The following is a 56,951-nucleotide window of genomic DNA, read 5'->3' on the forward strand; positions in this document are numbered from 1 at the left end:
GGACCGCGCCGAGGTAGTTGCCGAGGTGGAACGAGCCTGCGGTGGGCTGGATTCCGGAGAGCACACGGGGACGTTCAGAGGCCATGGCACCCATTGTCTCAGGTGCGGAACCGATCTCGGGCCGCCGGTGTGTGAAAGGCGTACGGCTGTGTGAACGGGGTACGGCGCGGGCGCGCCGCGTACCGGAGGTTTCCCCGTGGGGGATCCGACCGACGATACAAAGTGGGCCAGAACCCCGGCTCACGCCGCACGACGAACGGAGACCCCGTGTCGACCACCGAACGTGCCCTCGCCTCCGCCGACGCGCACAGCGCGCACAACTACCACCCGCTGCCCGTCGTCGTGGCCACCGCCGACGGGGCCTGGATGACCGATGTCGAGGGCCGGCGCTATCTCGACCTGCTCGCCGGCTACTCGGCGCTCAACTTCGGCCACGGCAACCGCCGGCTGATCGACGCGGCCAGGGCCCAGCTGGAACGGGTCACCCTCACCTCGCGCGCCTTCCAGCACGACCGGTTCGCCGACTTCTGCGCGCGGCTGGCCGAGCTGTGCGGCATGGAGATGGTGCTGCCCATGAACACCGGGGCGGAGGCCGTGGAGACGGCCGTGAAGACGGCCCGCAAATGGGGCTACCGGGTGAAGGGCGTCCCCGACGGCATGGCGAAGATCATCGTCGCCGCCGACAACTTCCACGGCCGGACGACCACGATCGTCAGCTTCTCCACGGACCACGAGGCGCGCGCCGACTTCGGCCCGTACACCCCGGGCTTCGAGATCGTGCCGTACGGCGACCTCACCGCGCTGCGGGCGGCGATGACCGAGAACACCGTGGCGGTGCTGCTGGAGCCGATCCAGGGCGAGGCCGGGGTGCTGGTGCCGCCGCCCGGCTATCTGGCCGGGGTCCGGGAGCTGACCCGGGAGCGCGGGGTGCTCTTCGTCGCGGACGAGATCCAGTCGGGCCTCGGCCGCACCGGACGGACCTTCGCCTGCGAGCACGAGGGCGTCGTGCCCGACATGTACGTCCTCGGCAAGGCGCTCGGCGGCGGCGTGGTCCCCGTCTCCGCCGTGGTGTCCTCGGCGGAGGTGCTGGGCGTCTTCCGGCCCGGGGAGCACGGCTCGACCTTCGGCGGCAACCCGCTGGCCTGCGCGGTCGCCCTGGAGGTCATCGCGATGCTGCGCACCGGCGAGTTCCAGGAGCGGGCGGCGGAGCTGGGCGACCACCTCCACCGCGAGCTGGGCCTCCTCGTCGGCGGCGGCGCCGTGCGCGAGGTGCGCGGACGCGGGCTGTGGGCGGGCGTGGACATCGATCCGGCGCTCGGCTCCGGCCGGGAGATCTCCGAGCGGCTGATGGACCGGGGCGTCCTGGTCAAGGACACCCACGGCTCCACCATCCGCGTCGCCCCGCCGCTGGTGATCTCCAAGGAGGACCTGGACTGGGGCCTGGAGCAACTGCGCGCGGTGCTGCGCGGCTGACGGGGGCGGGGGCCCGGCGGTGGGCCCCGGGCGACCGGACCCGGACCCACCCGCGGCCGGGCCCACCGCCGTGCGCGGGCCCCGTCGGCGGCCGGGGCGCCAGTAGAGTCCCGGTGTGCTCCTGGGGATGGTCTGTGCGCTCGGCTCCGCGGTCTGCTTCGGCACGGCCTCCGTCCTCCAGGCCGTCGCCGCCCGCGCCGCCGCCGCGCCGGACGCCGGGGCGGGCGTCGATCCGGCGCTGCTGCTGCGGGCCGTGCGGCAGTGGCGGTACGTGGCCGGGCTGGGCCTCGACGGTCTCGGCTTCGTCCTCCAGGTCGTCGCGCTGCGCACCCTGCCGATCTACGCGGTGGGCGCGGCGCTGGCCGCCAGTCTGGCGGTCACCGCCGTCGTCGCCGCGCGGCTCCTCGGGACGCGGCTGAGCGGCACCGAGTGGACGGCCGTCGCCGTGGTCTGCGCGGGGCTGGGGATGCTCGCCCTGTCCTCCGGGGCCGAGGGGCATGCCCCGGGCCCGGACGGTCTGGGCCTCTGGCTGCTCGGCGCCGCCGCCGGGATCCTGCTGACCGGCGCGGCGGCCGGACGGCTGCCCGAGCGGGTCCGCGCCCTCGTGCTGGGGCTGGGCGCGGGGTGCGGTTTCGGTGTGGTGGAGATCGCCGTACGGCTGATCGACGACGTGTCGCCCGGCGCCCTCGTCACCGATCCGGCGGTCTACGCCCTGCTGCTGGGCGGCGGCGCGGCGTTCCTGCTGCTCACCTCGGCGCTGCAACGCGGTTCGGTGACCACCGCGACCGCCGGGATGGTCCTGGGCGAGACCGTCGGCCCCGCCCTGGCCGGCGTCGTCTGGCTCGGCGACCGCACCCGCGAGGGCCTCGGACCGCTCGCCGTCACCGGTTTCGCCGTGGCGGTGGCGGGAGCGCTCGCCCTGGCCCGCTTCGGCGAGGCGCCGACGGGGGGCGGGGGTGGAGGAGGCGCGTCCCTGAACCCCCGCGCCCGCCGCCGCCCCCGTCACGGCAGGATCCGGCAGAGCGCGTCCAGGGCTCCCGTCCAGGCGCTGTCGGTCGGGGTGGCGTAGCCGATGACCAGGGCCTCGCGCCGGGCGTCGGCGTCCGGGTGGCGGAAGAAGGAGAGGCCCTGGACGGCGAGGCCCTGCCAGGCGGCGGAGCGGATCACCTCGGCCTCGGTGCCGCGCGGGAGTTCGAGGACGGCGTGGAGTCCGGCGGCGATGCCGGTGACGCGGATGCCGGGGGCGCGTTCGGCGAGGGCGGCGACGAGCTGGTCGCGGCGGTTGCGGTAGCGCAGCCGCATGGCGCGGACATGGCGGTCGTAGGCGCCGGACTCGATGAACTCCGCGAGCGTGAGCTGCTCCAGGGCGCTGGACGACCAGTCGCTCCACCCCTTGGCCTCGGTCACCTCGCCCACCAGGGACTCCGGGACCACCATCCACCCCAGCCGCAGCCCCGGGGCGAGGGACTTGCTGGCCGTGCCCAGATAGACGACGCGTTCGGGGTCGAGGCCCTGGAGCGCGCCGACGGGCTGGCGGTCGTAGCGGAACTCGCCGTCGTAGTCGTCCTCCAGGATCAGCCCGCCCGTGCTCCGCGCCCAGTCGACGGCCGCCGCGCGCCGGTCCGGGTGGAGGGGCACCCCGGTCGGGAACTGGTGGGCGGGGGTGAGCAGGACCGCGCCCGCGCCGCGCATCCCGGGCAGTGCGCGGGTGTCGGAGCCCAGCCCGTCCAGGGGCAGGCAGGGAATGCGCAGCCCGGCGTCGGTGAGCAGACCGGAGTGCAGGTCCAGTCCGTACGACTCGACGGCCACCTCGCGCACCCGGCGGGCGCGCAGGACCTTGCCGAGCATCATCAGCCCGTGGACGAAGCCGGCGCAGACGACGATGCGTTCGGGGTCGGCGTACACCCCGCGCGCCCGTGCCAGGTAGCCGGCGAGGACCGTGCGCAGTTCGATGCGGCCGCGCGGGTCGCCGTAGCCGAAGGCGTCGTGCGGGGCGCGGGTGACGGCGCGGCGGGCGGCCCGCAGCCAGGCGGCGCGCGGGAAGGTCGCCAGATCGGGCGAGCCGGGCATCAGGCTGTGGGCGGGACGGCCGCGCGGCGGCCGGGTGCGCGGGGCGGCCGCCGGGACCGGCGGGCGCGGGGCGGCCCGCTGGGCCACCCGGGTGCCGGAGCCCTGCCGGGCGGTGAGCCAGCCCTCCGCGACCAGCTCCGCGTAGGCGTCGGCGACGGTGTTGCGGGCGATGCCGAGGTCGGCGGCGAGGGTCCGGGAGGACGGCAGCCGGGTCCCGGGCGCCAGCCGGCCCGAGCGGGCGGCCTCCCTCAGGGCGTCCATCAGCCCGGTCCGCAGTCCGCTCGCCCCGGTGAGGTCGAGATGCAGGTCGGCCCCAAAAGTGGCCCAGTCATCTTTCACACCAATGGACCATACCGCTGCGCCACTGGCCGCGTAGCGTCGTTGCCATGACCACGAACGAGCACCACCACGCGACCTCCGAGTACACCCCCGAGCACACGCCCCGCATGACGTGGACCGACCACGCCCCCGAGGTCTACAAGGCGATGGCGCGGCTGGAGGCCGCGACCCGCCGGGGCATCGACCCGGTGCTGGGCGAGCTGGTGAAGATCCGCTGCTCGCAGCTCAACCACTGCGCGTTCTGCCTCGACATGCACACCAAGGACGCCCTCGCGGCCGGTGAGTCGATCGAGCGGATCGTGCAGCTCAGCGCCTGGGAGGAGTCGCAGCACTTCTACACGCCGAAGGAGATCGCCGCGATCGAACTGGCCGAGGCGGTGACCGTGCTGACCGACGGTTTCGTCCCGGACGAGGTGTACGAGAAGGCCGCCAAGCACTTCGACGAGGCGGAGCTGGCCCATCTGATCGGCGCGATCGTCACGATCAACGCCTGGAACCGCTTCGCCGTCAGCACGCGCATGGTCCCGGGGCACTACACCCCCGGCGACCACCGCTGATCCACCCCGTCCCGAGGAGCCCGCGATGAGCGCTTCCGTCCTTCGTGCCCTGCACCGGGACCGGGCCCCCGGCGATCCGCTGGTCCTGCCCGGACCGTGGGACGCCGGGAGCGCCCGGGTCCTCGCCGACGCGGGCTTCCCGGCCCTCGCCACCCCGAGCGCGGGCGTCGCCGCCTCCCTCGGGTACGCGGACGGCGCGGTGCCCGCCGACGAGATGTTCGCGGCGGTGGCCCGGATCACCCGGGCCGTGTCCGTACCGGTCTCCGCCGATGTGGAGGCCGGGTACGGGCTGCCGCCCGGGGAGCTGGTCGAGCGGCTGCTGGCCGCCGGTGCCGTCGGCTGCAATCTGGAGGACACCGTGGCCGGCGTCCTCGTGGACGCCGGCCGGCAGGCGGACCGGCTGGCGGCGGTGCGCGCGGCGGCCGGGGACGCGCTGTTCGTCAACGCCCGCGTGGACACGTATGTGACGGGCGTGCCGGAGGGGGTGGATCCGGAGGCCGAGACGGTGCGGCGGGCGCTGCTGTACGTGGCGGCGGGCGCCGAGTGCGTCTACCCGATCATGGCCCCGCCCGAGGCGCTCCCCCGCCTGGCGGCGGCGGTCCCGGGTCCGCTGAACGCGCTGGCCCGCCCGGACGGCCCGTCCCTGGCCCGGCTCGGCGCGCTGGGCGCGGCCAGGGTCACCTTCGGCCCCGGCCTCCAGCGCCGGACCATGGCGGCCCTGGACACGATCGCCACCGGTCTGCGGACGGCCGCGGAGGGCTGAGCCCCCGGCGTACCGGGAACGGGGAAACGCCACGCCCCCGTCGGCGGACCGCTGACGGGGGGCGTGGTGGCTGCCCGCGGACGGCGCGGGCGGTGGATCAGATCAGGCCGAGCTCGCGGACCGCGTCGCGCTCCTCGGTGAGCTCCTTGACCGAGGCGTCGATGCGCGCACGGGAGAACTCGTTGATGTCCAGGCCCTGGACGATCTTGTACGTGCCGTTCTCGGTGGTGACCGGGAAGGACGAGATGATGCCCTCGGGGACGCCGTAGGAGCCGTCCGACGGGATGCCCATCGAGGTCCAGTCGCCCGCGGCGGTGCCGTTGACCCAGGTGTACACGTGGTCGATGGCGGCGTTGGCGGCGGAGGCGGCCGAGGAGGCGCCACGGGCCTCGATGATCGCGGCGCCGCGCTTGGCGACGGTCGGGATGAAGGAGTCGGCCAGCCACGCCTCGTCGTTCACCAGCTCGGCGGCGTTCTTGCCGGCGACCTCGGCGTGGAAGATGTCCGGGTACTGGGTGGCCGAGTGGTTGCCCCAGATCGTCAGCTTCTTGATGTCGGAGACGGCGGCACCGGTCTTGGCGGCCAGCTGCGAGATCGCGCGGTTGTGGTCCAGGCGGGTCATCGCGGTGAAGCGCTCGGCCGGGACGTCCGGGGCGGCGGCCTGCGCGATGAGCGCGTTGGTGTTGGCCGGGTTGCCGACGACGAGGACCTTGATGTCGTCCGCGGCGTTGTCGTTGATCGCCTTGCCCTGCGGCTTGAAGATGCCGCCGTTGGCGGAGAGCAGGTCACCGCGCTCCATGCCCTTGGTGCGCGGGCGGGCGCCGACGAGCAGGGCGACGTTCGCACCGGCGAAGCCGACGTTGGCGTCGTCGGTGATCTCGATGTTGCGCAGCAGCGGGAACGCGCAGTCGTCGAGCTCCATCGCGGTGCCCTCGGCGGCCTTCAGACCCTGCGGGATCTCCAGAAGACGCAGGTTGACCGGCACGTCCGGGCCGAGCAGGTGACCGGAGGCGATGCGGAAGAGCAGCGCGTAACCGATCTGGCCGGCCGCGCCGGTCACGGTGACATTCACGGGAGTGCGGGTCATGGCGATCTCCGTTAGACAGCTGGCGGTGGGGGCTCCTGGCCCCTGGTGCGGGACATCCCTGAATCTTGATGTGAAGAGATATCCGCCCGCCAGGCTATCCGACCCGGAACCCCCCGGCCGCCCGGCCCCCTGTGGCACCGCGCACACACGGTCACACACCGCTCGTACGGAGCCCCACGCCCGGGACCCCGCGGCACGTCAGCGGGCGGACTCGGAGGTGCATCCCTGGGTGCCCGTGGCGAGCGTGGCGCAGGCCCGCACATCGGCGGTGCGCCGCACGGCCACCATCGGCGTGTACACCTCCGCCGCCGTGTCGACGGCGCCCTTCTGGCCCTTCGCGCCGGCGCTGATCTCGACGGTGTCGCCGGGCGCGCCCTTGGTGATCCGCGCCCAGGCCGCCGAGCAGGTCTCGCTGTAGCGCACCTCGACGATCCGGGTGCCGACGGTGGCGGTGGAGAGCGTACGGGCGTGCTCGCCGCCGCAGCCCATCCGCTCGGGGTCCTCGCCCGCGCAGTCCGAGCCGTTGCACTCGACGCCGGCGGGCAGTCGCGGGGCGCTCGTCGCGGGGCCGGCCGGGGACGGGGAGGCCCCCGCCTCGGCCTTGTCCGGGCCGCCGTCGGGGAGGAGCAGCAGCACCGCCCCGGTGACCACGAGCAGGGCGCCCGCGACGGCGGCGGCGATCATGGCCGGGCGGCGCCGCGCGGGGCGGGCGGCGGACGGCGGCGGGGTCCCGAGGCCGGCCGCGTAGGCCACGGCGGGCGGCAGTCCGTGTCCGGGGGCGGAGTCGGGTCCGGCCTGCGGCTGCTGCGGCACGCGGGGGTACGTACCGCGCTGGACCGGTACGGAGGGCGGGCGCTGCCCGGCGGCCGTACCGCCGTTGCCCGCGGGGCGGCTGCGGCCGTGGCCGCGCGGACCGGCGGCCTCGTCGAGCGCGGCCCGCGCCTGGGCGATCCGTATGGCCTCCATGGTCATGTCGTGGCGCATCTCGGCCCGGCTCCAGGCCCGCTCCGCCAGTTCCCACATGGTGTTCAGATGGCCCTGGTCGGTGCCGGTCACCTCGGCGAGCTTGACGATGGCGCCGCGGGGGGCGAGGAGCCGCCCGTTCAGGTACCGCTCCCAGGAGGTCTTGCTGTAGCCGGTGCGGTCGGCCAGCGCGGCGATGCCCAGGCCGCTGCGGTCGACGAGTCTGCGCAGTTGGCCGGTGAACTCCCGGACCTGCGGATCCAGCTCGTCCGGCAGTGCCTTCCAACGAGGCATTCCATCCCCCTACATCCCGCTCGCCTGTGCCGCTGTCGCCGTGTGCGCGGTGCGCCCGCCGGCCCGGTCCGCCGGCCGGTGCCGCACGGTCCCGCCCCCTCGCCCGGACCGTTGGTCCTTCCGTTCCGGGCTACCCAGCAAGATGCGCGAACGCGGACGGTCAGTTCCTGGGGAAGGGGCGCACGGTGGCACGCACGACGGCCGGGCGCACTCCCATACGCCCCCGCCGTTACCGACCGGTTCAGTCTGCCACCGTTGCCGGGCGATCACACCGTGGCGGAATGGTCACTTCCGTGCCACAGGCCCCGGCCACGCCTTGAACCGGTGGGGCCCGTCAACAAGGCTGGAAGCAGGACGGGGCAAGGCGGCCCATGCCGCCCTTTCCGGGGCATTCCCCCCGGTGTCCCGGCCCCTTCGGTGTCCGTCCCTCCTCGGGGGAGGGGACGGACACCGAGCCCGGCCGGGGTACGCGCCGCGCTCAGCGGATCGTGAAGTGGACGGCGTCCTCCAGGATCGGCACGTCCAGCCAGGGCTTCGGCTGCGCCACGAGCGCCAGCATCACGATGAGGACGCCGAGCAGCCCGTACGTCACCAGGTCGGTGAAGCGCGAACGCACCGCCAGCATGCCCACCGAGGGCACCACCAGCCGCAGCACCGCGCCCCCGACGAGCGCCACCCCGATCAGGATCGTGCCGATCCTGAAGGCCTCCTCGAAGGCGTCGAGGGCCACGATCAGCAACCCCGCCCCGGCCGTGCAGAGCACGGCGAGCAGCGGCCACTGGCGGGCGGGCGCCGGGGCGTCCCCGGCCGCCGCCCGGCCGCCGCCCTCGGGACGGGCGGTGTCCCGGGTGAACGACGGGAAGCGCCTGGACCGCCGTGCGGCCGGGCTCGTACCAGAACCCATGGGGTTCCCTCCGGATCCGTGCGGCGGGTTCAGAGCGCCGCGGCGTCGCGTTCGGCCGCCTCGACCACGTTGACGAGCAGCTGGGCGCGGGTCATCGGGCCGACACCGCCCGGGTTCGGCGAGATCCAGGCGGCGACCTCGGCCACGCCCGGGTGGACGTCACCGACGATCTTGCCGTTCTCGTCGCGGCTGACGCCGACGTCCAGCACGGCCGCGCCCGGCTTCACGTCATCGGGCTTGATGATGTGCGGCACGCCCGCGGCGGCCACGACGATGTCCGCCTGGCGCAGATGGGCGGAGAGGTCCCGGGTGCCGGTGTGGCACTGGGTCACCGTGGCGTTCTCGGAGCGGCGGGTCAGCAGCAGCGGCATCGGCCGGCCGATGGTGACGCCGCGCCCCACGACCACCACGTTCGCACCGTTGATCTCGACGCCGTGGTGCCGGAGCAGCTGGACGACGCCCTGCGGGGTGCAGGGCAGCGGGCCCGGCTCGCCCAGCACCAGACGGCCGAGGTTCATCGGGTGCAGCCCGTCGGCGTCCTTGGCCGGGTCCATCAGCTCCAGGACACGGTTGGTGTCGATGCCGTCGGGGAGCGGGAGCTGCACGATGTAACCGGTGCAGGCGGGGTCGTCGTTGAGCTCGCGGACGACCGCCTCGATCTCCTCCTGCGTGGCGGTGTCCGGCAGTTCGCGCTGGATGGAACCGATGCCGACCTGGGCGCAGTCCTTGTGCTTGCCGTTCACGTACCACCGGCTGCCGGGGTCGTCCCCGACGAGCAGGGTTCCCAGGCCGGGGTTGACGCCCCGGGCCTTGAGGGCCGCCACGCGGACGGTGAGATCGGACTTGATCGCGGCTGCGGTGGCCTTGCCATCGAGAATCTGGGCAGTCATGTCCCCATACTCGCGGATGACCCCGCCCAGGGACCAATCCCAGGTCCGGGGCGTGGACGCAAGGTTGCACTTGCACAACGTCTCGAAGGAGCGACTGGACAAACTTACGTTCCGCTTATAACGATGAAGGCCGCAGTGCCGCAGTAGTACCCGGGGGGCGGACCGCTGATGTTTTCTCTCCTCCGCGCGGCCGCATTCGTCCCCGTACGTCCGTTGGAGGAAAGCGCCAGATGAGCTTCGGCGACCCGAACCCGAACAACCCCTACGGCCAGCAGCCCGGCCAGCCGCCCCAGGGACAGCCGGGGTACGGCTACCCGCAGCAGGCGCCCCAGGGCGTGCCGCCGCAGGGCCAGCCCGGCTACGGCTACCCGCAGCAGCCGGGAATGCCGCCGTACGGCGGCCCGCAGTACCAGGGCCAGCCCGGCGCCCCGGCCCCCGAGGGCTACGCGAACGTGCCCGGTCTGGGCATGGTCGAGGTCGGCACGTACGGGGCCCGCTTCGGCGCCCGTCTGCTCGACATGATCTTCGCGTACATCATCGTCTTCATCCTCAACTCGATCATCTTCGGCTCGGTCGCCGCCGGCATGTCGGGCAGCGACGACGACACGGCCGCGGGCCTGGCGATCGGCTCCCTCCTCGGTGCCGCGCTCGTCTCGGCGCTGACGCTGATCTTCTACGACGTCATCTTCGTCAGCACCATGGGCTCCACGCCCGGCAAGATGATCCTCGGCATGCGGATCGTCAACTCCCGCACCGGCCAGAAGCCGACCTTCGGTCCGGCGCTGGTCCGCTGGGGCTTCCCGATCGGCCTCGGGTACATCACCTGCTTCCTGGGTTACATCCTGATCGTGATCTCGCCGTTCTTCGACAACACCGGACAGCTGCGCGGCTGGCACGACAAGGCCGCCAACACCCTGGTGATCAAGAAGTAACGCGGTACGCGCACCACGGCGAAGGGCCGGTCCCCCGAAGCGAGTTCGGGGGACCGGCCCTTCGCCGTGCGCGGGTGCGGATCAGTGGAAGAAGTGCCGCGTGCCCGTGAAGTACATCGTCACGCCGGCCTTCTTCGCGGCCTCGACGACCAGCTCGTCACGGACCGAACCGCCGGGCTGCACCACGGCCTTGACGCCGGCCGCGGTCAGGATCTCCAGCCCGTCGGGGAACGGGAAGAACGCGTCGGACGCGGCGTACGCACCGCGCGCCCGCTCCTCGCCCGCACGCTCGACGGCGAGCTTCGCGGAGTCGACGCGGTTGACCTGGCCCATGCCGACGCCGACCGAGGCACCGTCCTTGGCGAGCAGGATCGCGTTGGACTTGACCGCGCGGCACGCCTTCCAGGCGAAGGACAGCTCCGCCAGCTCCTCGGCGGAGAGCGCGTCGCCGGTGGCCAGCGTCCAGTTGGCCGGGTCGTCGCCCTCGGCCTGGAGGCGGTCGGTCACCTGGAGCAGCGCACCGCCGTCGACCGGCTTCACCTCGTACGCCCGGGTCGGGGCGTCGGGGCAGCGCAGCACGCGGATGTTCTTCTTGCGGGCCAGCACCTCGACGGCGCCGTCCTCGTAGTCCGGGGCGACGATGACCTCGGTGAAGATCTCCGCGACCTGCTCGGCCATGGCCACCGTCACCGGGCGGTTGACGGCGATCACGCCGCCGAACGCGGAGAGCGGGTCGCAGGCGTGCGCGTTGCGGTGGGCGGTCGCGACGTCGTCCGCGATCGCGATGCCGCACGGGTTGGCGTGCTTGATGATCGCCACGCACGGCTCGGCGTGGTCGTAGGCGGCGCGGCGGGCGGCGTCGGTGTCCGTGTAGTTGTTGAAGGACATCTCCTTGCCGTGCAGCTGCTCGGCCTCCGCGAGACCGCCCTCGGCGTAGGAGTAGAGCGCGGCGGGCTGGTGCGGGTTCTCGCCGTAGCGCAGGACGTTCTTGCGCCGGAAGGTGTCGCCGAGGAACTCCGGGAAGCCCGAGTCGTCGGCGGCCGCGTACCCGTCGGCGAACCAGGAGGCGACGGCCACGTCGTACTCGGCGGTGTGCCGGAAGGCCTCGGCGGCGAGCCGCTTGCGGGCCGTCAGGTCGAAGCCGCCCGCCCTGACGGCGGCCAGCACGTCGGCGTACCGCTCCGGGCTGGTGACGACGGCGACCGAGGGGTGGTTCTTCGCCGCGGCGCGGACCATGGAGGGGCCGCCGATGTCGATCTGCTCGACGCAGTCGTCGTCCGAGGCGCCGGAGGCGACGGTCTGCGTGAACGGGTAGAGGTTGACGACCACCAGGTCGAAGGGCTCCACCCCCAGCTCGGCCAGCTGCTCGCGGTGGCTCTCCAGGCGCAGATCGGCCAGGATGCCGGCGTGGACGCGCGGGTGCAGCGTCTTGACGCGGCCGTCGAGGCACTCGGGGAAGCCGGTCAGCTCCTCGACCTTGGTGACGGGCACTCCGGCGGCGGCGATCTTCCCGGCGGTGGAGCCGGTGGAGACCAGCTCGACACCCGCCTCGTGCAGACCGCGTGCGAGGTCTTCGAGCCCCGTCTTGTCGTAGACGCTGACCAGGGCGCGGCGGATGGGCTTATTCACCGACATGATCGAGATGAACCTTTCGTCCCTCAATGCGATAGCCGTCACGGGCGAGCCGCCCCACGGCCTCGACGAGCAGCTTGCGCTCGACTTCCTTGATGCGTTCGTGGAGAGCCGCTTCGCCCTCCGGGGTGTCCTCTTCGGTCACCTCGACCACGCCCTGCGCGATGATCGGACCGGTGTCGACGCCGTCGTCGACGAAGTGGACGGTGCACCCGGTGACCTTCACGCCGTACGCGAGCGCGTCGCGCACTCCTTGGGCACCGGGAAAGCTGGGGAGCAGGGCGGGGTGGGTGTTGATGAACCGGCCGCCGAATCCGGCCAGGAACGCCTTGCCCACGATCTTCATGAAACCCGCGGAGACGACGAGGTCCGGCCGGTGCGCGGCGGTGGCCTCGGCGAGCGCGGTGTCCCAGTCCGCGCGCGTGGCGTGGTCCTTGACCCGGCACACGAAGGTGGGGATCCCGGCCCGCTCGGCGCGTTCCAGGCCGGCGATGCCGTCGCGGTCGGCGCCGACCGCGACGACGCGGGCGCCGTAGCCCTCGGGGTCGTCGCCGATCGCGTCGAGCAGGGCCTGAAGGTTCGTACCGGAACCGGAGACCAGGACCACCAGTCGGGCCGGTCCGGCGGAGGGGAGCGGGGAGGCCACGGCTGGGCCCTTTCTCACGTGTGGAGCGGTTCGAGGCGGCCGCACCGCCCGCCGCGTCGCGGGCGCATCGGCACGGCGGCCATGCTGTTTGTACGGTCGTACGAAAGAATCGGGCCCCCCGATACGGGGAACTCTACGAACGGTCCGACCGTCAGCAACGATACCGGCACCTCGACGGGGCCCCGTCTGACGGGGGTGAGCCCGGCCGGCACGGCCGGACGTCGGCTCTCGGCCACCGTGCCGGTACGCCCCGCTTCCGGCCCCTCCTCGCCGGAAGGTAGCGTCGGGGACAGTGAACCGTCCGCCGGGCGGACATGACGAGATGGGGAAGACGTTCACCACATGCCGGACCGACGCCGCACCTCCTTCCGCCTGCCGCTGTCCGAGCGGGCCCCACTGCTGATGCGGGAGGGCCGGCCCCCCGCGCCGGGCTCCTCGTCCTCCTCTTCCTCCCCTTCCTCTTCCTCCTCGGGCGAGCCGGGCGGTTCGTCCGGTACGGGGCGGAGCGAGGACAACCCGTTCGCGCCGCCGCCGGCGGACCGCCCCGACCAGCCGTGGCAGCCGCGCCGTCCGGCGGGCGGCTCCCGGGGCGAGGGCGGTGACGGAGACGCGCCCGAGGGCGGGTCGTCGGACGACCGGCCGGTCTGGGGCAGCCAGTGGAGCAGCCACCAGCCGGGGCGCCAGAGCGGGACCTTCGGCGGGCGGCCGTCGGGGCCCGGCGGGCCGAACGGCCAGGGCGGTCCGGAGGGCTCTCCGGGCGGCGGGATGCGCTGGGACCCGACGGACCCGGTCCAGCGCCGCGCCCGTTACTCCCTGCTCTCCGGCATGTGGGCCTTCTTCTTCGCGCTCTTCGACTTCCCGGAGATCGCCCTGCTGCTCGGGGCGCTCGCCGCGTACTGGTCGGTCAGCGCGCTGCGGGCCAAGCCCAAGGAGCCGGCCGCTCCCGGCACCGCGGGCCGGTCCCCGGCCGCACCGGACGCGGCAGCGGCTCCCCCGGCCCCCGGTTCCGCCGTGCCCGGCCCGCCGCCCGCCGCGTACGCGCAGCGCGGCAGCCGGCAGCAGACGACTGCCGCGGTCACCGGTCTGGTGACGGCCGTGGTCGCGCTGGCGATCGTGGCGACGACGTTCACCGTGCAGCTGGTCTACCGCGACTACTACACCTGTGTGAACGACGCCCTCACCAAGTCGGGCCAGCTCTCCTGCAACGAGCTGCTCCCGAAGCCGCTGGAGCCCTTCTTCGGCGTCAAGAACTAGCGTCGCTCCCGCCCGGCGGCTCGTCGGCCGCCGTCGCGGGCGCGGGGCGTTCCTCCGGGCGCGGTCCGGGGGGCGTCCGCGCGTGCCAGGGATCGGCCGGCAGGAAGTCGTACGGGTCGATGTCGTCGTCCGCGACGCCCGGAACCGCCGTCCCGGCGGCGGACGGACGGGGCACCGGCACGGCGGCGGGGTCCGGCTCCGCGTCCGGTCCGTCCGTACGGCGTCCGCGCCACGGCCACCGGCGACGGGCCGCCGGGTCGGGGGCCGAACCGTCCGCCGGACCGTCGACCGGGCCCTCCGCCCCGGGCCCGCCGGTCCCGCTCTTCTCCCCCGCCTCCTCGTCCGCGTCCTCGCCGTCCTCCGCGTACGGATCGCGGCCGCGCAGCCGCCAGGCCCTCAGGAGCAGGGCCGCCGGTACGGCGACCGCCAGGGTCCAGGCGAGGGCCGCCGCCCCGGTGAGCCACCACACGGGCCCGAACACCGCGAGCCTCCTGACGCCCAGCGGCCCTCCGGCCGCCGCCGCCAGGAGCGCCGCGCCCACCGCGCACCCCACCGCCCCCAGCGCGGCGGCGAGCGCGGTGTCCCAGGGGCCCCACGCCTCCTCGCGCGCCCCGTGGGCGGGGGCGGCCCTACGGACCGTGAACCAGGCGACGGTCAGCGCCGCCGCGAGCGGCACCCCGGCCGCCGCCCAGTTCCCGGGCGTCCCCGGTCCCGGCGCGGGCAGCGCCGCCAGCAGCGGGAAGTCCGGGAGCGACGGGGTGCCGGTGAAGGCCAGCGGGGTGACCGTGGTCCCCGTACCGAGCGCGAAGCCGGGGCCCAGACCGTAGGCCGCTCCCCAGACCGCCGCGTTCGGCACCAGCGACAGCGCCAGCAGGAGCACCGCACACCGCCCGGCCCAGTCGTCGGAGAGCCCGAGGAAGGACTCCTCGACCGGGGCGGCGTGCCGGACCAGCGACACGGCGACCACCAGGGCGCCCCCGCCCACGAGCACGGCGGTCCCGGCCGCCGCCGCCCGCCCGGCCGCCCGCGCGCGCCGGACGAACCGGGTGCGGGCCATCGCCTCGTGCAGCCGCACCGGGGCCCAGGAGGGCGGCGGTCCGAGCGGGCGGCCCGCCGCCCTCCACACGCCCGACGCGGCGGCGCCCGCCACCACGAACACCCCGGGGAAGAGCAGGGTCAGCGGCCGGGCGGAGAGCGAGGCGCCCCGGGCGTAGAGCGCGACCGCCCCGCCCACCAGCAGATATCCGGCCGTCACCAGCGCGAACGCGGCACCGGCCGAGGGGGCCTCGCGCCCCTCCTCGGGTTCGCACACACCGCGGGCGGCCCGGTGCAGCAGCCAGAGCGGCACCACGGCGAGCAGCAGCGGGGCGACTCCGACGGGGGCCGGGGTGCCGGTCAGGGTCTGGGTGCGGACCAGTTCGGCCCCGTGCGCCAGCAGCCAGAGGCCGGCCGCCGCGTGGACAGCCTCGCCGGGTCCGCTGCCGGGGTCCGGGGAGCTGATCCACAGCACCACGACGAGCACCGCGACGCAGCCCAGTCCGAGCCCCGCCGCCAGCACACCGCGCACCAGGGCCAGGGCCAGGGCGGCGGGCCCTCCCCGCTCGGCCGGGAACGCCGGGCCGCGTTCGGTCATTTGGGTCACGCGGTCATGCTCCCAACGACACGCGCCTAAACCGTGTAACGGGCGAACAGCCGTGGTGTCGCTCAATATACGTTTATGTACTTTTTCACCCGGTGCAGGTGGTGCGGGGGACCCTCATGACGCAGAGCACGACCGGCACGACCGAGCCCGCGCCGCTCCCCTCCCCGAAGGAGCGGCGCAGGCTTCGGGAGGCGAAATCGCTGAGTGAGGAGCAGGTCGCGGCCGCGGTGGGGGTCACCCGGGCCACCGTCCGGGCCTGGGAGACCGGCCGTACGAGCCCGCGCGGCCGCAAGCGCGAGGCGTACGCACGCCTGATCGGCACCGCGCCCGCGACGTCCACCCCACGCCCCTCTTCCGTCAAGCCGACGCCCCCGAACACCCCGCCGAAGACCACGGTCGGGCCGTCCCCGGAGGTCGAAGAGGCACCGGCGGTCGAGAAGGCCGCGGTCGTCGAAGAGGCCGTGGTGGCTGGTGGGAGTGAGGCGGCTGCTGGGACTGCGGTGGTCGATGAGGCTTCTGAAGCGGCGTCACCGGCCGAGGACGGGCCGGTCACCGACGAGGAGACGTCCGGGGAGGAGGCGTCCGGGGAAGGGCCCTCGCCCGCCGAGGCGTTCGACGCGCTGTACCGGCACGCCGCCCCCGCGATCTTCCGGCAGGTCTATCTGCTGACGGGCCGGCTGGCCCTCTCCCGGGAAGCGGTCGGCAAGGCCTTCGAGGTGGCGTGGGACCGCTGGCCGGAGGTGGCCGTGGACCGCGATCCGGTGGGGTGGGTACGGGCCGCCGCCTACGAGCACGCGATGTCGCCGTGGCACCAGCTGCGGCGCGAGCACCGCCGCCCCGATCCACCGCCCGAGGCGCCCGAGCCGCGCGCGCTGCTCGACGCGCTGCTGGCCCTGCCGCCCGCGTACCGCCGCACCCTGCTGCTGCACGACGGGGTCGGGCTGGGGCTTCCGGAGACGGCGGCGGAGACCGAGGCGAGCACCCCGGCCGCCGCGGGGCGGCTGATGACCGCGCGGGCTGCGGTCGCGGAGCAGGTGCCCGGACTGGACGGGGACGGCGAGCCGGACGAGCAGTCCGCGCTGATCCGCGAACGGCTCGGCGCCCTCGCCCTCACCCAGCCCGCCTCCTCGCTGCCGCTGCCGGAGCTGATCCGCAACGGCGGCGAGCGCAAGGCCGAGCTGTGGACCCGGGCGGCGGTCGCGTTCACCGTGCTGATCATCGGGCTCACCCTGATCACCCTGGCCACGGCGCCGCGCCGCTACGAGACGCCGGAGTCGCCCCCGCAGAAGGTGGAGGGGGTGCCGCCGCTCGGCGGTCCGCAGAAGCTGACCCCGCAGGACGAGAAGCTGCGGAAGAAGCTCGGCGGCGAACTCGTCCACGGCCCGGCCCGGCTGGTCCCCCGGGCCGACTGAACCGGGCCCGGTCCCCCGGCCCGGTCCCCCGGGCCGGCCGAATCCGGCGCCGGACACAGACGCGGGCCCGCATCCCCGGTTCGGGGGTGCGGGCCCGCGTCTGCTGTGCGGTGACGCCTCGGGCGTCCGTGCGCGGTGCCTCAGGCGCCGAGGATCTCGCGCGCGAGCTTGGCGGTCTCGGTCGGCGTCTTGCCGACCTTCACGCCGGCGGCCTCAAGGGCCTCCTTCTTCGCCTGGGCGGTGCCGGAGGAGCCGGAGACGATGGCGCCGGCGTGGCCCATGGTCTTGCCCTCGGGGGCGGTGAAGCCCGCGACGTAACCGACGACCGGCTTGGTCACGTTGGCCTTGATGAAGTCGGCCGCACGCTCCTCGGCGTCGCCGCCGATCTCGCCGATCATGACGATCAGGTCGGTCTCGGGGTCGGCCTCGAACGCCGCGAGGGCGTCGATGTGCGTCGTACCGATGACCGGGTCGCCACCGATGCCGACGGCGGAGGAGAAGCCGATGTCACGCAGCTCGTACATCATCTGGTAGGTCAGCGTGCCGGACTTGGACACGAGACCGATGCGGCCGGGCTTGGTGATGTCGCCCGGGATGATGCCGGCGTTGGACTGGCCGGGGGTGATCAGGCCGGGGCAGTTCGGACCGATGATCCGGGTCTTGTTGCCCTTCGACGAGGCGTACGCCCAGAAGGCGGCCGAGTCGTGGACGGCGATGCCCTCGGTGATCACGACGGCGAGCGGGATCTCGGCGTCGATCGCCTCGATGACGGCGGCCTTCGAGAAGGCCGGCGGGACGAAGAGGACCGACACGTCGGCGCCCGTCTTGTCCATCGCTTCCTTGACGCTGCCGAACACCGGTACCTCGGTGCCGTCGAAGTCGACGGACGTGCCGGCCTTGCGGGGGTTCACGCCACCGACGATGTTGGTGCCGTCGCCGAGCATGAGCTTGGTGTGCTTCATGCCCGTCGCGCCGGTCATCCCCTGGACGATGACCTTGCTGTCCTTGGTGAGGAAGATAGCCATGGTGGTCTGAGTCCCTCTTCCTTACTTCGCGGCCGCGGCGAGCTCGGCGGCCTTGTCGGCCGCGCCGTCCATGGTGTCCACGCGCTGGACCAGCGGGTGGTTGGCGTCGGAGAGGATCTTGCGACCCAGCTCCGCGTTGTTGCCGTCAAGGCGCACGACGAGCGGCTTGGTGACCGCCTCGCCCTTGGACTTGAGCAGTTCGAGGGCCTGGACGATGCCGTTGGCGACCTCGTCGCAGGCGGTGATGCCACCGAAGACGTTGACGAACACGGACTTGACGTCCGGGTCGCCGAGGATGATCTCCAGGCCGTTCGCCATGACCTCGGCGGAGGCGCCGCCACCGATGTCGAGGAAGTTGGCGGGCTTCACGTTGCTGTGGTTCTCACCGGCGTACGCGACGACGTCCAGGGTCGACATGACCAGACCGGCGCCGTTGCCGATGATGCCGACCTCGCCGTCCAGCTTGACGTAGTTGAGGTTCTTGGCCTTGGCCGCGGCCTCGAGCGGGTTGGCCGCGGCCTTGTCCTCGAGCTCCTCGTGGCCCGGCTGGCGGAAGTCGGCGTTCTCGTCGAGAGACACCTTGCCGTCCAGGGCCAGGATGCGGCCGTCCTTGGTCTTGACCAGCGGGTTGACCTCGACGAGGAGGGCGTCCTCGGCGACGAAGGTGTCCCACAGCGTCACCAGGACCTCGGCGACCTTCTCGGCCACCTCGGCCGGGAAGCTGGCCTGGGCGACGATCTCGCGGGCCTTCTCGATCGTGACGCCGTCGACGGCGTTGACCGGGACCTTCGCGAGGGCCTCGGGGGTCTTCTCCGCGACCTCCTCGATGTCCATGCCGCCCTGCACGGAGGCCATGGCCAGGAAGGTGCGGTTGGTGCGGTCGAGGAGGTACGAGACGTAGTACTCCGCCTCGATCTCCGGGGACAGCTCGGCGATCATCACCTTGTGGACCGTGTGGCCCTTGATGTCCATGCCGAGGATGTCGGTCGCCCGCGCGACCGCCTCGTCGGGGTTGGCGGCAAGCTTCACGCCACCGGCCTTGCCGCGGCCGCCGACCTTCACCTGCGCCTTGACGACAGACTTGCCGCCCAGCCGCTCGGTCGCCTCGCGGGCCGCCTCAGGCGTGTCGATGACTTCACCGGCCAGCACCGGTACACCGTGCTTGGCGAAGAGGTCCCTCGCCTGGTACTCGAACAGGTCCACGCGCGTCCGTCCCTTGTCAAATGGTCTCGCGGTTGGTTTTCTGCGTGGGCGTGCCGCGAGGGGCATCGTGACTGCACTGTCACCAGGGAGGCGCATACGGTGACCGAATACGCGGCATGTCCATCTCGCAGGTTATCCCCGCGCCGTGCATGACCTTAAATCGGAGCAGTCCGCAGGGCGGTGATTACGGTCACAGATCGCCCTGGTGGCCGGGTCGCGGTGGACAAATCGCCACGGGGCGGCGACGGAGCGCGTCCGGACCGGCCGCCCCTCCTAACGGCCGCCCTCCTTGTCCGGTATCGGCAGCGGCCGCTTCTCGACGGCCGCCGCCATCACCTCGGGGAAGAGGTCCGGGGTGCAGGCGAAGGCCGGGGCGCCCAGGGCCGCCAGCGCCTCCGCGTGCGCGCGGTCGTAGGAGGGGGCGCCCTCGTCGGAGAGGGCCAGCAGGGTGACGAACTGCACCCCGGACGCCTTCATCGCGGCCACCCGCTTCAGCATCTCGTCGCGGATCCCGCCCTCGTAGAGGTCGCTGATCAGCACGACGACGGTGTCCGCCGGGCGGGTGATCCGCGACTGGCAGTAGGCCAGGGCCCGGTTGATGTCGGTGCCGCCGCCGAGCTGGGTGCCGAAGAGGACGTCCACGGGGTCGTCGAGCCGGTCGGTGAGGTCGACGACCGCGGTGTCGAAGACGACCAGCCGGGTCCGCAGCGCGCGCATGGACGCGAGCACCGCGCCGAACACCGAGGCGTACACCACGGAGGCGGCCATCGAACCGGACTGGTCGATGCAGAGGACGACGTCCTTCTTCACCGACCGCGCGGCCCGTCCGTACCCGATGAGCCGTTCGGGCACGACCGTGCCGGCGCCCTCCCGGCCGGGCAGCTCCAGATAGTTCTTGAGGTTGGCACGGATCGTGCGGTTCCAGTCGATCGCGTGGTGGCGCGGCCGGGCGATCCGCGCGGAACGGTCGAGGGCGCCGCCCAGCACGGTCCTGGTCCGGGTGGACAGCTGCCGCTCCAGCTTCTCCACCACCGCGCGCACGACGGCCCGCGCGGTCTCCTTCGTCGTCTCGGGCATGGCCTTGTTGAGCGAGAGCAGGGTGCCGACGAGGTGGACGTCGGGCTCGACGGCCTCCAGCATCTCCGGTTCGAGCAGGAGCGCGGAGAGACCGAGGCGGTCGATGGCGTCGCGCTGCATGACCTGGACGACGGAGGCCGGGAAGTACGTCCGGATGTCGCCGAGCCAGCGCGCCATGGACGGGGCGGAGGCCCCGAGCCCGGCCGTCCGGCCGCCGCCCTGCCCGCCGCCGGGGCGCCCGCCGCCCTCGTAGAGCGCGGTGAGCGCGCCGTCCATCGCGGCGTCCCGGCCGCTGAGCGTGCGGCCGGTGCCGTGCTCGCCGTCCGCCCCGAGCACCAGCCGCCACCGCCGCAGCCGCTCGGCCTCGCCGTCCGTCCCCGCACCCGCCGTCACCGGCCCGCCCTCGGCGGCCCCTCCACCGGTCGTCGTCATCCCGTCGCCCCCATGTCTGCCGTGGTCGTCCCGGCCCCGGTCTCGTACGTCGATTGCTCGGGTCCGCGTCTCTCGGGGAGGGCGGGTGCGGTGAGTGTGGATGGTGTGGAGTCGCTCTTCGCCCGCGGGGCGGGGGCCGTCGCGACCTCCTCCGGGTGTGCCGCCGTGTCGGTGTCCAGGCCGAGGAGGAGGCACAGGACCGGCAGCACCGCGTCGGCGCGGGCCGTGTCGAGGGCGGGGCCGAAGCCGGGGGCCGGGGGTGCGTGGCCGGGAGCGGCCGGGGTGCCCGGGGCCGCGCCCGTGGACGGACCGCGCCGGACCAGCTCGCCCAGGGTGCGGCGCACGCCCGGTTCGTACGCCGAGAAGGTGCGGCGCAGCAGGGGCAGCACATCGGTGAACGTGTCGGCGGGGACCGAGACGAGCCAGGCGTCGACGAGGGCGAGGAGCCGCTCGTCGTGGACGAGGAGCATGCCGCCGCCGGCCGCGCCGCCGACGAAGCCCTCGATCCAGGCGGCGGCGTCGGCGGGGGCAGTGCCGGGTGACAGGGCGAGTCCCATCAGGCGGGCGGCGTCGTCGTGGGCGAGGTGCCCGTCGTCGAGGAGCAGCCGGGCCGCCCGCCCCCGGATCACTCCGGCGACGGTGTCGCGGGCGGTGAGGCCGCGCAGGACGGTCCGCCAGCGCTCGCGCAGCCCGTCCGCGCTCTCGGGCACGGCGCCGGCCAGCAGGCCGATCGCGGTGTGCACGCCGTCGACGCGCCGGCGCAGGGCGCTGGCCGCGTCGTCGTCGAGGCCGGTGCAGGCCGGGGGCAGGCCGACGCAGATCCGCTCCGCGAGTCCGGCCGCGACCTCGCCCAGCGCGGTGGTGTCCGTGGCGCGGACGTCGCCGTAGCGCAGGGTGCGGGCCAGGGCGGGCAGGGCGTCCGCGAGGTGGCCGACGTCGGTGTCGAGCGCGGCCCGGTCCGCGAGCGCCCGCATCACGACGGGGAGCGCGCCGGGCAGTCCGGCGAGCAGGCAGCGCTCCGCCAGGGCGGTGACGTCCGCGAGCGCGGTGGCCGCCAGGGCCTCGGACTCGGCGCGCGCGGTGGCGGCGGCGAGCACCGTGGTCCCCCAGACGCCCGCTTCCGCGACGCGGACGTACAGCTCGGGCTCCCAGCGCAGCCGCCAGCTCTCCCGGAAGGTGCCGGTGCTCCCCCGGCCCGCGGCGGGCTCGCCCCAGTCGATGCCGAGCAGCCGCAGCCGGTGCAGCAGGCGGCTGCGCGCCGCGTCGGTGTCCTTGCGGAGGTCGAGGTCCAGCTCCCGCTCGGCCGCCTCGGGTTTGAGGCGCAGGGTGCGCTGCCGCCGTTCGAGGTCGCGCTGGAGCGGAACGGCGGGAGCCGTGTCGGGGACCTCGCCGAGGGCGACGCCGACGACCAGCCGGTCCCGGACGAGGGCGAGCGGCACGTCGGAGCCGTCGCACATCACGGCCCGCACGGCGTCGGTCGCCTCGCCCAGTCCGGCGAGCGGCCGGCCCCGGACGGCGGCGAGGGTCTCGGCCAGCCGGACCGCTTCGATGACATGGGCGGAGGACACGAACCGGTCCTCCTCGCGCAGGAGTCCGGCGACCTTGGTCATCCAGCGTGCGACCGGGCGGTCGGGGGCGGCGAAGAGGTGCGCGTACCAGCCGGGCGAGTCGATGCCCGCGCCGTATCCGCTGTGCCGGGCGAGGCGCCGGTGGGTCCAGGGCACCCAGGTCAGCTCGGTCCGGACCTTGGGCAGGCCCTTGAGGAGGGCCCGGTCGGCGGCGAGCGTGGTCCGGGTGCGGAGCGCGGGCACGTGCCAGGCACCGCAGACGACGGCGACGCCATCACCGAACTCCTTGCGTGCGGCGCGCAGTTGGAGTCTCATATACGCCTCGCGGAGCGTGTCCCTCGGGTGCCCGCCGTCCCCGTACGCCTCGCGCAGCGCGGACATGGCCTCGGCCAGCGCGTCGAAGGCGGCCAGCGGGCCGGCGTTCGTGCCCGAGCCGGGGGTGTCCGGCAGACGGTGCTCGACGACGTCCTCCCACCAGCGCTCGGGGTCGTCGTATCCGGCGGTCTCGGCCAGCACCCGGATGGGATCGAGGGGCACGGACCGGAGTCCGCCGTCCTCCTCCCGCTCCTTCTCCCCCTTTTCCTCTCCTTCTCCTTCTCTTTGCACTCCCTCCGCTCGCTCCGGTTCCTGGGCCAGGGTGTGCGCGGCGGGGAGGTCGATGAAGCGGACGGGGACCTCGTGCGCCAGGGCCCAGCGGAGCGCGGTCCATTCGGGCGAGAACGCGGCGAACGGCCAGAACGCGGCACGTCCCGGGTCGTCCACCGCGTGGGCGAGCAGGGCGACGGGCGGCCGCATCTGCTCGTCGGCGGCGAGCGGCAGCAGGGCGTCCGCCTCGGGCGGGCCCTCGATGAGGACGGCGCTCGGGCGGGCGGCGTCCAGGGCGGCCCCGACGGCGCGGGCGGAGCCCGGTCCGTGGTGCCGCACGCCGAGCAGCAGCGGACCCCCGTGGGGCGGGTGCTCCGTGGTCATACGGAGACCTCACGGCAGGCGCGGTAGAAGTCCTTCCAGCCGTCCCGCTCGCGCACGACCGTCTCCAGATACTCCTGCCAGACGACCCGGTCGGCGGCCGGATCACGGACGACGGCGCCGAGGAGGCCGGCGGCGACGTCGCCGGGGCGCAGGACGCCGTCGCCGAAGTGGGCGGCGAGGGCGAGGCCGTTGGTGACGACGGAGATCGCCTCGGCCGTGGACAGCGTGCCGGAGGGGGACTTGAGTCTGGTCCGGCCGTCGGCCGTGACGCCGTCGCGCAGTTCGCGGAAGACCGTGACCACGCGGCGGATCTCGGCGAGGCCGTCGGGGGCGGGCGGCAGGTCGAGGGAGCGGCCGATCTGGCCGACCCGGCGGGAGACGATGTCGACCTCCGCCTCGGGGGTGGCGGGCAGCGGGAGCACCACGGTGTTGAACCGGCGGCGCAGGGCGCTGGACAGCTCGTTGACACCCCGGTCGCGGTCGTTGGCGGTGGCGATGACGTTGAACCCGCGGACGGCCTGGACCTCCTGGCCCAGTTCGGGCAGGGGCAGGGTCTTCTCCGACAGGATCGTGATCAGCGAGTCCTGGACGTCCGCCGGGATGCGGGTCAGTTCCTCGATCCGGGCGGTCATGCCCTCGGACATGGCGCGCATCAGCGGGCTCGGCACCAGGGCGTCGCGGCTGGGGCCGTGTGCCAGCAGCTGCGCGTAGTTCCACCCGTAGCGGACGGCCTCCTCGGGGGTGCCCGCGGTGCCCTGGACGAGAAGCGTCGAGTCCCCGCTGACGGCGGCCGCGAGATGCTCGGAGACCCAGGTCTTCGCCGTGCCGGGCACGCCGAGGAGGAGCAGCGCGCGGTCGGTGGCGAGCGTGGTGACGGCGACCTCGACGAGGCGGCGCGGGCCCACGTACTTCGGTGTGATCACGGTGCCGTCGGGCAGCGTGCCGCCGAGGAGATAGGTGGCGACGGCCCAGGGCGAGAGGCGCCAACGCGCCGGGCGGGGGCGGTCGTCGGCGGCGGCGAGCGCCTTCAGCTCGTCGGCGAAGGCGTCCTCGGCATGCGGGCGCAGGGCCTGGTTTCCGATATCTGCGGTGGTTGCGGACACGGTCGTGGTTCCCCCTCCAGGTCGGTCGGCCTGTTGTGCTTCCCACCGTGCACCATGGCACTGACAATCGGTCTTTCCGCAGGTCGGAGACTGTTGTCAGTGGGGTCGCCTACGGTCGGGACCATGCTGCTGACTGACGGGGGAGAACCCTTGGGCACCGCTGCTCCGGCGGTGCGCTGGACGGTGGAGCAGGTTCTGGCGCTGGCTCCTGACGACGCCTCACGCAGGGCGGGGAACAAGCTGGGTGCGCCCGGTCCGTGGTCGGACACCGGGGAAAACGCGTCGGGCGCGGTGTGGGGGCTGTGCCGGGGCAGCGGAAGCACGCCGTACCGGACGGTGGTGGACACCACGGGCCCGGCGTACCTGTGCGGGTGCCCCAGCCGGAAGTTCCCGTGCAAGCACGCGCTGGGGCTGCTGCTGCTCCGTGCGTCGGGCGACTGGCGGCCGGGCGGGGCGGTTCCGCCGGAGTGGGCGGACGCCTGGCTGACCGCCCGTCGCGCCCGTGCCGGGGAAGGGCCGGGCGCGGTGGACGGGGGCGGTGCGAGGGCGGGCGGCCCGGCCGATCCGGCGGCGGCGCGGCGGCGGGCCGAGCGCCGGGCGGAGCGGATCGACGGCGGCGCGCAGGAGTTGGAGCAGCGGCTGGGCGATCTGCTGCGCGGCGGGCTCGCGGCGTCCGAGCAGGCCGGGTACGGGCTGTGGGAGGAGGCGGCGGCCCGGATGGTGGACGCCCAGGCCCCCGGACTGGCGGGTCTGGCAAGGGAGTTGGGTGCGGTGGCGTCCTCCGGTCCGGGCTGGCCGGTGCGGATGCTGGAGGAGTGCGCGCTGCTGCATCTCCTGGACACGGCGTGGCTGGGCATCGACGCGCTGCCCGCGCCGCTGGCCTCGACGGTCCGCACCCGGGTCGGTCTGCCCTCGGCCGCCGAGGGACCGGCCGTCCGTGACCGCTGGCTGGTCCTCGCCCAGTACGACACCCCCGAGGGCAAGATCGTGGCCCGCCGGATCTGGCTGTACGGAAGGGAGTCGGGCCGCACGGCGCTGCTGCTCTCCTTCGGCGCCCCCGGGCGCGCCCCGGCGACGGCCCTGCCGGTCGGGGTCACGCTCGACGCCGAGCTGACGCCGTTCCCGGGGGCGGGGCAGCTCCGGGCCGAGCTGGGGACACGGTTCGGCGCGCCCGCGCCGGGCGGTCCGCCGCCGCCCGGGGTCGACGTGACCGGTGCGATCACGGCGTACGGGACGGCCCTGGCCGACGATCCCTGGCTGGATTCCTGGCCGGTGACGCTGCACGGGGTCGTGCCGGTCCCGACCGCGGACGGCTGGCAACTGGCCGACGCACACGGGGAGACGGCGCTTCCCGTCGCCCCGCCGGCGCTGTCCCGGCCCGCGCTCTGGAAGCTCGTCGCGCTCTCCGGCGGCGGCCCGCTGACCGTCTTCGGCACCTGCGGCCACCGGGGCTTCGACCCCCTCGCGGCCTGGTCGGACGACCGCCCGCTCGACTCCCTGACCCCGGTGACCCCGTGACCCCTGGAGGAGCGATGTCCCGAACCGCCGCGGCCCCGGCCGCCCCCGTGTCCGTGCCGTGGGAGGAGCTGGTCACCTCGGCGCTGCTGGGGACGGACCGGCGGCCGCTCGCGGTGGCGCCCCGGCCCGGCCCGGACGGTGCGGCGGCCGCCCTGCTGGACGCCGCCGCCGTGCACACCGTCCGGCGCCGGGCGGGACTGCTGCCCGCGCCGGCCGCGCCCCGGCCCGCCCCGGCACCGGAGGACCCGCGTCCCGTCCCTCCCGCGGCGGCCCGGAGCCGGCTGGCGCAGCTCCTCGCGGACCGGGCCGGGGCGAGTGGCGGGGGCGGCAGACGCGGGGCCGCCCCGGATCTGACGGAGCTGATCCCGCAGTGGCTGGCCACGGCCAACCGGCACGGCTACCGGGCGCCGGACGCCGTGCTGCCCGCGCTGCTGGAGGCGGCCCGCGCCCGGACGGATCTGCGGCCCGGGGCCCTGACGTTCGCCGGTCCGCGCGGGCTGTGGCTGGCCGGGCTGAATCCGGACTGGAGGTTCGCGCTGCGCGGCGCGTCCGGAAGCGCGCTGCTGCCCGAGGTGACGGACCGGGAGGGGGTGCGCCGGCTCTGGGACGAGGGGCTGTTCGCGGAGCGGATCGCGCTGCTCGCCGCCGTCCGGGCGCACGACGCGGAGGCGGCCCGCGCCCTGCTGGACACCACCTGGTCCGCCGAACGGGCCGAGGACCGGCTGATGTTCATCGACTCGCTGCGCACCGGACTGTCCGGTGCGGACGAGGAGTTCCTGGAGCGGGCGCTCGCCGACCGCAGCCGCAATGTGCGGGCCACGGCCGCCGAGCTGCTGTCGGCGCTGCCCTCCTCGGCGCTCGCCGGGCGGATGGCGGTGCGCGCCCTGTCCTGCGTCAGCCCCGGACTCACCGGCACCGAGCCGTTCGTGACCGTGGAGGCCCCGCACGAGTGCGACGCGGAGATGCAGCGGGACGGGGTGGTGGCGCTCCCCCCGTCGGGCCGGGGCGAACGCTCGTGGTGGCTCGGGCAGTTGGTGGAGTCGTCGCCGCTGTCCGTCTGGCCGGGGCGGTTCGCCGGGCGCGGGGCGCGGGAGATCGTGGCGTTGCCGGTGGCCGACGGCTGGGGCGAGGAACTGCACGCGGCCTGGTGCCGGGCGGCCGTCAGACAGCGGGATCCCGCGTGGGCGCGGGCGCTGCTGGGCGCCCCGTCGACACCTCCGTCGCACGGGCCCGGCACCGCGTCGCTGGCCGAGCGCTCGAAGCTCCTGGCCGTGCTGCCGGCGGCCGAGCGGGCGGAGTGGGTCGCCGGGTTCATCGCCGCGCACGGCCTGTCCGAGGCGTTCCAGCTGCTCGGGGTCTGCCCGACCCCGTGGGCGCAGCCGCTCGGGCGGTCCGTCGTGGACGCCCTCGACATCGCGCGGGACGCGGGCAGCTATCCGTGGAGCTTCAGCGGGGTGATGGGCCTGGCCGAGCGCTGTCTGGACCCGGCCGAGGCGGACCGGCTGGAAGTCCTCACCACCACGCCCGACGAGCCCGAGGACGCGTCACCGGGTGCGAACGGCTACTGGTCGGAGGCGTTCCAGCGCCTGGTCTCCACGTTGCGGCTGCGCGCGGCGATGGACGAGGAGCTGACGCCGGACGACGGAGAGTAGGGAGCCTCACGCAGCGTGCCCGCGCGGGCGGGGCGGTCGCGGGCCGCGCACACGGCCGCGCCCCACCCCGCTCCCCGAAGGGGCCGGACGGCCGGAGGAACCGGGCAGCCGATACGCCGGGTCCGGTTCCAGGTCCCTGTCCGAATCCGGGTCTGAATCCGAATCCGGGTCCCAATCCGCATCCGGTGCCAGGTCCCCATCCGCATCCGGGTCTGAATCCGGTCCGGGATCAGGCCTCCGCCGGGTGCCGGACGTTCGCGTTGACCCAGTCGACGATCGCGGTGGTCGTCGCGCCGGGGGTGAAGATCTCCGCGACGCCCTGCTCCTTCAGCGGCGGGATGTCGTCGTCCGGGATGATGCCGCCGCCGAAGACCTTGATGTCGGCCGCGTCGCGCTCCTTCAGCAGTTCGATCACCTTGGCGAAGAGCGTGTTGTGCGCGCCGGAGAGGATCGAGAGGCCGATCGCGTCGGCGTCCTCCTGGATCGCGGTGTCCACGATCTGCTCGGGCGTCTGGTGGAGGCCGGTGTAGATGACCTCCATCCCCGCGTCGCGCAGGGCCCGCGCGATCACCTTCGCCCCGCGGTCATGCCCGTCGAGGCCCGGCTTCGCCACCACCACACGGATCGGACCGGTCACACCCATCACTGCCTCCACATGCGTTTCCCGTACCGGAAGGGCCGGGGATGTGAACGAACGTTATCGACAGCATCCCGCACGGTGCCGTTTCGCGGTGGGCGGGGAGGGGGAAATCACACGTGGGACATGTTCACCGGGCACCGTTCCCCGTCAGGACGCGGCAGACCGCCGCGGGGGGACGGCCGCCGGGAGAGCCGCGACGAGGCCGTCGTGCCACCGCGCCGTCAGCCGCACGGCACGGTGGTACGGCTCGCCCGCCGGCCGCCCCGCCAGGGCGGACGGGACGCAGCAGGTCGCTCCTCTTCCGGTATCGGAGCAGGAGGTCGATCATGCGGACCCCGCCGTTTCTCCCCACGATGCCTTCCCTCCCCTCGGTGCCCCGGATGTCCGGGGCCGTGCTGAGGGCCGCCGCACTGGAACTGGTGGTGCTCGCCGGGCACGCCCTGCTGTACCCCACCGGGGTGACCGGTGAACGGCACCCCGCGAACGACCCCCCGGCCGGTCCCCCGCGCGATTCCCCGACCGGACCGACGGAGCGCGGCACCGGCGCGTCCGGGCGGGCGGCCGCGCTGCCCGCGTCGGGCCCCGGCCACCGGCCCGTGGTCCTGCTGCACGGCTTCATCGACAACCGTTCCGTCTTCGTCCTGCTGCGCCGCTCGCTGGCCCGGCACGGCTGGCACCATCTGGAATCGCTCAACTACTCCCCGCTGACCTGCGAGATCCGCACCGCCGCCGAACTGCTGGGGCGGCACGTGGAGGAGATCTGCGCCCGTACGGGGCAGCGGGAGGTCGACATCGTCGGGCACAGCCTCGGCGGGCTCATCGCGCGCTACTACGTCCAGCGGCTGGGCGGTGACCGGCGGGTCCGCACCGTCGTCACGCTCGGCACCCCGCACGGCGGCACCGCGCTCGCCCGGCTGGCCGGGGCCCACCCCATCGCCCGCCAGATGCTCGGCGACTCGGAGCCCATCCAGGAGCTGCGGCGGCCCGCGCCCGGCTGCCGCACCCGCTTCGTCAGCTTCTGGAGCGAACTGGACCAGGTGATCGTCCCCGCCGAGGCCGCCTGCGTCGACCATCCGGACCTGGACGCGGTCAACGTGCGCGTCACCGGGATCGGCCACCTCGCCCTGCCGGTGCACCCGGCGGTCGCCGCCGCCGTCCGCGAGGCGCTCGACGCCGACACGCCGGACCACGGCGCCACGGGCACGGCCTCGGTCGCCTGAACGCGCGCCCCCGGGCCGCCCCCTTCTGCCCCGGAGCGCCCTCCGAAACCCGCTTGGGACGCCTCGGAGGAGGCCCTCCGAGGCCTCAAGAATCGAACGAGTTTCGAACATAGAGCCAAGGCTGTGTGCGCAGCCCGCCGAAAGACGGCCGATTGCCCGTTTCCTGAGCGCGCGGGGGCGGCCGAAGATTGTCGGCGTCGCATACCGCCGGGTACAGTCGCGGCCACTGCTTACCCTCCGGAGTCCCCACCGGACGCCGGAGACTGGTCCTGCTGCCGAGGCGAGAGAGAAGTTGGTGAACGACCAGCCCCCCTACGCCGGGTACGCCGGGTACGACAGCCACTCCACGGGCAGCTTCGACAGCGACCCGCTCTTCGGCTCCCTGCCCGGTGGATACGACGCCTCGTACGACACCTCGGCGGGTTACGCGTCGCCGTACGCGGCCGAGGACCGGACCGGTTACACCGCCACGTACGACACGTACGGGACGGCCCAGTGGGACACGGGCGGGCACGGGACCGTCGGCTATGGGCACACCGCCGATTACACCGCGTACACGGCGCAGCCCCAGCAGCACCCCTCGTACGACACGTACGGCACCTCCGACTCGTACGACGCGACCGGCTCGTACGCCACCACCGACGCCTACGCCACCACCGACACGTACACCACCACCGGAACGTACGGCACGGCCGACCCGTACGACCCCGCCGCCTACGACACCGGTGCGACCTGGCTGCCGACGGACGGCGCCCTGCCGACGGACGGTGCTCTGCCGACGGTCCCGGCCCAGGGCGGGGCTCCCGACTCCTCCGGCCAGTGGGACACCACCGCCTGGTACGCGGACGGCCAGTGGGCGGCCACGGACACCACCGGGTACGACACCGGCGCGTACGACGCCACCGCCTGGAACACCGGGGCCGAGGCCGCCCCGCACGACACGTACGAGCACTCCGCGCTCACCGAGACCGCCGTCGCCGTCGAGCCGCCGGCCGGGCCGGCCGCCGAGCCCGAGCCCGAGCCGGACGCGGGCTCCGCCTTCGACCCGTACGAGCCCTACCGCGCCGCAGCCGAGGCCGAGCACACCGCGGCCGACGACGCCGGACACGGCCACGGCGGCCGGCCCGTCCGGGGCCGCAGCCGCCGGCGCTCCCCCGCCAAACGCTCCGCGCTCCTCACCGTCGCCGTCCCCTCCGCCTGCGTGATGAGCGTGGCGGGTATCGCCGCGGCCTCCGTCGGCGGCATCGGCGGACTGGGCGGGGGCGAGGAGAAGAAGGACGACACGATGTCCATGGCGGCCGCCGACCCCGGCACCGTCAAACCGGTCGCGGCCAACAACAAGCTGGACACCCAGCTCGCCAACCTCAGCGCCGACGCGGAGAACTTCGCGGACCGCGCCAGCCGCACCCAGGAGCGCATCGATCTCAAGGCGCGGCAGGCCGCCGAGAAGAAGAAGCGCGAGGAGGAGGCGGCCCGCAAGGAGGCGCTGCGCCCCAAGTTCGTCCTGCCGGTCAAGCAGCACGGCCTCAGCGCCTACTTCGGCCAGGCGGGCGTCAACTGGATGTCGGTGCACACCGGCATCGACTTCCCCGTCGGCCCCGGCACGCCGGTGATGGCGGCGACCGACGGCACCGTGCGCACGCAGTTCAACAGCGCCTACGGGAACATGGCGATCGTGACCATGGCCGACGGCACGGAGACCTGGTACTGCCACCTCTCCAGCACCCGGATCCGCTCGGGCCCGGTCAAGGCCGGTGACGTCATCGCGTACTCCGGCGACACGGGCAACTCGACCGGACCGCATCTGCACTTCGAGGTGCGGCCCGGCGGCGGCGCGGCGATCAACCCGCTGACCTGGCTCCGCAGCCACGGCGTCAACCCCACCTGAGCCCCGCACCCGCCCTGGGGGAGCCGGTCGCCCCCCCCAGGGGGCCGGGCTACAGCTTCTCGACCGGCGCGTACCTCAGCAGCAGCTTCTTCGGGCGTTCGTCGCCGAAGTCCACCGTGGCCTTGGCCTGGTCGCCGACGCCCTCGACCGCCGTCACCGTGCCCAGACCGAACTGGTCGTGGGTGACCCGGTCCCCGACCGCCAGCGAGACCGTCGGCTTCTCCGAGGCCCGCCGGGTCGCGAAGCCGGAGGGGCCGGAGCGCGCGCGGGAGGCGGAGAGCGACGAGGTGATGCCCGAGGTCGGACCCGCCGGGGCCGCCATCGGGCCCTTGCGCTTCCACTCCAGGTGCTGGTCGGGGATCTCCTCCAGGAACCGCGACGGCGGGTTGTACGAGGGCTGGCCCCAGGCGCTGCGCATGGCGGCGCGGGTGAGGTAGAGGCGTTCGCGGGCGCGGGTGATGCCGACGTACGCGAGACGGCGCTCCTCCTCCAGCTCCTTGGTCTGGCCGAGGGCCCGCATGTGCGGGAAGACGCCGTCCTCCATGCCGGTGAGGAAGACCACCGGGAATTCGAGGCCCTTGGCGGTGTGCAGGGTCATCAGGGTGATGACGCCGGAGCCGTCGGTGTCCTCGTCCGGGATCTGGTCGGAGTCGGCGACGAGCGCGACCTTCTCCAGGAACTCCGCCAGGGTGCCCGCGCCCTCCTCCTCGCCGCGCTCCTGCTCGAATTCGAGGGCGACGGCGGCGAGTTCCTGGAGGTTCTCGATGCGGGTCTCGTCCTGGGGGTCGGTGGAGGCCTGGAGTTCGGCGAGATAGCCCGTACGCTCCAGCACGGCCTCCAGCACGACGGCGGGTCCGGCGCCCGACTCGACGATCGTGCGCAGCTCCTCCATCAGCGTGTTGAACCGCTTGACGGCGTTGGCCGAGCGCGCGGCCATGCCGTACGCCTCGTCGACCCGGCGCAGCGCCTGCGGGAAGGAGATCTTCTCGCGCAGGGAGAGGGCGTCGATCATGGCCTCGGCGCGGTCGCCGATGCCGCGCTTGGGGACGTTGAGGATGCGCCGCAGCGGGACGGTGTCCTCGGGGTTGGCGAGGACCCGGAGGTAGGCCAGGACGTCCCGGACCTCCTTGCGCTCGTAGAAGCGCACACCGCCGACGACCTTGTAGGGCAGGCCGACGCGGATGAAGATCTCCTCGAAGACACGGGACTGCGCGTTGGTCCGGTAGAAGACGGCGACGTCGCCGGCCTTCGCCTCGTCCGTGTCGGTCAGCCGGTCGATCTCGTCGGCGACGAACTGGGCCTCGTCGTGCTCGGTGTCCGCGACGTAGCCGGTGATCCGGGCGCCGGAGCCGGCCTTGGTCCAGAGGTTCTTGGGGCGGCGGCTCTCGTTGCGCTCGATGACCGCGTTGGCCGCGGAGAGGATCGTCTGCGTGGAGCGGTAGTTCTGCTCCAGCAGGATGGTGGTCGCGTCCGGGTAGTCCTCCTCGAACTGGAGGATGTTGCGGATGGTGGCGCCGCGGAAGGCGTAGATCGACTGGTCCGCGTCACCCACGACGCACAGCTCGCCGGGGGCGTCGTCGGGGCCCGTGGGGCCGACCAGCTCCCGTACGAGGGTGTACTGCGCGTGGTTGGTGTCCTGGTACTCGTCGACGAGGATGTGGCGGAAGCGGCGGCGGTAGTGCTCGGCGACGTCGGGGAACGCCTGGAGCAGGTGGACCGTCGTCATGATGATGTCGTCGAAGTCCAGCGCGTTGGCCTCGCGCAGCCGGGCCTGGTACAGCGTGTAGGCCTGGGCGAGGGTCTTCTCGAAGCCGTCGGCGGCCTGGCCGGCGAAGGTCTCCTCGTCGATCAGCTCGTTCTTCAGGTTCGAGACCTTCGCCGTGAACGACTTCGGCGGGAAGCGCTTGGGGTCGAGGTCGAGATCGCGGCAGACCAGGGCCATCAGGCGCTTGGAGTCGGCGGCGTCGTAGATCGAGAACGAGGACGTGAAGCCGAGCTTCTTCGACTCGCGGCGCAGGATGCGGACGCAGGCGCTGTGGAAGGTCATGACCCACATGGCGTTGGCCCGGGGCCCGACGAGCTGTTCGACGCGCTCCTTCATCTCGCCCGCGGCCTTGTTGGTGAAGGTGATCGCGAGGATCTGGCCCGGGTGCACCCCGCGCTCGGCCAGCAGGTGGGCGATGCGGTGGGTCAGCACCCGGGTCTTGCCGGAGCCGGCCCCGGCGACGATGAGCAGCGGGGACCCGGAGTGCACCACGGCGGCGCGCTGCTCGGTGTTCAGCCCGTCGAGCAGTGCGGCGGCGTCGATGACGGGGCGGTGGGCGCCGTCCCGGTAGAACGCCTCGCGGGGCGGCGGGGGCCCGTCGTACACGCCCGCGAAAAGGTCCTCCGGCACCTCTTCGGGCGCGGAGTCCTCGGGGGGCGGCGGGGGCCCTTCCTCCGGTTGCTGGAGGCCGGCCAGGAAGCTGTCGTCAAAGAGGCTGCTCATCGCTGTACGAGTCTAGGCGGGCGCACTGACAGGCGGGACCGGAGTGATGAACGGCGCACGTCTCACCGGACACTCAGGGCGATCGCGGGACCGCGCCTCGTAAGGGAAACGCCGGTCGGAGCCGTCCCCGGCACCCCGATCCGGCAAGGTCACAAAAACGTATCGGGCATATCGAACACCAACCTTCACAGGGACACCATGAGTTGGCTAGCGTGCTCCGTCGGGCGGCCCGTACCCCCAGAGGCGATCCACGCCGAGCGGGCGGCCACGCCGAATCCGGGCTGCGCGCACGAGGCGCCCGGAACCGGGGACCCATACGAAGCACCGGGGTGAATCGGTCCGCAACCCCCACCTGGACCGTAGGGCAGCCTTCCGTTCCGCCCGAACCCGACAGCTAACCCGGTAGGCGGTCCACGGAAGGAGATGCAGACCTTGGCGTCGCATCGCAAACCGCGCACCCGGGTGCGCACCACCGGCCCCGCCGTCGGGATCACGACCGCCGCTCTCGCGTCCGTGACCCTGCTGTCGTCGCAGAGCGCGCTGGCCGCGCCGGCCCCCAAGCCGAGCATCGAGGACGTCCAGAAGAAGGTCGACGACCTCTACCGGCAGGCGGGGACCGCGACCCAGCAGTACAACCAGGCGAAGGAGTCGACCGCCGCCCAGAAGTCCAAGGTGGACACGCTCCTGGACGACGTCGCCAAGCGGACCGAGAAGCTCAACGAGGCCCGCAGGACGCTCGGCACCTATGCCGCCGCCCAGTACCGGGGCGGCGCCCTCGCGCCGACCGCCACGTTCTTCCTGGCCGACGACCCGCAGTCGTTCTTCGACCAGAACCACCTCATGGACCGGATGACCGAGCGCCAGACCAAGGCGGTCTCGGACTTCCGTACGCAGCAGGCGAAGGCGTCCAAGCAGCGGGCCGAGGCCGTGAAGAGCCTGGAGACGCTCACCGAGTCGCAGGCGACGCTGCGGACCAGCAAGCAGGCCGTCCAGACGAAGCTGACCGAGGCCCGGACGCTGCTGTCGAAGCTGACCGCCGAGGAGAAGGCGCGGCTGGCCGAGCTGGAGCGGAAGAAGGAGGCCGAGGCCAAGCGCAAGGCCGCGGAGCTGGCGAAGAAGCAGGCCGCCGCGAAGGCCGAGGCCGACCGCAAGGCCGAGGAGGCCGCCGAGGCCGCCGAGCAGAGCGGCGGCACGGACACGGGCAGCGGCACCGGAACCGGTACCGGCACGGGCTCGGACAGCAGTGCCACGACGAAGGCCGAGAAGGTCATGGCGTTCGCCGAGGCCCAGATGGGCAAGCCGTACGTGTGGGGGGCGACCGGCCCCGCCTCGTACGACTGCTCGGGGCTGACCCAGGCCGCCTGGAAGGCCGCCGGGGTCGACATCCCGCGGACCACCTGGGACCAGGTGAACATCGGCACCCGGGTCGCCACGGCGGATCTGCGCCCCGGTGACTTGGTCTTCTTCTACGACGACATCAGCCACGTCGGCATCTACAAGGGCGACGGCATGATGATCCACGCGCCGAAGCCCGGGGCGAACGTGCGCGAGGAGTCGATCTACTACATGCCGATCTACGGAAGCGTGCGCCCGGCCTGACCGGGAATCCCGGCGAGAACGGGAAAGGGGCCGGCCCGGGAACGGGCCGGCCCCTCTCGCGTCGCGCCTCAGGTCCAGAGCGTGGCGATGAAGATGTTGACGACGGTCAGTCCGCCGACGGCGGCGAAGAGGCCCTTGTCGACCTTCTCCTCGTCGCGCTTGACGTACACGATCCCGAGGATGACGACCAGGATCAGCAGCTTGATGCCGATCTTCACGTTGTTCACCGGATGGTCGTCGGCCTGGTCGAGCCCGACGAGGGCGATCCCGGTGACGAGCATGGTCAGCGCACCGTGCAGCATCGCCGGGACGAACCGCGCCGTGCCGGCCCCCATGGCCTTCATCTGGGTGAGGAATCCGCCCAGCAGGGAGGCGATGCCGATGATGTGCAGGGCGACGAAGACATCGATGAGTACGCGCATGGCTCCGCAGCCTAGCCGCGCCCATACCAGCACCCGGCAGCCAGGTGGGCCTTCCTGACCGTTTGACCGGAGGCTGCGCGAATTGCCTGACTCTGGTGCGGTTTTTCCGGTCACCAAAGGACAACGCAACGCCAAATTCAGACAATAGCGGTCATTACAACTCCTGCCCGTGCCTCGGGTTTAGCGTCCCGTCCAGGTGACCCCCCACCACCGGCCCCCGTGCGGGGCGGTGCGCCGGCGGTCGCCCCGCCGGGTCCCGCGGCGGGCCGCACCCCCTGTGCGCGGTCCCCCGCGGGAGCGGCGGGCCCGCCGGTAGGCCCCGGCGGGCAGTCGCAAGGAAGGACGCCCGCCCTCGTGGCAGCGCACCGCAAGACCAAGCAGCGCCCGTACACCGGCACTGCTGCCCGCACCGCCGCGACGCTGGCCCTCGCCGGGGCCGCGACGGCCGCCGCGTTGCCGGGACCGGCGCACGCCGATCCCGCCCCCACCGCCGCCCAGGTCAAGGCCCGGGTCGACCGGCTCTACCGGGAGGCGGAGGCCGCCACCGAGCAGTACAACGGCGCCAAGGAGAAGGCCGCCGCCACCGCCCGCTCCGTGGACGCCCTGCGCGACGAGGCCGCCCGCCGGACCGAGCGGCTCAACACCGCGCGGCAGGCCCTCGGCGCCTACGCCGCCGCGCAGTACCGTTCCTCCGGCATCGACCCCGCCCTGCAGCTGGCCCTCTCCTCCGACCCGGACCAGTACCTCCGCCGCGCCGCGTACGTCGAGCGGGCGGGCGAACGCCGCGCCACCGAGCTGCGCACCGTGCGGCGCCAGGTCGCCGACGTCGCCCAGGTCCGCGCCGAGGCCGCCGGGCAGCTGCGCGAGCTGGCCGCCCGCCGGGCCGCCCTGAAGGAGCACAAGGACACCGTCCGCGCCAAGCTCGCCGAGGCCCGGCGCCTCCTGGCCCGGCTGACCCCGGCCGAGCGCGCCGCCTTCGACGCCTCGGAGGGCGGCCGGGGCGACGTCCACGCCGGCCGGGGCGCCCCGCGCGGACTGACCGCCGCACCGGGCAGCCGCGCCGCGCAGGCCGTCGCCTTCGCCTACACCGCCCTGGGCAAGCCGTACGTCTGGGGCGCCACCGGCCCGTCCTCGTTCGACTGCTCCGGGCTCACCCAGGCCGCCTGGCGCGCCGCCGGTGTCTCGCTGCCCCGCACCACGTACACCCAGATCAACGCCGGCCGGCGGGTGTCGCGCTCCGAACTCGCCCCGGGGGACCTGGTGTTCTTCTACTCGGGCATCAGCCACGTCGGGCTGTACATCGGCAACGGCCGGATGATCCACGCCCCGCGGCCCGGCGCCCCGGTCCGCATCGCGCCCATCGACCAGATGCCCTTCGCGGGGGCCACCCGGGTGGCGTAGGCTCCCGGGCCCGGCCCGATCCGCCGGCCCACACCCAACGGCCCGAAGGACACCCGCACATGCCGATGGACGCCGACGTCCAGCACCACGCCCGCACCCTCGCACTGCGCTCCCCGGACCATGTCCGGGTCGGGCCGTTCGTGATCCGCTACAACCCGGACTGGTCGCTGAAGTACGCCAACTACGCGATCCCCGACCAGGATGCCGAGCCGGCGCCCGGCGAACTCGACGCGCTCGTCGCGGCCTTCCGCGAGCGGGACCGGATGCCCCGGCTGGAGTTCCTGCCCGGTTCGGCGCCCGCCGTCGAACCGGCGCTGCGCGCCGCCGGGTTCACCGTGGAGAACCGCGCCCCGATCCTCGCCTGCGCCCCCGGTGAGCTGGTGGACCCGAAGCCGGTCGCGGACCTGGCCGTGGCGGAACCGGCCACCGGAGCCGAGTTCGCCGCCGCCGCGCTCGTCCAGCACCTGGGCTACGGCGGCGAGGGCGAGCCCGAGGCCGGCACCGCCGCATGGCTGCGCGACGCGGTGGCCGGGGGCGGGGTCGCCGCGCTGGCCACCGTCGACGGCGTCCCGGCAGGTGCCGGCGGCTGCTCGGTCCCGGTCGACGGGCTCAGCGAGCTGGCGGGCCTGGCGGTCGGCGCGGGGTTCCGCCGCCGGGGCATCGGGGCCGCGCTCTCCGCGCATCTGACCCGGACCGCGTTCGAGCGGGGCTGCCGGGTGGTGTGGCTGGAGCCGGGCGACGCCGAGGTGGAACGGATCTACGCGTCCATCGGCTACCGCCGGATCGGCGAGAAGCTGAACATCTCGCTCGATCCGGCGGCCCCGGACGCGGTGTGAGGGCCGGGTTCAGACCAGCCGGCGGGCCGTCGCCCAGCGGGTCAGCTCGTGGCGGTTGGAGAGCTGGAGCTTGCGCAGCACGGCGGAGACATGGGACTCGACCGTCTTCACGGAGATGAACAGCTGCTTGGCGATCTCCTTGTACGCGTAGCCCCGGGCGATCAGCCTCAGGACCTCGCGCTCGCGCTGGGTCAGCCGGTCGAGGTCCTCGTCGACCGGGGGCGCGTCCGTGGAGGCGAAGGCGTCCAGGACGAAGCCGGCCAGCCGGGGCGAGAACACCGCGTCGCCGTCCTGGACCCGGAAGACCGAGTCGATCAGGTCGGTGCCGGTGATGGTCTTGGTGACGTAGCCGCGGGCGCCGCCCCGGATGACGCCGATGACGTCCTCGGCGGCGTCCGAGACGGACAGCGCCAGGAAGCGCACCGGGTTCTCCACCGCGCCCATGAACGGGGCGCAGCGGCGCAGCACCTCGACGCCGCCGCCGCCGGGGAGGTGGACGTCGAGGAGGACGACCTCGGGGCGGGTCGCCGTGATGACGGTGACGGCCTGGTCGACGTCGGCGGCCTCCCCGACGACCTCGACGCCGGTCTCCTCGGTGCGGCCGATCTCGGCCTGGACCCCGGTGCGGAACATCCGGTGGTCGTCGACGAGCACGACTCGTACCCGGCGCTCCGGGCCCTCGGTGCCCGCGGTCGCCTCAGTGGTCCCGTTCATCGCTCGTCCTCTCCATCTCCAGCTCGACTTCCGTGCCCCCGCCGGGCACCGAACGCAGCCGTGCGGTGCCGCCGTTGCGCTGCATCCGGCCGATGATCGACTCTCGTACACCCATTCTGTCCCCCGGTACGGAGTCCAGGTCGAATCCGGGGCCCCGGTCGCGGACCGAGACGAAGACCGTGCGGCCCTCGACCTCCGCGTAGACCTGGACGGCCCCGCCCTCGCCACCGTACTTGGCGGCGTTCACCATCGCCTCGCGCGCGGCCTGCATCTGTGCGGCCAGCTTCTCGTCGAGGGGGCAGTCGCCGACGACGACGACCTCCAGGGGGACGCCGTGCTTGTCCTCGACCTCGGCGGCGGCGCGTTTGACGGCCTCGGCCAGGGTCTCGGGTTCGTCGTCCTCGTCCTTGCCGGTGCCCTCGGGGTTGTAGAGCCAGTTGCGCAGTTCGCGTTCCTGGGAGCGGGCCAGCCGGCGGACCTCTCCGGCGTCGTCGGCGTTGCGCTGGATCAGGGTGAGGGTGTGCAGCACGGAGTCGTGGACGTGGGCGGCGACCTCGGCGCGCTCCTGGGCCCTGATGCGCATCAGGCGTTCCTCGGAGAGGTCCTGGGTCATGCGGACCAGATAGGGGCCGGCCAGCAGGGCGATTCCGGCGAGGACCGCGATGGCGGCCGTCATGACGTTGCCGAGCTGGGCGGCGGAGCCTCGGACGACGATGAAGCCGGTCAGGCCGAGGCCGACCAGGGCCACGCCGGCCAGTCCGCGCGCCAGGTGCAGGACGCTGCGGCGGCTGCCGACCTCCATCCAGCGGGCCCGGCGGGCGTTGTCGGCCTGCCGCCAGACCAGGACGGAGCCCGCGCCGATCAGCAGGGTCGGCCAGATGTAGCGGTCGGCCTTGCTGCCCATGTCGACGTTGCCGACGAAGATGAGGGCGCCGATGAAGAGCGCGATGAGGGCGAAGACCTGGCCCTTGTCGGGCTTGCGGAGCCGGCGGGTGCCGTCGGGGGCGGTCTCGAAGACGGACCGGGGTCCCTCCACCCCGCCGACGCCGAGGGGCACCACGATCCAGAACACCGCGTACAGCAGGGCGCCCAGCCCGTCCGCGAAGAACAGTCCCACGAAGACGAAGCGCACCCAGGCGACCGGCAGCCCGAGGTGTCCGGCGAGTCCGCGCGCGACCCCGCCGAGGAGCCGTCCGTCGGCGCTGCGGTAGAGCTTGCGCGGCGGTGGCTCCTCCTGATCGGGCGCGTGGGAGCTTGCGGCTCGGGACGTGGCGGCTGGCATGCCCCGATCGTCACACGTCCGTACGGGTGGTGGCATCAGGGTCTGCCCCCAGTTCGACCCTGAGGACAACCCCCCGGCACCGCGATCGGGGTCCCGGGCCGCCCCTGAGACCCGCCGGGGCAATATCAGGGACCGGCCAGGGTCGGGGCGGGTGCCGGACGGCGGCGGCGGCCGTCAGGATGGAGCCATGACCACTCCTCAGGCTGCGCCGTCCGGCGTCGTGCCGCCCTCCGCTCCTCCGCCGCGCCTGTATCGCAGCGCGCGGCAGAAGGTGGTGGCCGGGGTGTGCGGCGGGCTGGGCCGTTACTGCAACGTCGATCCGGTGATCTTCCGGATCGTGCTCGGTGTGCTCTCCGTGACCGGTGGGCTCGGCCTGGTCTTCTACGGTTTCGCCTGGCTGCTGATCCCGCTGGAGGGCGAGGAGGAGAACGAGGCGCGCCGGCTGCTGTCGGGCCGCGTGGAGGGGGCCTCGCTGATCGCGGTGCTGTGCGCGCTGATCGGCTGCGGGCTGTTCCTGTCGATGCTCGGCAACAGCGGGACGCTGGCGTTCTCCGCGATGCTCACGGTCGCGGTGGTCGGTTTCACGGTCTGGTCGCGGCAGCGCCGTACGGCCGAGGCGCAGGAGGGGTCGGGGCCGGCCGCCGAGCGGGCGGCGGCGGACGCGCCGCCGGAGGTGAAGGCCCCGCCGACGCCGTCCGCCCCGTCCTGGTGGCGGGACCCGATCGTCAAGGACGGGACGACGGGGCCGGTGGCGGCCGGCTATCTGTGGGGGCCGGCGGACGCGACCGGCGACGGCGGGGCCTCCGGCTCGACGACGTACGCGCCGTTCCGCCCGCCGCCGAGGTCGCGGGAGATCAGCCGGCCGTGGTCCGCCGGTTTCCCGGTGTTCCTGACGGCGGTCGTGGCGGGCGGCCTCGGCATCTGGCTCAGCTGGGCGTCCCAGCCGCTGGGGACGAGCCTGGAGATCGGTCTGGCCTCGGCGCTGGCGGTGTTCGGGCTGGCGATGGTGGTCACCGCCTTCGTGGGGCGGACCGGCTTCGGCACGCTGCTGCTGGCCATGGTCACGGCGGGGCTGCTGGCGGGCGCGTCCACCCTGCCCAAGGACATCACCACCCACTGGGTGACCGAGGAGTGGCGTCCGGCGACGGCGGCGCAGGTGCTTCCCCGGTACGCGGTCGGCACCGGCCAGGCCGAGCTGGACCTGGCCCGGCTGGTCGTGCCGAAGGGCGACACCGTACGGACCCGGGTGGAGGCCAGGGCCGGCCGGGTGCTGGTGCACGTCCCGCAGGACACCACCGTGACGGTACGGGCCCGTAGCGACGCCGGCGTCCTCGTCGTGATGGACGGGAAGACCAAGGCGGACGTCGACGTCACGGCCTCGCTGGACGAGCGCCGGACGCTGCCGCCCGCGGCGGGGAGCCGGCCGGGCGGCACCGTCGAACTGGATCTGGAAGTCGGCTACGGACAGGTGGAGGTCAGGCGTGCCGCGTCATGAGATCCGGCCCGGACGGGCCGTGGCGGGACTGGTCATGCTGACCCTGGCCGCGGGGTACGGGGCCGACGCGGCCGGGCTGTGGAACGCGCCGCCGCAGTTCTTCGTGGGGCTGTTCTGCGGCGGTCTGTGGGTGGCCGTGCTGGTGACGTGGACCGGTTACCGGATCCGTCGCCGCCGGCTGGCGAGGAAGGCGTCGGCGGAGAGCGTGGGCGCCCCGCCGAGCAGCAGCGGCAGCCAGGCCATGAGGTAGATCAGGTCGTTGCCCAGGTAGTAGGGCGAGACCTGCCAGCTGACCGTCAGCCACAGGCTGAGCGAGATCAGCGCCCCGCCGAGGGCCGCGATCCGGGTCCACAGCCCGAGCAGGGCCCCGATGCCGACGGCCAGCTCGCCGAAGGCGATGGCGTAGCCGAAGCCGGCCGGGGCCTTGAGCGCCAGGTCGACGAGGCCCGGGATCGCGGCGGAGTCCCGTACGGCCGACATCTGCGCGCCGATCGAGCCGTCGCCGGTGGCGTGGAAGAAGGCGCTGTCGGTGAGCTTGTCGATCGCCGCGTAGAGGAAGGTGACGCCGAGGAAGATCCGCAGGGGCAGCACGGCGTTCTCCCGCGCCAGCTCACCGAGCCCCTTGCCCTCGCCCGGAACGCGCCCGTTCGTGCCGTACCCGTGCATGGTTCTCCCGCCTCTCCTCGGCCCGCCCGCAAGACCGCGCGGCCCTGCCACGGGGCCATTCGACCCTCGCCGGACCGTTCGATCCGTCACTCGACCTTATGTACGCCTCGGGCGCGCGTCGCACCAGGTGTGCGGCGGGGCGGTCCGGGTTCAGTCGGTGACGTCGATCGCGACGCGGTTGGACTCGGCACCGGACGCGGTGACCACCTGCACCTCGACGGTGCCGGGCTCCACCTCCACCGGCACGGGCACGGTGAGCACGGTGTCCGTCGGGTTGGCGAAGCCGCCGGGGACCGGGACGAGCGGGACGTGGACGTGGACGGTGCCGATGCGGACGACCAGCCGGGCCAGCCGGTCGGGCGTCCCGGCGCCGGGCGGCACGAAGCCGGCGCCCCGGATCTCGATGTCGTCGCCGGTGCGGACCGGGGCGTCCAGATCGCCGGCCTCCCGGGACCGGACGACGGACAGCACGACCGGCCGGCCGCCCTCGGTGTACTTCCCGGCGAAGTAGGCCGCCGCCGACACGGCGACCAGCAGGGCGAGCCCCCACGGCAGATCGGGCAGCTGCTCGGGCCGCCGGGCCAGCCGGACCGCGGCGAAGACCACGGCGGCGGCGGACACCAGCACATAGGTCACATCGGTGAAGCTGCCGCGCCCCGCGTCGTCGGTGAGCAGATCGGCGGCGCGCGGCCGGTCGGCCCGGATCTTCTGCAGCCGGCCCGACAGCACCCGTACGGCGACGACGCGGCGGACGACGACGGCGACGGCGCAGACCAGGGCGAGCACGCTCACCACTCCGGCGCCGCGCGCCAGGTCCAGTCCCTCGATCAGCGCATCGCGCCGCGCGGGGCCGGAGGCGGCGGCCAGCTGGAGGGCGAGGACGAGGACGGCGAAGACCGCCAGGAGCACCCAGCAGGCGGCGACCGTGCGGGAGGTGGAGAGCCGGTTGTCCTCGCCGATCAGCGGGGCGAGGAGGCCGCCGCGGGCCCGGTGCACATGGGCGGCGGCGGTCAGGAGCGCGGCGGTGACGAGTGCGGCGATCAGCCCGGCGGTCCTGGCGTGGGTCCAGCCGGCGCCGATGGCGGTGGCCGCCTCCGCGACGGCCAGGACGGCCACGACGCCCCAGACGGTGACCAGGGTCCGCTGCCAGACCCGGTACAGCCAGGCGTCGCCGGCCTCGCGGCCCCGGTCCGCGACGGCCCGCGCGGACTGGGTCAGTTCGTCCGAGACCCACTGCCGGGTCGCCGAGGCGGACTGGGCGACCCCGGCCGGAAGCCCCTGGCCCGCGGCGAGCTGGTCGCGCCGGGCCAGGAACGCGGCGACCGCGCGCCGGTGCCCCTGACGTGCTCCGTGCGGACAGTCGCCGCACGTGCAACCCCCGCCGTGCGTGCTCTGCCCCGCCTCGTCCAACGCCACGGAGAACGCCGCCCTTTCCCACCCGGTACCAGCCGCAGGCCCACCCCAACTCGGCTGTGATTGCTGCGAATTGTGCCGTACGGCGGGGGCGGCTCCCGCATCGGGGCACACCGGAGGGGCGGGTTCGTCAGAATGTTCGGGAGATACGGCGCCACAGGGGCTGGTAGTTGATCCACGCCACCAGATCGCTGCCCAGCTGCTCCCGGGTGGTGACCGCGTGCCGGTGCTCGATCAGCACGGGTTTCCCGGCGGCCCGCGCGGCCAGCTGGACCTGGCAGGACCGCTCCATCGTGAGGAACCACCAGGCCGCCGCGTCCACCGAGTCGCCCACGGTCAGCAGCCCGTGGTTGCGCAGCACGATCGCCTTGCGGGGCCCCAGCGCCGCGGCGATCCGGCGGCCCTCCTCCTCGTCCACCACGACCCCGGTGTACGCGTCGTAGAGGGCGTGGTCCTCGTAGAAGGCGCACGACTCCTGGGTGATCGGCTCGATCAGCTCACCGAGCGCGGCCAGCGCCCGGCCGTGCACCGAGTGGGTGTGCGCGACGGCGACGACGTCGGGCCGGGCCCGGTGGACCTGGGCGTGGACGGCGAAGGCGGCCTGGTTGACGTGGTGGCGGCCCTCGACGACCTGGCCGTCGCCGTTCACCAGGATCAGCTCCTCGGGCCGCAGCCCGTCGAAGGGGACCCCGAAGGGGTTGACCCAGTAGCAGTCGGCGAACTCCGGGTCCCGCGCCGTGATGTGCCCGGACACCCCGTCCTCGTATCCGAACTCCCCGAACAGGCGCAGCGCCCCGGCCAGGCGCTCCTTGCGGTGCGCCCGTTCCTCGTCCGGGCCGGCGTGCACGGGCGGCATCGCGAAGCTGAGCTGGTCCAGGGGTACGGGTACGGGCTCGGGCATGACGGCTCCTCGGGGCTCCCCGGCGTACGGGATCAGACGTACGGGACCGGAAGTTACCGCCGGTCGCCGCAGGTCGCCAGAGGTATCCACGAGGGATTACGGAGCGGAGGGGGCCCGGACGCGGCGGTGCCGCCGCCCGTGGGTACGGACGGCGGCACCGGCGGGGCCCCGGGAGGGGCTACTCCCACTCGATGGTCCCCGGCGGCTTGCTCGTGACGTCGAGCACCACGCGGTTCACATCGGCGACCTCGTTGGTGATGCGGGTGGAGATCCGGGCCAGCGTCTCGTACGGCAGACGCGACCAGTCGGCCGTCATGGCGTCCTCGGACGAGACCGGGCGCAGCACGATCGGGTGGCCGTAGGTGCGGCCGTCGCCCTGGACGCCGACGCTGCGGACGTCCGCGAGCAGGACGACCGGGCACTGCCAGATGTCGCGGTCCAGACCGGCGGCGGTCAGCTCCTCGCGGGCGATCGCGTCGGCCTCGCGGAGCAGGTCGAGGCGGTCCCTGGTGACCTCGCCGACGATGCGGATGCCGAGGCCGGGGCCGGGGAACGGCTGGCGCTGGACGATCTCCTCGGGCAGGCCCAGCTCCTGGCCGACCATCCGGACCTCGTCCTTGAACAGCTGGCGCAGCGGCTCGACGAGCTCGAACTCGATGTCGTCGGGGAGGCCGCCCACGTTGTGGTGGGACTTGATGTTGGCCGTGCCCGTGCCGCCGCCGGACTCGACGATGTCCGGGTAGAGGGTGCCCTGGACGAGGAAGGCGACCTCGGGACCGTCCTCCTGGAGGATCTCCAGCTGCGCCTGCTCGAAGACGCGGATGAACTCCCGGCCGATGATCTTGCGCTTGGTCTCCGGGTCGGAGACCCCGGCCAGCGCGTCCAGGAAGCGCTCGCTGGCGTCGACGACCTTCAGGTTGGCGCCGGTGGCGGCGACGAAGTCCTTCTCGACCTGCTCGGTCTCGCCCTTGCGCATCAGACCGTGGTCGACGTAGACGCAGGTGAGCTGGGAGCCGATGGCCTTCTGGACGAGGGCCGCGGCAACGGCGGAGTCGACACCGCCGGAGAGACCGCAGATGGCGCGCTTGTCGCCGACCTGGGCGCGGATCGCGGCGACCTGCTCCTCGACGACGTTGGTCGTCGTCCAGTTCGGCTCGATGCCGGCGCCCCGGTAGAGGAAGTGCTCCAGGACCTGCTGGCCGTGCGTGGAGTGCAGCACCTCGGGGTGGTACTGGACGCCGTAGAGCTTCTTCTCGTCGTTCTCGAAGGCGGCGACCGGGACGACGTCCGTGGACGCGGTGACGGTGAAGCCCTCGGGGGCGGCGGAGCAGGCGTCGCCGTGCGACATCCACACCGACTGCTCGGCCGGGGTGCCCTCGAAGAGGGTGGAACCGCTCTTGGAGACGGTCAGCGGGGTGCGGCCGTACTCGCGGGCCCCGTTGTCGTCGACGGTGCCGCCGAGCGTGGTGGCCATCAGCTGGAATCCGTAGCACATGCCGAAGACCGGGACCCCGGCCTCGAACAGCGCGCGGTCGAGCGAGGGCGCGCCCTCCGCGTACACGGACGAGGGCCCGCCGGAGAGGATGATCGCCCGGGGGTTCTTGGCCAGCATCTCGGCCACCGGCATCGTGGACGGCACGATCTCGCTGTAGACCCGGGCCTCGCGGACCCGTCGGGCGATGAGCTGGGCGTACTGGGCGCCGAAGTCGACAACGAGGACCACGTCGGTGGCGGTGTCGGGGGAGGCGGGGGGTGCTGCTGGCACGGGGCGGCCTTCCGGCGGTGGAGAGGGGGTCGGTTCTTCCGATTCTACCGGCGGCCGCGGGCGTCCCTCGTCGCCCGGGGAGCCGCCGGGGCGGGCCCCGGGGAGCGGTGGCCCCGGGTGCCGCCCCCGTCTCACCATCCGGGCCCGGTTCCGGTCCGGGGCGGGCCCGGGTCCATACTGTCCCCATGCGTCAGCACACGACCTTCGTCTTTACCTATGGCATCCGGCCCGCCGGCTGCCATGGTCGTGCTGCTTGAGCAACTGACAAGCAACGTTCCAGGCGCCCCGGGCCGACAGGCCCGGGGCGTTCTGGCGTTCCGGGGCCGTCGGGCCGGGGGCCGCACCCACCGGGAGACCCGCCATGAGCAGCACCACCACCGCCCCCGTGACCGCCGCCGAGCGGACCGGCGCGCACACCGACGAGGCCGCGGTCCTGATCGGCGACGCGCGCGAGCGCATCGACTCACTGGACGACCGGATCATCGGTCTCATCCAGGAACGGATGGCCGTCTCCACGGTCATCCAGGAGGCCCGGATCACCTCCGGCGGCCGCCGGGTCAACCTCTCCCGCGAGATGGAGGTCCTCGGCCACTACCGCGAGGCGCTGGGCAAGCCCGGCACCCCGCTGGCGATGACCCTGCTGGAGCTGTGCCGGGGCCGCGTCTGAGCGCGTGCCGGCCCGCTGTTCGGGCGTCCGGGACCGATTCCGGGGCGCCCCCCGGACCCCTGTTCGGGCGGATTCTCACCCGTACGGCGCGTGACCGGGGCCCGCGCGGCTTCGTTGGTCCCGGTGTCCGTGCCAGCCAGGGGCGGCCATCGGTTCGAAACCACGCGTGGCTCCGCCGGAGCGTGTGGCGTGCTTCGGGTACGCCGTGGGACCGCGCACCGGCGTGTGTGACCGGTCGGCAGGGGACAGCAGCCCGGTCACTTCAGGAAGGCAGGCTCCGGGGACGCCCGGGGCCTGCCTTCCGCCGTGCCGCCCGCGCGGCCGCGTACAGCACCCCGCCCGCCAGCAGGGCCGCCCCGGCCAGGAGCACGGCCGGGCGCGCGTCCGTGCCGGTGGCGGCGAGCCGGCCGGCGGTGGCGGGCCGGGGGCCGGGGGACTCGGCGGATGACGGATCGTCCCCGGCGGATGACGGACCGGCCGCATCCGACGAGGGGGTCGGGGCGGGGCCGGTGGTGCCGGATTCCGCGGTGCCGCCCCCGGGGTCGTCGGGCGTACCGGAACCGTGGGCGTTCAGGACGACGGCCGCCGTGTCGTTCGCCGGGTCCGGATCGAAGGGCGGCGGCCCGTCCGTCCCCGTGCGGTGCACCGCGACCGTGCCGGTGGCCCCCTCGACGACCTCGGTGATCCGCAGGGTGAACGGCAGGGCGACGACCCCGTCCTCCCGTACGGCGGGCGGCGCCGCGCACACGTAACGGACACCGGCGCCTGCCGTCGCGCGCCGGCAGGCGGCCGGGGCGCTGACGGCCTCGGCGCCCTCGGGGACGGTGAAGTCGATCTCGGCCACGGGCCGCTCCGTCGTGACGTCCCCGATCCAGGCCGGGCCCCGGTTGCGCACCCCGATCTCCGTCTCGACGGTGCTTCCCGCCCCGCCCCGCGCCCCGGCGCCGTGCGCGACGAGGTCGGCGGTGTTCGTGGTGGTGAAGTCGGTCTCGCGCTGGTTGTCGCGGGGGTTGAGATCGGCGGAACGGGGGGTCGCCAGGGCGGCGAGGGCCAGTACGTTCCCCCGCTCCCCCGGGACGGCACGGGCACGTTTCGTCAGCGCGGCGGTGGTCGTGGGGCCGCCCTCCTCGACGCGGTAGCGGAGGGTGTCCCGGTAGGCGCGCGCGGTCGCGCGCAGCGTCAGGGGCTCGGCGAGGGTGTACGTGGCGCCCGCCTCGAAGTCGCCGTCGACCGCGCAGACGGCGGTGGTCCAGACGGCAAAGCCCCGCTCCGCTCCGTCGTCGCTGTAGACGCAGTTCTCGTACCGCTCGGTGAACTCGACGCCCCGGGTGGTGCCGAGCGTGAGCAGCACGCCGTGGGCGGCACGGGTCCCGGTGTTGGCGAAGGTGAGCGGAACGGGCTGGGTACGGCCGGGGGTGAGGTGCTGCTGGAGCGGGAGCTGCTTCATCACGAGGTCGGGTCCGCCGACCGTGATCCGGGTGGTGAACGGGGTGAACGCGGTGCCGTTCGCCCCGCCGGTGATCCGGACGGCGGCGGACGCGCCGTCGGCGCTCCCCCGGGCGGCGGTGACGAGGAGGGCGGGCAGCGGGTTGCTTCCGGGCCGCAGTCCGGTGCCGTGGCAGACGGCCCGGGTGCCGGTGACGGCGCACCGGGCGCGACCGTCGTTCCTTTCGAGAACGGCGTCACTTGCGAAAGTTGCGCTTTTTTCGAAAGCGGCACGCATTTCGAAAGCCGCGTCCGTTTCGAAAGCGGCATGCGTTTCGAAAGCCGTGTCCGTTTCGAAAGCGACGTTCGCGACGTCCGCGAGGCCGCCGAGATCGAAGGTCACGGTGTAGGCGCCGTCCGGGCCGCCGTCCGCCCGCTCCGGGACCTCGACGCGTGTCTCGACGCGCGCGGGGCGCGGGGCGCCCTGGGCGGGATACGGCTGGACGGCCGTCTCGACGGGTCCGGCGAGGGCCGGGGCGGGGGTCGCCGCGCGGGCCGGGGTGCCCAGGGCGAGCACACACGCCGCCAGCAGTCCGGCGGCGGCCAGACCGCCCACCGCGCGGCGCAGGGCGTCCAGGGCCGGCCCGGGGGCAGTCGTGCTTCTCATCGCGGGACCTTCTGGGGTCGATGGGAACGGTGTGGCTGCCGTGGCAGCGACACGAGTTCGACCCCGGGGCCGCGCGAACAGTTGCGCGGGGCCAGGTCACGGATTGGGCACGCCGGAGCGCCACCTTCGAGCAGGAAACGTGAGCGGCGTCACATAAGGATTCTGTGAACTCGGGGACAACCATTGAGGGGCCCGGCAGGTCATGCATGCGGAACCACCGGTCACTCCCGTTTCACGGGGCCGCCGGTTGAGCGTGAGGGGCTGCACTCGGAGGGGGGTGCAGCCCCTTCTGCTGTCCGGTCGTCCGCAAACCGCCGCGCGGGTGGGGCTCAGGCCTTCTTCGGAGGCACCGCCGGCATCCCGAGGAACGGCAGCCGCAGCGCGCCGAAGGCCTCCTCGGGGACGGCCGGGGCCTGCGGCGCGACCGCCTTCAGCCGGGCGTACGCCTCGCCCTGCTCCGGGCGCGCGTCGGGCTCGCCCTTGTTGGGCCAGAACGACATCGCCCGCTCGGCCTGGGCCGTGATCGTCAGCGAGGGGTTGACGCCCAGGTTGGCGGAGACCGCCGAACCGTCCACGACCGAGATGCCCGGGTGGCCGAACAGCCGGTGGTACGGGTCGATGACCCCCTCCTCGGCGCTCGCCCCGATCGGGCAGCCGCCGAGGAAGTGCGCGGTGAGCGGGGTCCCCATCAGCTCACCGATATTGGAACCGGGAAAGCCGTTGATCTCCTCGGCCAGCAGCGAGGCGCTCCGCGTCGCCTCGGCTATCTGCGTCGGGTTCGGGGCGCCGTGGCCCTGGCGGGCGGTGAGCAGTCCCTTGCCGATGCCGCGCGGCTTGCGGTACGCGGTCAGGGAGTTGTCGAGCGACTGCATGACGAGCCCGATGATGGTGCGTTCCGACCACTTCCGGTTGGAGAGCGAACGCACGGCGAGCGTCGGGTGCTTGGCCAGGTTGCCGAACCACGCCAGGACGCGGTGGGTGCTGTAGGGCACCTGGAGGATGGTCAGGCCGCCCATCGCGTTGGATCCCCTGCCGTAGCGGACCGGTTCGATATGGGTGTTCTCGTCGGGGTGGATGGACGAGGTGATCGCGACGCCCCGGGTGAAGTCGGCTTTCGTTCCGTGCTTCTTCCGATAGCGGCGGTCGGAGGTCTGCGCGCCGACCAAGCCCTCGGAGTTGGTTCGGGTCAGCTCGCCGAGACGGGCGGAGAGCCGGGGCAGCAGCCCCCGGTCCTTCATGGTGTGCAGCAGGGTCTGCGTGCCGTACGTGCCCGCCGCCACGACCACCTTCCGGGCGCGCAGCCGGGTGGGCCGCGCCTTCCTGCGGCGGTCGGTCGGCACGGTGGAGACGAGGTAGCCGCCCTCGGGGTCGTCGGTGACGGCGACGACGGAGGTCATCGGGTGGATGACCGCACCGGCCTTCTCGGCGAGGTGGAGGTAGTTCTCGTTGAGCGTGTTCTTCGCTCCGTGCCGGCAACCGGTCATGCACTCACCGCACTCGGTGCACGCCTTGCGGGCCGGGCCGACGCCGCCGAAGTACGGGTCGGCGACCGTGCCTCCCGGTTCGGCCTTCGCCGTGCCGTCGGCGTCCTTTCCGTCGCCGAAGAAGACGCCGACGGGGGCCAGGTGGAAGGTGTCCCCCACGCCCATCGCCTCGGCGGCGGCCTTCAGGTGAACGTCGGACGGGGTCGTCGTCGGGTTGAGCCGGACCCCGAGCATGCGCCGGGCCTGGTCGTAGTACGGCTTCAGCTCGTCCTGCCAGTCGGTGATGTGGGCCCACTGCCGGTCCTGGAAGAACGGCGCGGGCGGCACGTACAGCGTGTTGGCGTAGTTGAGCGAACCGCCGCCCACCCCGGCCCCGGCCAGCACCATCACCTTGCCGAGCAGATGCACGCGCTGGATGCCGAACAGTCCGAGCGCGGGCGCCCAGAGGTAGTTCTTCAGGTCCCAGGAGTTCTTCGGCAGGGTGCCCGGGGTGAAGCGGCGGCCCGCCTCCAGGACGCCGACCCGGTAGCCCTTCTCACTCAGCCGCAGCGCCGACACCGCGCCGCCGAAGCCCGAACCGACGACGAGCACGTCGTAGTCGTATCCCTCGTCGTCGGCCGCACCGGCCGCCGCTGCGGCCCGCTTCCGGGCAGGGCTGTCCTGGGACATGGCACTCCTCCGTACGAAAGGGACAGTTGTGGTGCGGGACTCCGGGCAAACGATCAGCCGATCGATCAACCGATCAATCGAAAGTCCGAAAGCGCCGAAACGCTCAAGTGATCACAAAGCGCACACGGTCAGCGCAAACGAAAGGCCTTCATGGCCTTCAGGCTGCGGCTCATGAACGCGGCGTACTTCGCGTCGTCCATCCCGAACGACGGGGCGAGCGGCATCAGCCGCTGCTGGGCGACCGTCTGGGCCTCGGTGTACTTGAGGATGCCCTCGGAGCCGTGACGTCGGCCGAGGCCGGAGTCCTTCATGCCGCCCATCGGGGACTGCACGCTGCCGTACGCGGGCGCGTACCCCTCGTTGATGTTGACCGTGCCGGTGCGCAGCCGGGCGGCGACCCGGTGGCCGCGCCGGCCGTCCTTGGTCCAGACGCTGGAGTTGAGGCCGTACGGGGTGGCGTTGGCCAGCTCGACGACCTCGTCCTCGTCGCGGAACCGGTAGACGGAGACGACGGGACCGAAGGTCTCCTCGCCGCAGACGGACATCGGGGCCTCGACGCCCTCCAGGATCGTCGGCTCGTAGAACAGCGGGCCGATGTCGGGGCGGGGGACGCCGCCGGCGACGAGCGTGGCGCCCTTCTCGACGGCCTCGGCGACATGGCGGCTGACGGTCTCCAGCTGGCGCTCACCGACGAGGGAGCCCATGTCCGCCCCGTAGGCGAGGGAGTTGCCGAGCCGCATCGCCTTGGTCCGGGCGGCGAACCGGGCCACGAAGTCGTCGGCGACCGACTCGTGGACGTACAGCCGCTCGATGGAGATGCAGAGCTGGCCGGCGGAGGAGAAGCAGGCGCGGACGGCTCCGGCGGCGGCCTTCTCCACGTCGGCGTCGGCGAGGACCAGCATGGCGTTCTTGCCGCCGAGTTCCAGGGAGACGCCGACGAGCCGGGCGGCGGCCCCCTGGGCGACCTCGCGGCCGGTGCGGGTGGAGCCGGTGAAGGAGACGTAGTCGGCGTGCTTGACGACCTCGGGGCCGACGACGGGCCCCTCGCCGAGCACCACCTGGAAGACCTCGGCGGGCAGACCGGCCTCGATCAGCAGGTCACGGGCCCACAGCGCGGTCAGCGCGGTCTCCGTGTCCGGCTTCATCACCACGGCGTTGCCCGAGACGAACGCGGGCAGCGCGTCGCCGACGGACAGCTCCAGGGGGTAGTTCCACGGCGCGATCTGGCCGACGACTCCGCGCGGCTGGCGCAGCTCGGTGACCTTGGTGAGGGTCGGGACGACACCGGTGTGCCGCTTCGGCTTCAGATACGCGGAGGCGCGGCGCCCGTAGTGGCGGGCGGCGACGGCGACGGCCTGCACCTCCTCGTGGGCGTGCAGCCGGGCCTTGCCGGTCTCCAGCTGGATGAGGTCGAGGACCTCGGACTGGCGGGCGAGGACGAGGTCGTGGAAGCGCAGCAGCACGGCGGCCCGGTTCCGGACCGGGGTGGCGGCCCAGGCGGGCTGGGCGGCGCGGGCCCGGCCGAAGGCCTCGCTCACGTCCTCGGGGGTGGACTCGGGCAGGTCGGCCAGCTTGTCGCCGGTGAACGGCGTGTGGTTGGCGGTGCGGCCGGAGCCGACGACGCCACGGGTCAGCCGGGCGACCACCTCGGGCGTCACGACGTCGGCGGCCGTACGCACCCCGGCGGGCGCGGCGGCCACCGGGTTGGTGCCGGCGGCGGGGGTGGGCGTGGAGGCCTGCGAGTCCGTCATGAGGGCGAGAGTACGTCGCGCCGGATGCTTTGGGTACCCGTGGGTAACAGCTTTTCACAGTTCCCCCGGGAGCCCTGCCCACCGCCCACCGATCCAGCCAGTAGCTACTGGCTGAATAACCGCTGATCAGGGGCGTTATCCGTCCTCAGCCGGTTTCCTCGGGCGCCTTCCAGCTGCGCAGCATCGTGTTGAACCGGTCCCTGGTGATGTCCCAGTCGTCGGCCGGTCCGGTCATGTACAGCGCGTATTCGGGGCCGCCCTCCTGCGCGTAGTACATCTGGTCGATCGCGTGCCGCTTCTCGCCGTTCTTCTCCGTCCACGTGAACTCCCAGATCGATCCGGGGCAGTCGCGGTAGACGTTGCTGTTCATCTCCAGGTTCACGTAGTCCGGCAGCCGCTTGCTGAGGCTCGTCTCCAGGTTCTGCATATGGGTGTACGAGTCCTCGAAGTCGGGCGCCGGGTCGACGCTGACCCGGAGGTAGTGCACGCCGCCGTCCGGGGTGTAGTCGATGTTGGTGCCCTCCACCCGGCGCTCCCAGCCGATCGGCATGAGGATGCTGAACCCGGAGGGGTCCTGCACGCGCCGCCAGCCGTCCGGGACGGTCGGATCGCCGGAGGCCGAGGGGCTGGGCGTCGGGGAGGGGGTGGCCGTGGGCTTCGGGGTGGCCGGGCCGGGCGAGCGGGTGCCGTGGGTGGCGGTGCCGTCGCCGCGCCCGGTCGGTTCGCCCTCCGCCCGGTTCGCGTAGAGCATCGCGGCGATGCCCGCGCCACCGCCGAGCAGCGCCGCCAGGGCGATGACGAGGAACGTCGTCCGGCCCCGGCCCTTCGGCCGGCGGCCCGCCGGGGCGGGAGCGCCGCCGGGCACGGGGCCGGTCGGCGGGACGGCGCCCGGGTAGGGGAGCTGGGCCGTGGAGCCGTGCTGCGCCGGGCCGGGCACCTGGCCGTGGGACACCGGTCCGTGCGGCGTCGGTCCGTGCGGGGCCGGTCCGTGCGGCGTCGGGACGACGGCCGTGCCGTCGGCGCCCAGCGAGCGCATCAGGTCGTCCGGGATGTGCTGGGTGGGGACGTACGCCTGCGCCGAGCGGGGTTCGCGCCCCTCCATGGCCTCCAGGAGCATCCGTTCGGTCTCGGCGGCCGAGGGCCGGTCCTCGGGCTCCTTGCGCAGCAGCGCGGTGATGACGGTGCCCAGGGCCCCGGCGCGGGTGGGCGGCGGCGGTTCCTCGGTGACGACGGCCTGCATGGTCGATATCGGGGACGTGCGGCGGAACGGCGAGCGCCCCTCGACGGCCGTGTACAGCGTGGCGCCCAGCGACCACAGGTCGGAGGCCGGTCCGGGATCGCCGCCCCGTACCCGCTCGGGGGCCAGATAGTCGATGGATCCGACCAGTTCACCGGTCCGGGTGATGGTCGAGTCGCCCTCGATGGCGGCGATCCCGAAGTCGGTGAGCAGCACCCGGCCGTCCCGGGCGAGCAGCACATTGCCCGGTTTCACGTCGCGGTGCAGGACCCCGGCGCTGTGCGCGGCGCGCAGGGCGCCCAGGACGTGGAGGCCGATCCGGGCCGCCTCGCGGGGCTCGACCTCGCCGGACTCCTTGGCCCGGTCGGCGAGGGACGGGCCGTCGACGTACTGCATGACGATCCACGGCCGGTGGTCGTACTGGATCACGTCGTGGACGGTGACCACGCCCGGGTGCGTGATGCGGGCGGCGGCCCGCGCCTCCTTCTGGGTGCGCTGGTGCAGCACGTCCCGGTCCGCCTCGGCGACGAACTGTCCCGCCGTCAGCTCCTTGACCGCGACGGTGCGGTGCAGCACCTCGTCGTGTGCGCGCCAGACCTTCCCCATGCCGCCGCGCCCGAGCACCTCGCCCAGCCGGTACCTGCCGGCCAGCAAGAGTCCCGCTTCCGTGCCCTGTGATCGATCCACGTGTCCCCGCCCCGTTCCTTCGGATGACAGGTTACGGAGCACAGGCGCGGCCACGGAACCTCGCACCGCGCACGAGACCGCACTGTGATGCTTGTCGCGCACCTCGCGGGGCGCGGCTCACGGGGCGGCGGACGTCACCCCGTCACACGGTAGGAGACGCTGGCCTGTTGGTAGATGGCGTCGACCTTGTCCTGCTCGCCCACCGGGCCGATGACCTGGAGCACGTGGTAGCGGCCCTCGACGATCATCACGAGGTTGCGGACGACGACCTCGCGGCCGGATTCCTTCCAGGTGAACCGGCCTTCCGCCATGGCCTGCTGCCCGACGTCGATTCTCCGCAGCCCGCTCGATGTGGCCGACCCGGAGTCACGGTACGGCGACAACTCCGGCTCGGTGTCCCGCTGGTAGTCCAAGGGGTCGGCGCCGGAGGCCGCCGTGTCGCGGCCGGGCACGATCACCGCCCGGAAGCCGCCGTCCCCGTAGGTGATCCGGCGGTCGGCGGTGGGCGGGACGCGCTTCCAGGACGTGGGAAGCCCGATCTCGAAGCCCTCCGCGTCCTTGCGGAGCGTGTAACCGGACGGCAGGGCGACGGCGGAGCGGCTGGTCTGCGGCTGCTGCGCGCCGGCGGTCCCCGAGGACTGCGGATCGCCGGAGCCGCCGGGGTCCGGTGCGGGCGCGCCCGTCGCGGTACGGGACGGATCGGCGCCGTTGCCGTCGTCCGTACCGGCCTTGGGCATGAAGAGCATCGCGTACGCGATCGCCCCGGCCAGGGCCAGCAGGATCAGGACGAGGAGCAGCCGTCCGAGCCGGCGCGGTGCCCGGCCGCCGCCCTGTCCGGGCGGCGGGGTGCGCAGCACCTTGGGTTCCTTGGGGCCGCGCGGTGCGCGGGGGGCCTTCGGGGGCGGCTCCGGACGTTCCCTGGTCTGCCGGTGCCGGGCGTGCGCGCCGCCGCCCCGGCGGGAGCGGCGCTTGCGGACGAGTTCGCCCCGGCGGCGGACGATGGGGAGCTTGGCGGCGTCGGCGGAGGGCAGCGGCACGACGTCGGCCCCGGCCTCCGGTTCGGGCGCGGAGCGGACCAGGGAGCGCAGCCAGCCGCGCAGCTCCTCGAAGTCGGGGCGCTCGGTGGGGTCCTGACGCAGCAGCGATTCCACGACCGGGCGCAGCGGGCCGCATTCCTCGGCGAAGGCGGGGGGTTCGCCGCAGACCATCTGGACGAGTTCGGCGGCGTTGTCCTCGGGGTACGGGGCGTGGCCCTGGACGGCCCGGTAGAGCAGGGCGCCGAGCGCCCAGAGGTCGGTGGCGGGGCCGATGGGCGGGGCGAGCTGCCAGTTCTCGTGGACGGGTCCGGCCTGTTCGGGAGCCCAGCGCTCGGTGACGGCGCCGACGACGGCGATCCGGGCCTGGCGGGCGCGCTCGGCGGCCAGGGTGGTGGCCGGGCCCCGGTAGGCCGGGGTGGTGCTCCGGCTGCCGGCGACGATCTCGTCCCAGCGGCCCGGCGAGTCCTTGCGCGCGGCGACGGGCTGCTGCGGGCGCACCGCCGGGGCGGTCTCGCGCCGGGAGTCGGCGCGCAGCGCGTCCTCGCCGGACCCTCCGGCGGGCACGGGGCGGCCCTGTCCGGGCCCGTCGTTCCAGGTGCCGGTCAGATGGAGCCGCCGGGGCGGTACGGGCCCGGGGCCCTCGTCGTAGTCGTCGTCCTCGTCGTCCTCGTCGTCGTACGGGTCCTCGTCGAACGTGCCCGGGGCGGCGGCCCCGCCGAGCGGCACGGGCGGTCCGGCGGGCGGGGCGGGCGGTCCGGCGGGCGCGGCCGGTCGGGCGGGCCGCTGGACCGGCAGCGTGCCGGTGTCGGACGTGCCGTCGGCGGCCGCCCGGCGCTCCTCCTCGGTGAGGCGCGCGGCGGCGCGGGCACCGGCCCGGTACGCCGCGATGGCCCCCGCGCGGGCCGCCCTGGTCTGCGCGGCGCCGTCGGCACCGGCGGGCGGTACGGGCAGGCCGGCGGGCGGGACCGGCGGTGCGGTGGGAGCGGGCGGGGGCACGGCCTCCAATGCCCCGGCCCCGTACGGCCGCACCGGCGCGGGCCCCGGCGTCCCCGACTCGATGGCGGCGGGCCCCCGCGCCCCGGGCACCCCGGACTCGGCCCCGCCCTCCGGCCCGCCCGGCGCGCGGGACCCGGCGTCGGAACCGCCCTCCAGGGCTCCGGGCTGCCGCCGGGACCCGGAATCCGCCTCGCCC

The 56,951-nt window shown here is 73.8% G+C and carries 44 protein-coding genes and 1 riboswitch (2 of these 45 running past the window's edge); of the genes, 16 read left to right on the forward strand and 28 right to left on the reverse strand.

The features are described from left to right. Positions 1-85: the start of a tryptophan--tRNA ligase gene (gene trpS / locus ACZ4FH_RS17860; RefSeq protein ID WP_383639728.1), read on the reverse strand. The gene continues 929 nt to the left of window position 1, outside the view; 85 of the gene's 1,014 nt are visible here — the first part of the coding sequence; its start codon is at positions 83-85; its stop codon lies off the left edge, out of view. Between the two features lie 182 nt (positions 86-267). Between trpS and rocD the strand changes: the two genes are divergently transcribed. Then, the gene (rocD, locus tag ACZ4FH_RS17865; RefSeq protein ID WP_467305667.1) at positions 268-1,473 is read left to right on the forward strand and encodes an ornithine--oxo-acid transaminase; all 1,206 of its coding nucleotides are present in this window, start codon (positions 268-270) and stop codon (positions 1,471-1,473) included. 127 nt (positions 1,474-1,600) lie between these two features. Further along, on the forward strand, positions 1,601-2,542 hold the full coding sequence (locus ACZ4FH_RS17870) for a hypothetical protein (protein ID WP_467305800.1): 942 nt from the start codon (positions 1,601-1,603) through the stop codon (positions 2,540-2,542). Here the strand turns inward: ACZ4FH_RS17870 and pdxR are convergent. Beyond that, positions 2,476-3,882 (reverse strand): MocR-like pyridoxine biosynthesis transcription factor PdxR, encoded by a 1,407-nt coding sequence (pdxR, locus tag ACZ4FH_RS17875; RefSeq protein WP_467305670.1) that lies wholly within the window; start codon positions 3,880-3,882, stop codon positions 2,476-2,478. The genes ACZ4FH_RS17870 and pdxR overlap by 67 nt on opposite strands. A gap of 47 nt (positions 3,883-3,929) precedes the next feature. Here pdxR and ACZ4FH_RS17880 point away from each other — a divergent pair, with 47 nt between their 5' ends. Together ACZ4FH_RS17880 and ACZ4FH_RS17885 are read left to right on the forward strand one after the other, a co-directional pair. Further along, positions 3,930-4,439, forward strand: a complete 510-nt coding sequence (locus ACZ4FH_RS17880) for a carboxymuconolactone decarboxylase family protein (protein WP_467305672.1) — start codon at positions 3,930-3,932, stop codon at positions 4,437-4,439. A 25-nt stretch (positions 4,440-4,464) separates the two neighbouring features. After that, complete coding sequence (locus ACZ4FH_RS17885; RefSeq protein WP_467305674.1) at positions 4,465-5,202, forward strand: isocitrate lyase/PEP mutase family protein; 738 nt, start codon at positions 4,465-4,467, stop codon at positions 5,200-5,202. Positions 5,203-5,299: 97 nt separating this feature from the next. Here ACZ4FH_RS17885 and ACZ4FH_RS17890 read toward each other — a convergent pair whose 3' ends face one another. From ACZ4FH_RS17890 to ACZ4FH_RS17905, 4 genes are all read right to left on the reverse strand, one after another. After that, positions 5,300-6,289, reverse strand: coding sequence for a malate dehydrogenase (locus ACZ4FH_RS17890; protein WP_383639744.1), 990 nt, complete (start codon positions 6,287-6,289; stop codon positions 5,300-5,302). Between the two features lie 198 nt (positions 6,290-6,487). Beyond that, on the reverse strand, positions 6,488-7,546 hold the full coding sequence (locus tag ACZ4FH_RS17895) for a helix-turn-helix domain-containing protein (RefSeq protein ID WP_467305676.1): 1,059 nt from the start codon (positions 7,544-7,546) through the stop codon (positions 6,488-6,490). A 478-nt stretch (positions 7,547-8,024) separates the two neighbouring features. Beyond that, positions 8,025-8,579 (reverse strand): DUF3017 domain-containing protein, encoded by a 555-nt coding sequence (locus ACZ4FH_RS17900; RefSeq protein ID WP_467305802.1) that lies wholly within the window; start codon positions 8,577-8,579, stop codon positions 8,025-8,027. Then, the gene (locus ACZ4FH_RS17905) at positions 8,480-9,340 is read right to left on the reverse strand and encodes a bifunctional methylenetetrahydrofolate dehydrogenase/methenyltetrahydrofolate cyclohydrolase (protein ID WP_467305677.1); all 861 of its coding nucleotides are present in this window, start codon (positions 9,338-9,340) and stop codon (positions 8,480-8,482) included. The genes ACZ4FH_RS17900 and ACZ4FH_RS17905 overlap by 100 nt, the downstream gene beginning before the upstream one ends. Before the next feature lie 230 nt (positions 9,341-9,570). On the opposite strand from ACZ4FH_RS17905, the gene ACZ4FH_RS17910 reads away from it, so the two are divergent. Beyond that, positions 9,571-10,272: an RDD family protein gene (locus ACZ4FH_RS17910; protein ID WP_467305679.1), complete on the forward strand. Its 702-nt coding sequence runs from the start codon at positions 9,571-9,573 to the stop codon at positions 10,270-10,272. Positions 10,273-10,353: 81 nt separating this feature from the next. On the opposite strand, the gene purH is transcribed toward ACZ4FH_RS17910, so the two are convergent. Continuing rightward, complete coding sequence (purH, locus tag ACZ4FH_RS17915) at positions 10,354-11,907, reverse strand: bifunctional phosphoribosylaminoimidazolecarboxamide formyltransferase/IMP cyclohydrolase (RefSeq protein ID WP_467305681.1); 1,554 nt, start codon at positions 11,905-11,907, stop codon at positions 10,354-10,356. Next, positions 11,894-12,550, reverse strand: a complete 657-nt coding sequence (gene purN, locus ACZ4FH_RS17920) for a phosphoribosylglycinamide formyltransferase (RefSeq protein WP_467305683.1) — start codon at positions 12,548-12,550, stop codon at positions 11,894-11,896. The genes purH and purN overlap by 14 nt, the downstream gene beginning before the upstream one ends. Positions 12,551-12,892: 342 nt before the next feature. Here purN and ACZ4FH_RS17925 point away from each other — a divergent pair, with 342 nt between their 5' ends. Further along, positions 12,893-13,804 (forward strand): hypothetical protein, encoded by a 912-nt coding sequence (locus ACZ4FH_RS17925; RefSeq protein WP_467305684.1) that lies wholly within the window; start codon positions 12,893-12,895, stop codon positions 13,802-13,804. On the opposite strand, the gene ACZ4FH_RS17930 is transcribed toward ACZ4FH_RS17925, so the two are convergent. Next, complete coding sequence (locus ACZ4FH_RS17930; protein ID WP_467305804.1) at positions 13,794-15,437, reverse strand: cell division protein PerM; 1,644 nt, start codon at positions 15,435-15,437, stop codon at positions 13,794-13,796. The genes ACZ4FH_RS17925 and ACZ4FH_RS17930 overlap by 11 nt on opposite strands. Before the next feature lie 125 nt (positions 15,438-15,562). Here ACZ4FH_RS17930 and ACZ4FH_RS17935 point away from each other — a divergent pair, with 125 nt between their 5' ends. Then, entirely contained in the window at positions 15,563-16,858 is a 1,296-nt protein-coding gene (locus tag ACZ4FH_RS17935; RefSeq protein WP_467305686.1) for a helix-turn-helix domain-containing protein, read from the forward strand. Between the two features lie 140 nt (positions 16,859-16,998). On the opposite strand, the gene sucD is transcribed toward ACZ4FH_RS17935, so the two are convergent. From sucD to ACZ4FH_RS17960, 5 genes are all read right to left on the reverse strand, one after another. Next, positions 16,999-17,883, reverse strand: a complete 885-nt coding sequence (sucD, locus tag ACZ4FH_RS17940) for a succinate--CoA ligase subunit alpha (RefSeq protein WP_383639767.1) — start codon at positions 17,881-17,883, stop codon at positions 16,999-17,001. Positions 17,884-17,904: 21 nt separating this feature from the next. Further along, a complete protein-coding gene (sucC, locus tag ACZ4FH_RS17945) occupies positions 17,905-19,086 on the reverse strand; it encodes an ADP-forming succinate--CoA ligase subunit beta (RefSeq protein ID WP_383639770.1) in 1,182 nt (393 codons plus the stop codon). 273 nt (positions 19,087-19,359) lie between these two features. Continuing rightward, on the reverse strand, positions 19,360-20,595 hold the full coding sequence (locus ACZ4FH_RS17950; RefSeq protein ID WP_467305689.1) for a VWA domain-containing protein: 1,236 nt from the start codon (positions 20,593-20,595) through the stop codon (positions 19,360-19,362). Then, positions 20,592-23,132 carry a DUF5682 family protein gene (locus ACZ4FH_RS17955; protein WP_467305691.1) on the reverse strand — a complete coding sequence of 847 codons (2,541 nt, stop codon included), beginning with the start codon at positions 23,130-23,132 and terminating at the stop codon, positions 20,592-20,594. Before ACZ4FH_RS17955 ends, ACZ4FH_RS17950 begins: the two co-directional genes overlap by 4 nt. Further along, a complete protein-coding gene (locus ACZ4FH_RS17960; RefSeq protein ID WP_467305693.1) occupies positions 23,129-24,235 on the reverse strand; it encodes an ATP-binding protein in 1,107 nt (368 codons plus the stop codon). The genes ACZ4FH_RS17955 and ACZ4FH_RS17960 overlap by 4 nt, the downstream gene beginning before the upstream one ends. Before the next feature lie 123 nt (positions 24,236-24,358). Between ACZ4FH_RS17960 and ACZ4FH_RS17965 the strand changes: the two genes are divergently transcribed. Then, positions 24,359-25,753, forward strand: coding sequence for an SWIM zinc finger family protein (locus ACZ4FH_RS17965; protein WP_467305694.1), 1,395 nt, complete (start codon positions 24,359-24,361; stop codon positions 25,751-25,753). Between the two features lie 14 nt (positions 25,754-25,767). Next, complete coding sequence (locus ACZ4FH_RS17970) at positions 25,768-27,405, forward strand: DUF5691 domain-containing protein (RefSeq protein WP_467305696.1); 1,638 nt, start codon at positions 25,768-25,770, stop codon at positions 27,403-27,405. Positions 27,406-27,634: 229 nt separating this feature from the next. On the opposite strand, the gene ACZ4FH_RS17975 is transcribed toward ACZ4FH_RS17970, so the two are convergent. Next, positions 27,635-28,048, reverse strand: coding sequence for a cobalamin B12-binding domain-containing protein (locus ACZ4FH_RS17975; RefSeq protein WP_383639787.1), 414 nt, complete (start codon positions 28,046-28,048; stop codon positions 27,635-27,637). A gap of 350 nt (positions 28,049-28,398) precedes the next feature. Here ACZ4FH_RS17975 and ACZ4FH_RS17980 point away from each other — a divergent pair, with 350 nt between their 5' ends. Both ACZ4FH_RS17980 and ACZ4FH_RS17985 read left to right on the forward strand, forming a co-directional pair. Next, positions 28,399-29,265, forward strand: coding sequence for an esterase/lipase family protein (locus tag ACZ4FH_RS17980; protein WP_467305698.1), 867 nt, complete (start codon positions 28,399-28,401; stop codon positions 29,263-29,265). Positions 29,266-29,560: 295 nt separating this feature from the next. Continuing rightward, the gene (locus tag ACZ4FH_RS17985) at positions 29,561-31,153 is read left to right on the forward strand and encodes a peptidoglycan DD-metalloendopeptidase family protein (protein ID WP_467305699.1); all 1,593 of its coding nucleotides are present in this window, start codon (positions 29,561-29,563) and stop codon (positions 31,151-31,153) included. Between the two features lie 49 nt (positions 31,154-31,202). Here the strand turns inward: ACZ4FH_RS17985 and pcrA are convergent, their stop codons facing one another. Next, on the reverse strand, positions 31,203-33,641 hold the full coding sequence (gene pcrA, locus ACZ4FH_RS17990; RefSeq protein ID WP_467305701.1) for a DNA helicase PcrA: 2,439 nt from the start codon (positions 33,639-33,641) through the stop codon (positions 31,203-31,205). Positions 33,642-33,899: 258 nt separating this feature from the next. Then, positions 33,900-34,066, forward strand: a riboswitch (cyclic di-AMP (ydaO/yuaA leader). Between the two features lie 7 nt (positions 34,067-34,073). Between pcrA and ACZ4FH_RS17995 the strand changes: the two genes are divergently transcribed. Next, complete coding sequence (locus tag ACZ4FH_RS17995; RefSeq protein ID WP_467305702.1) at positions 34,074-35,240, forward strand: C40 family peptidase; 1,167 nt, start codon at positions 34,074-34,076, stop codon at positions 35,238-35,240. Positions 35,241-35,308: 68 nt separating this feature from the next. Here the strand turns inward: ACZ4FH_RS17995 and ACZ4FH_RS18000 are convergent, their stop codons facing one another. Beyond that, positions 35,309-35,662 (reverse strand): hypothetical protein, encoded by a 354-nt coding sequence (locus ACZ4FH_RS18000; protein WP_383639802.1) that lies wholly within the window; start codon positions 35,660-35,662, stop codon positions 35,309-35,311. Between the two features lie 354 nt (positions 35,663-36,016). Here ACZ4FH_RS18000 and ACZ4FH_RS18005 point away from each other — a divergent pair, with 354 nt between their 5' ends. Together ACZ4FH_RS18005 and ACZ4FH_RS18010 are read left to right on the forward strand one after the other, a co-directional pair. After that, positions 36,017-37,063: a C40 family peptidase gene (locus ACZ4FH_RS18005; protein ID WP_467305705.1), complete on the forward strand. Its 1,047-nt coding sequence runs from the start codon at positions 36,017-36,019 to the stop codon at positions 37,061-37,063. A 59-nt stretch (positions 37,064-37,122) separates the two neighbouring features. Next, positions 37,123-37,899, forward strand: a complete 777-nt coding sequence (locus tag ACZ4FH_RS18010) for a GNAT family N-acetyltransferase (RefSeq protein WP_467305707.1) — start codon at positions 37,123-37,125, stop codon at positions 37,897-37,899. Positions 37,900-37,908: 9 nt separating this feature from the next. Here ACZ4FH_RS18010 and ACZ4FH_RS18015 read toward each other — a convergent pair whose 3' ends face one another. Together ACZ4FH_RS18015 and ACZ4FH_RS18020 are read right to left on the reverse strand one after the other, a co-directional pair. Further along, positions 37,909-38,613 (reverse strand): LuxR C-terminal-related transcriptional regulator, encoded by a 705-nt coding sequence (locus tag ACZ4FH_RS18015; RefSeq protein ID WP_467305708.1) that lies wholly within the window; start codon positions 38,611-38,613, stop codon positions 37,909-37,911. Then, the gene (locus ACZ4FH_RS18020) at positions 38,597-39,895 is read right to left on the reverse strand and encodes a PspC domain-containing protein (RefSeq protein ID WP_383639814.1); all 1,299 of its coding nucleotides are present in this window, start codon (positions 39,893-39,895) and stop codon (positions 38,597-38,599) included. The genes ACZ4FH_RS18015 and ACZ4FH_RS18020 overlap by 17 nt, the downstream gene beginning before the upstream one ends. 187 nt (positions 39,896-40,082) lie before the next feature. On the opposite strand from ACZ4FH_RS18020, the gene ACZ4FH_RS18025 reads away from it, so the two are divergent. Next, positions 40,083-41,390, forward strand: coding sequence for a PspC domain-containing protein (locus tag ACZ4FH_RS18025; protein WP_467305709.1), 1,308 nt, complete (start codon positions 40,083-40,085; stop codon positions 41,388-41,390). Positions 41,391-41,546: 156 nt separating this feature from the next. Here the strand turns inward: ACZ4FH_RS18025 and ACZ4FH_RS18030 are convergent, their stop codons facing one another. The 4 genes from ACZ4FH_RS18030 to guaA all read right to left on the reverse strand — a co-directional run bounded on the left by ACZ4FH_RS18030 (position 41,547) and on the right by guaA (position 46,135). Then, positions 41,547-42,056, reverse strand: coding sequence for a DoxX family protein (locus ACZ4FH_RS18030; RefSeq protein WP_383639820.1), 510 nt, complete (start codon positions 42,054-42,056; stop codon positions 41,547-41,549). A 150-nt stretch (positions 42,057-42,206) separates the two neighbouring features. Beyond that, positions 42,207-43,472, reverse strand: a complete 1,266-nt coding sequence (locus ACZ4FH_RS18035) for a hypothetical protein (protein WP_467305711.1) — start codon at positions 43,470-43,472, stop codon at positions 42,207-42,209. 127 nt (positions 43,473-43,599) lie between these two features. Continuing rightward, entirely contained in the window at positions 43,600-44,370 is a 771-nt protein-coding gene (locus ACZ4FH_RS18040) for a class II aldolase/adducin family protein (protein WP_467305713.1), read from the reverse strand. Positions 44,371-44,548: 178 nt separating this feature from the next. After that, on the reverse strand, positions 44,549-46,135 hold the full coding sequence (guaA, locus tag ACZ4FH_RS18045) for a glutamine-hydrolyzing GMP synthase (RefSeq protein ID WP_467305714.1): 1,587 nt from the start codon (positions 46,133-46,135) through the stop codon (positions 44,549-44,551). 361 nt (positions 46,136-46,496) lie between these two features. Between guaA and ACZ4FH_RS18050 the strand changes: the two genes are divergently transcribed. Next, entirely contained in the window at positions 46,497-46,802 is a 306-nt protein-coding gene (locus ACZ4FH_RS18050) for a chorismate mutase (protein ID WP_467305716.1), read from the forward strand. Positions 46,803-47,064: 262 nt separating this feature from the next. Here ACZ4FH_RS18050 and ACZ4FH_RS18055 read toward each other — a convergent pair whose 3' ends face one another. From ACZ4FH_RS18055 to ACZ4FH_RS18075, 5 genes are all read right to left on the reverse strand, one after another. Beyond that, entirely contained in the window at positions 47,065-48,894 is a 1,830-nt protein-coding gene (locus tag ACZ4FH_RS18055; protein WP_467305717.1) for a peptidase, read from the reverse strand. Between the two features lie 329 nt (positions 48,895-49,223). After that, positions 49,224-51,047 (reverse strand): GMC oxidoreductase, encoded by a 1,824-nt coding sequence (locus ACZ4FH_RS18060; protein ID WP_467305718.1) that lies wholly within the window; start codon positions 51,045-51,047, stop codon positions 49,224-49,226. Between the two features lie 128 nt (positions 51,048-51,175). Beyond that, positions 51,176-52,798, reverse strand: a complete 1,623-nt coding sequence (locus tag ACZ4FH_RS18065) for a succinic semialdehyde dehydrogenase (RefSeq protein WP_467305719.1) — start codon at positions 52,796-52,798, stop codon at positions 51,176-51,178. A gap of 145 nt (positions 52,799-52,943) precedes the next feature. Then, positions 52,944-54,722: a serine/threonine-protein kinase gene (locus ACZ4FH_RS18070; RefSeq protein WP_467305721.1), complete on the reverse strand. Its 1,779-nt coding sequence runs from the start codon at positions 54,720-54,722 to the stop codon at positions 52,944-52,946. A gap of 134 nt (positions 54,723-54,856) precedes the next feature. After that, positions 54,857-56,951 carry the 3' portion of a protein kinase gene (locus ACZ4FH_RS18075; protein ID WP_467305723.1) on the reverse strand. The gene runs 1,121 nt beyond the window's last position, so 2,095 of the gene's 3,216 nt are visible here — the last part of the coding sequence; its start codon lies off the right edge, out of view; the stop codon is at positions 54,857-54,859.

This window comes from Streptomyces sp. NPDC024555 (genome assembly GCF_055559335.1).

Excerpts from the sequence above, each read along its gene's own strand:
- ACZ4FH_RS17905 (WP_467305677.1), bottom strand. The coding sequence starts at position 9,340 with ATGACTGCCCAGATTCTCGATGGCAAGGCCACCGCAGCCGCGATCAAG.
- ACZ4FH_RS17890 (WP_383639744.1), bottom strand. The coding sequence starts at position 6,289 with ATGACCCGCACTCCCGTGAATGTCACCGTGACCGGCGCGGCCGGCCAG.
- purH (WP_467305681.1), bottom strand. The coding sequence starts at position 11,907 with ATGTCGGTGAATAAGCCCATCCGCCGCGCCCTGGTCAGCGTCTACGAC.
- ACZ4FH_RS18065 (WP_467305719.1), bottom strand. The coding sequence starts at position 52,798 with ATGACGGACTCGCAGGCCTCCACGCCCACCCCCGCCGCCGGCACCAAC.
- ACZ4FH_RS17880 (WP_467305672.1), top strand. The coding sequence starts at position 3,930 with ATGACCACGAACGAGCACCACCACGCGACCTCCGAGTACACCCCCGAG.
- sucD (WP_383639767.1), bottom strand. The coding sequence starts at position 17,883 with ATGGCTATCTTCCTCACCAAGGACAGCAAGGTCATCGTCCAGGGGATG.
- ACZ4FH_RS17970 (WP_467305696.1), top strand. The coding sequence starts at position 25,768 with ATGTCCCGAACCGCCGCGGCCCCGGCCGCCCCCGTGTCCGTGCCGTGG.
- ACZ4FH_RS17980 (WP_467305698.1), top strand. The coding sequence starts at position 28,399 with ATGCCTTCCCTCCCCTCGGTGCCCCGGATGTCCGGGGCCGTGCTGAGG.
- ACZ4FH_RS17870 (WP_467305800.1), top strand. The coding sequence starts at position 1,601 with ATGGTCTGTGCGCTCGGCTCCGCGGTCTGCTTCGGCACGGCCTCCGTC.
- pcrA (WP_467305701.1), bottom strand. The coding sequence starts at position 33,641 with ATGAGCAGCCTCTTTGACGACAGCTTCCTGGCCGGCCTCCAGCAACCG.
- ACZ4FH_RS17935 (WP_467305686.1), top strand. The coding sequence starts at position 15,563 with ATGACGCAGAGCACGACCGGCACGACCGAGCCCGCGCCGCTCCCCTCC.
- ACZ4FH_RS17930 (WP_467305804.1), bottom strand. The coding sequence starts at position 15,437 with ATGACCGAACGCGGCCCGGCGTTCCCGGCCGAGCGGGGAGGGCCCGCC.
- ACZ4FH_RS17975 (WP_383639787.1), bottom strand. The coding sequence starts at position 28,048 with ATGGGTGTGACCGGTCCGATCCGTGTGGTGGTGGCGAAGCCGGGCCTC.
- ACZ4FH_RS17925 (WP_467305684.1), top strand. The coding sequence starts at position 12,893 with ATGCCGGACCGACGCCGCACCTCCTTCCGCCTGCCGCTGTCCGAGCGG.
- ACZ4FH_RS18010 (WP_467305707.1), top strand. The coding sequence starts at position 37,123 with ATGCCGATGGACGCCGACGTCCAGCACCACGCCCGCACCCTCGCACTG.
- ACZ4FH_RS17950 (WP_467305689.1), bottom strand. The coding sequence starts at position 20,595 with ATGACGACGACCGGTGGAGGGGCCGCCGAGGGCGGGCCGGTGACGGCG.
- ACZ4FH_RS18015 (WP_467305708.1), bottom strand. The coding sequence starts at position 38,613 with ATGAACGGGACCACTGAGGCGACCGCGGGCACCGAGGGCCCGGAGCGC.
- ACZ4FH_RS18050 (WP_467305716.1), top strand. The coding sequence starts at position 46,497 with ATGAGCAGCACCACCACCGCCCCCGTGACCGCCGCCGAGCGGACCGGC.
- ACZ4FH_RS18055 (WP_467305717.1), bottom strand. The coding sequence starts at position 48,894 with ATGAGAAGCACGACTGCCCCCGGGCCGGCCCTGGACGCCCTGCGCCGC.
- ACZ4FH_RS18000 (WP_383639802.1), bottom strand. The coding sequence starts at position 35,662 with ATGCGCGTACTCATCGATGTCTTCGTCGCCCTGCACATCATCGGCATC.
- ACZ4FH_RS17965 (WP_467305694.1), top strand. The coding sequence starts at position 24,359 with ATGCTGCTGACTGACGGGGGAGAACCCTTGGGCACCGCTGCTCCGGCG.
- ACZ4FH_RS18025 (WP_467305709.1), top strand. The coding sequence starts at position 40,083 with ATGACCACTCCTCAGGCTGCGCCGTCCGGCGTCGTGCCGCCCTCCGCT.
- ACZ4FH_RS17955 (WP_467305691.1), bottom strand. The coding sequence starts at position 23,132 with ATGACCACGGAGCACCCGCCCCACGGGGGTCCGCTGCTGCTCGGCGTG.
- ACZ4FH_RS18060 (WP_467305718.1), bottom strand. The coding sequence starts at position 51,047 with ATGTCCCAGGACAGCCCTGCCCGGAAGCGGGCCGCAGCGGCGGCCGGT.
- ACZ4FH_RS17885 (WP_467305674.1), top strand. The coding sequence starts at position 4,465 with ATGAGCGCTTCCGTCCTTCGTGCCCTGCACCGGGACCGGGCCCCCGGC.
- ACZ4FH_RS18020 (WP_383639814.1), bottom strand. The coding sequence starts at position 39,895 with ATGCCAGCCGCCACGTCCCGAGCCGCAAGCTCCCACGCGCCCGATCAG.
- ACZ4FH_RS17895 (WP_467305676.1), bottom strand. The coding sequence starts at position 7,546 with ATGCCTCGTTGGAAGGCACTGCCGGACGAGCTGGATCCGCAGGTCCGG.
- ACZ4FH_RS18030 (WP_383639820.1), bottom strand. The coding sequence starts at position 42,056 with ATGCACGGGTACGGCACGAACGGGCGCGTTCCGGGCGAGGGCAAGGGG.
- ACZ4FH_RS17910 (WP_467305679.1), top strand. The coding sequence starts at position 9,571 with ATGAGCTTCGGCGACCCGAACCCGAACAACCCCTACGGCCAGCAGCCC.
- ACZ4FH_RS18040 (WP_467305713.1), bottom strand. The coding sequence starts at position 44,370 with ATGCCCGAGCCCGTACCCGTACCCCTGGACCAGCTCAGCTTCGCGATG.